The 57,671-nt window shown below is 70.2% G+C and carries 50 protein-coding genes (1 of these 50 running past the window's edge); 34 read left to right on the plus strand and 16 right to left on the minus strand.

All coding sequences use genetic code 11. From position 1 onward, the window contains the following. The 7 genes from VFW66_08815 to VFW66_08845 form a co-directional block, all read left to right on the plus strand. A partial coding sequence (locus VFW66_08815) for a DUF6798 domain-containing protein (GenBank protein ID HEX5386785.1) occupies positions 1–426 on the plus strand: 426 nt, incomplete at its 5' end. Then, positions 413–1,591 carry a CapA family protein gene (locus VFW66_08820; protein HEX5386786.1) on the plus strand — a complete coding sequence of 393 codons (1,179 nt, stop codon included), beginning with the start codon at positions 413–415 and terminating at the stop codon, positions 1,589–1,591. The genes VFW66_08815 and VFW66_08820, both read left to right, overlap by 14 nt. Before the next feature lie 161 nt (positions 1,592–1,752). Beyond that, a complete protein-coding gene (locus VFW66_08825; GenBank protein ID HEX5386787.1) occupies positions 1,753–2,529 on the plus strand; it encodes a dolichyl-phosphate beta-glucosyltransferase in 777 nt (258 codons plus the stop codon). A 27-nt stretch (positions 2,530–2,556) separates the two neighbouring features. Next, positions 2,557–3,339, plus strand: coding sequence for a glycosyltransferase family 2 protein (locus VFW66_08830; GenBank protein ID HEX5386788.1), 783 nt, complete (start codon positions 2,557–2,559; stop codon positions 3,337–3,339). Between the two features lie 5 nt (positions 3,340–3,344). Further along, positions 3,345–5,045 (plus strand): glycosyltransferase family 39 protein, encoded by a 1,701-nt coding sequence (locus VFW66_08835; protein HEX5386789.1) that lies wholly within the window; start codon positions 3,345–3,347, stop codon positions 5,043–5,045. Further along, complete coding sequence (locus VFW66_08840) at positions 5,042–6,769, plus strand: glycosyltransferase family 39 protein (GenBank protein HEX5386790.1); 1,728 nt, start codon at positions 5,042–5,044, stop codon at positions 6,767–6,769. Before VFW66_08835 ends, VFW66_08840 begins: the two co-directional genes overlap by 4 nt. Further along, complete coding sequence (locus VFW66_08845; GenBank protein ID HEX5386791.1) at positions 6,766–8,316, plus strand: hypothetical protein; 1,551 nt, start codon at positions 6,766–6,768, stop codon at positions 8,314–8,316. The genes VFW66_08840 and VFW66_08845 overlap by 4 nt, the downstream gene beginning before the upstream one ends. On the opposite strand, the gene VFW66_08850 is transcribed toward VFW66_08845, so the two are convergent. Then, complete coding sequence (locus tag VFW66_08850; protein ID HEX5386792.1) at positions 8,298–8,777, minus strand: hypothetical protein; 480 nt, start codon at positions 8,775–8,777, stop codon at positions 8,298–8,300. The two genes, VFW66_08845 and VFW66_08850, sit on opposite strands and share 19 nt — an antisense overlap. Before the next feature lie 54 nt (positions 8,778–8,831). Further along, a complete protein-coding gene (locus VFW66_08855) occupies positions 8,832–10,616 on the minus strand; it encodes a hypothetical protein (protein HEX5386793.1) in 1,785 nt (594 codons plus the stop codon). A 627-nt stretch (positions 10,617–11,243) separates the two neighbouring features. On the opposite strand from VFW66_08855, the gene VFW66_08860 reads away from it, so the two are divergent. The 16 genes from VFW66_08860 (at position 11,244) to VFW66_08935 (ending at position 26,629) form a co-directional block, all read left to right on the plus strand. Next, positions 11,244–11,426 (plus strand): Flp family type IVb pilin, encoded by a 183-nt coding sequence (locus VFW66_08860; protein ID HEX5386794.1) that lies wholly within the window; start codon positions 11,244–11,246, stop codon positions 11,424–11,426. Positions 11,427–11,470: 44 nt separating this feature from the next. Beyond that, positions 11,471–11,698: a hypothetical protein gene (locus VFW66_08865; GenBank protein HEX5386795.1), complete on the plus strand. Its 228-nt coding sequence runs from the start codon at positions 11,471–11,473 to the stop codon at positions 11,696–11,698. 7 nt (positions 11,699–11,705) lie between these two features. Then, entirely contained in the window at positions 11,706–12,251 is a 546-nt protein-coding gene (locus tag VFW66_08870; GenBank protein ID HEX5386796.1) for a prepilin peptidase, read from the plus strand. Then, positions 12,248–12,751, plus strand: a complete 504-nt coding sequence (locus tag VFW66_08875; GenBank protein HEX5386797.1) for a TadE/TadG family type IV pilus assembly protein — start codon at positions 12,248–12,250, stop codon at positions 12,749–12,751. The genes VFW66_08870 and VFW66_08875 overlap by 4 nt, the downstream gene beginning before the upstream one ends. Positions 12,752–12,763: 12 nt before the next feature. Next, positions 12,764–13,624, plus strand: a complete 861-nt coding sequence (gene cpaB / locus VFW66_08880) for a Flp pilus assembly protein CpaB (protein ID HEX5386798.1) — start codon at positions 12,764–12,766, stop codon at positions 13,622–13,624. A 56-nt stretch (positions 13,625–13,680) separates the two neighbouring features. After that, positions 13,681–15,060 (plus strand): type II and III secretion system protein family protein, encoded by a 1,380-nt coding sequence (locus tag VFW66_08885; protein HEX5386799.1) that lies wholly within the window; start codon positions 13,681–13,683, stop codon positions 15,058–15,060. A gap of 29 nt (positions 15,061–15,089) precedes the next feature. Further along, positions 15,090–16,469, plus strand: coding sequence for a pilus assembly protein TadG-related protein (locus VFW66_08890; protein HEX5386800.1), 1,380 nt, complete (start codon positions 15,090–15,092; stop codon positions 16,467–16,469). A gap of 74 nt (positions 16,470–16,543) precedes the next feature. Beyond that, positions 16,544–17,926, plus strand: a complete 1,383-nt coding sequence (locus VFW66_08895; protein ID HEX5386801.1) for a pilus assembly protein TadG-related protein — start codon at positions 16,544–16,546, stop codon at positions 17,924–17,926. Between the two features lie 37 nt (positions 17,927–17,963). Next, entirely contained in the window at positions 17,964–19,217 is a 1,254-nt protein-coding gene (locus VFW66_08900; GenBank protein HEX5386802.1) for an AAA family ATPase, read from the plus strand. Further along, positions 19,210–20,658: a CpaF family protein gene (locus VFW66_08905; protein HEX5386803.1), complete on the plus strand. Its 1,449-nt coding sequence runs from the start codon at positions 19,210–19,212 to the stop codon at positions 20,656–20,658. Before VFW66_08900 ends, VFW66_08905 begins: the two co-directional genes overlap by 8 nt. After that, positions 20,652–21,635: a type II secretion system F family protein gene (locus VFW66_08910; protein HEX5386804.1), complete on the plus strand. Its 984-nt coding sequence runs from the start codon at positions 20,652–20,654 to the stop codon at positions 21,633–21,635. The genes VFW66_08905 and VFW66_08910 overlap by 7 nt, the downstream gene beginning before the upstream one ends. Before the next feature lie 10 nt (positions 21,636–21,645). Further along, on the plus strand, positions 21,646–22,578 hold the full coding sequence (locus VFW66_08915) for a type II secretion system F family protein (GenBank protein ID HEX5386805.1): 933 nt from the start codon (positions 21,646–21,648) through the stop codon (positions 22,576–22,578). Between the two features lie 7 nt (positions 22,579–22,585). Beyond that, on the plus strand, positions 22,586–22,945 hold the full coding sequence (locus VFW66_08920) for a DUF192 domain-containing protein (protein HEX5386806.1): 360 nt from the start codon (positions 22,586–22,588) through the stop codon (positions 22,943–22,945). Further along, positions 22,942–24,282, plus strand: coding sequence for a hypothetical protein (locus tag VFW66_08925; protein ID HEX5386807.1), 1,341 nt, complete (start codon positions 22,942–22,944; stop codon positions 24,280–24,282). Before VFW66_08920 ends, VFW66_08925 begins: the two co-directional genes overlap by 4 nt. 36 nt (positions 24,283–24,318) lie before the next feature. Beyond that, positions 24,319–25,035, plus strand: a complete 717-nt coding sequence (locus tag VFW66_08930; protein HEX5386808.1) for a hypothetical protein — start codon at positions 24,319–24,321, stop codon at positions 25,033–25,035. 133 nt (positions 25,036–25,168) lie between these two features. Further along, positions 25,169–26,629, plus strand: a complete 1,461-nt coding sequence (locus VFW66_08935) for a M48 family metalloprotease (protein HEX5386809.1) — start codon at positions 25,169–25,171, stop codon at positions 26,627–26,629. A 3-nt stretch (positions 26,630–26,632) separates the two neighbouring features. Here VFW66_08935 and VFW66_08940 read toward each other — a convergent pair whose 3' ends face one another. Continuing rightward, positions 26,633–27,925, minus strand: coding sequence for a VWA domain-containing protein (locus VFW66_08940; protein HEX5386810.1), 1,293 nt, complete (start codon positions 27,923–27,925; stop codon positions 26,633–26,635). Between the two features lie 141 nt (positions 27,926–28,066). On the opposite strand from VFW66_08940, the gene VFW66_08945 reads away from it, so the two are divergent. Together VFW66_08945 and VFW66_08950 are read left to right on the plus strand one after the other, a co-directional pair. Next, entirely contained in the window at positions 28,067–29,344 is a 1,278-nt protein-coding gene (locus VFW66_08945) for an MFS transporter (GenBank protein HEX5386811.1), read from the plus strand. A gap of 1 nt (position 29,345) precedes the next feature. Further along, on the plus strand, positions 29,346–29,969 hold the full coding sequence (locus VFW66_08950; protein ID HEX5386812.1) for a cytidylate kinase-like family protein: 624 nt from the start codon (positions 29,346–29,348) through the stop codon (positions 29,967–29,969). 167 nt (positions 29,970–30,136) lie between these two features. Here VFW66_08950 and VFW66_08955 read toward each other — a convergent pair whose 3' ends face one another. Then, complete coding sequence (locus VFW66_08955; GenBank protein ID HEX5386813.1) at positions 30,137–31,597, minus strand: magnesium chelatase; 1,461 nt, start codon at positions 31,595–31,597, stop codon at positions 30,137–30,139. 276 nt (positions 31,598–31,873) lie between these two features. Between VFW66_08955 and VFW66_08960 the strand changes: the two genes are divergently transcribed. Next, a complete protein-coding gene (locus tag VFW66_08960) occupies positions 31,874–32,056 on the plus strand; it encodes a hypothetical protein (GenBank protein ID HEX5386814.1) in 183 nt (60 codons plus the stop codon). A 103-nt stretch (positions 32,057–32,159) separates the two neighbouring features. On the opposite strand, the gene VFW66_08965 is transcribed toward VFW66_08960, so the two are convergent. The 9 genes from VFW66_08965 to VFW66_09005 form a co-directional block, all read right to left on the minus strand. Next, entirely contained in the window at positions 32,160–33,161 is a 1,002-nt protein-coding gene (locus VFW66_08965; protein HEX5386815.1) for a hypothetical protein, read from the minus strand. Further along, positions 33,148–33,816, minus strand: a complete 669-nt coding sequence (locus VFW66_08970) for an HAD family phosphatase (protein HEX5386816.1) — start codon at positions 33,814–33,816, stop codon at positions 33,148–33,150. Before VFW66_08970 ends, VFW66_08965 begins: the two co-directional genes overlap by 14 nt. A 45-nt stretch (positions 33,817–33,861) precedes the next feature. Further along, positions 33,862–35,223 carry a heterodisulfide reductase-related iron-sulfur binding cluster gene (locus VFW66_08975; protein HEX5386817.1) on the minus strand — a complete coding sequence of 454 codons (1,362 nt, stop codon included), beginning with the start codon at positions 35,221–35,223 and terminating at the stop codon, positions 33,862–33,864. Continuing rightward, the gene (locus VFW66_08980) at positions 35,216–36,433 is read right to left on the minus strand and encodes an FAD-binding oxidoreductase (GenBank protein ID HEX5386818.1); all 1,218 of its coding nucleotides are present in this window, start codon (positions 36,431–36,433) and stop codon (positions 35,216–35,218) included. The genes VFW66_08975 and VFW66_08980 overlap by 8 nt, the downstream gene beginning before the upstream one ends. Beyond that, complete coding sequence (locus VFW66_08985; protein HEX5386819.1) at positions 36,430–37,878, minus strand: FAD-linked oxidase C-terminal domain-containing protein; 1,449 nt, start codon at positions 37,876–37,878, stop codon at positions 36,430–36,432. Before VFW66_08985 ends, VFW66_08980 begins: the two co-directional genes overlap by 4 nt. A 36-nt stretch (positions 37,879–37,914) precedes the next feature. Continuing rightward, positions 37,915–38,808 carry an RNA polymerase sigma factor RpoD/SigA gene (locus VFW66_08990; protein HEX5386820.1) on the minus strand — a complete coding sequence of 298 codons (894 nt, stop codon included), beginning with the start codon at positions 38,806–38,808 and terminating at the stop codon, positions 37,915–37,917. A gap of 235 nt (positions 38,809–39,043) precedes the next feature. Further along, on the minus strand, positions 39,044–39,928 hold the full coding sequence (locus tag VFW66_08995) for a hypothetical protein (protein HEX5386821.1): 885 nt from the start codon (positions 39,926–39,928) through the stop codon (positions 39,044–39,046). Between the two features lie 81 nt (positions 39,929–40,009). Further along, the gene (gene aroB / locus VFW66_09000) at positions 40,010–41,143 is read right to left on the minus strand and encodes a 3-dehydroquinate synthase (protein ID HEX5386822.1); all 1,134 of its coding nucleotides are present in this window, start codon (positions 41,141–41,143) and stop codon (positions 40,010–40,012) included. After that, a complete protein-coding gene (locus tag VFW66_09005) occupies positions 41,140–41,685 on the minus strand; it encodes a cob(I)yrinic acid a,c-diamide adenosyltransferase (GenBank protein HEX5386823.1) in 546 nt (181 codons plus the stop codon). Before VFW66_09005 ends, aroB begins: the two co-directional genes overlap by 4 nt. Positions 41,686–41,775: 90 nt before the next feature. On the opposite strand from VFW66_09005, the gene VFW66_09010 reads away from it, so the two are divergent. Continuing rightward, positions 41,776–42,807, plus strand: a complete 1,032-nt coding sequence (locus VFW66_09010; GenBank protein ID HEX5386824.1) for an NAD(P)/FAD-dependent oxidoreductase — start codon at positions 41,776–41,778, stop codon at positions 42,805–42,807. 37 nt (positions 42,808–42,844) lie between these two features. Here VFW66_09010 and dacB read toward each other — a convergent pair whose 3' ends face one another. From dacB to VFW66_09025, 3 genes are read right to left on the minus strand one after another with little or no spacing between them, the layout of a single operon-like run. Next, positions 42,845–44,464, minus strand: a complete 1,620-nt coding sequence (gene dacB / locus VFW66_09015) for a D-alanyl-D-alanine carboxypeptidase/D-alanyl-D-alanine-endopeptidase (protein HEX5386825.1) — start codon at positions 44,462–44,464, stop codon at positions 42,845–42,847. Next, positions 44,457–45,374, minus strand: a complete 918-nt coding sequence (locus VFW66_09020; GenBank protein ID HEX5386826.1) for an ABC transporter permease — start codon at positions 45,372–45,374, stop codon at positions 44,457–44,459. Before VFW66_09020 ends, dacB begins: the two co-directional genes overlap by 8 nt. Further along, positions 45,374–46,963, minus strand: a complete 1,590-nt coding sequence (locus tag VFW66_09025) for an ABC transporter substrate-binding protein (GenBank protein HEX5386827.1) — start codon at positions 46,961–46,963, stop codon at positions 45,374–45,376. The genes VFW66_09020 and VFW66_09025 overlap by 1 nt, the downstream gene beginning before the upstream one ends. 179 nt (positions 46,964–47,142) lie before the next feature. Between VFW66_09025 and VFW66_09030 the strand changes: the two genes are divergently transcribed. The 7 genes from VFW66_09030 to VFW66_09060 all read left to right on the plus strand — a co-directional run. Further along, a complete protein-coding gene (locus VFW66_09030) occupies positions 47,143–49,314 on the plus strand; it encodes a BamA/TamA family outer membrane protein (protein ID HEX5386828.1) in 2,172 nt (723 codons plus the stop codon). Then, a complete protein-coding gene (locus tag VFW66_09035) occupies positions 49,314–53,726 on the plus strand; it encodes a translocation/assembly module TamB domain-containing protein (protein ID HEX5386829.1) in 4,413 nt (1,470 codons plus the stop codon). Before VFW66_09030 ends, VFW66_09035 begins: the two co-directional genes overlap by 1 nt. A 2-nt stretch (positions 53,727–53,728) precedes the next feature. Then, on the plus strand, positions 53,729–54,634 hold the full coding sequence (locus VFW66_09040; GenBank protein ID HEX5386830.1) for a diacylglycerol kinase family protein: 906 nt from the start codon (positions 53,729–53,731) through the stop codon (positions 54,632–54,634). Between the two features lie 149 nt (positions 54,635–54,783). Beyond that, the gene (locus VFW66_09045) at positions 54,784–56,130 is read left to right on the plus strand and encodes a sigma-54 dependent transcriptional regulator (protein HEX5386831.1); all 1,347 of its coding nucleotides are present in this window, start codon (positions 54,784–54,786) and stop codon (positions 56,128–56,130) included. A 9-nt stretch (positions 56,131–56,139) separates the two neighbouring features. Further along, positions 56,140–56,319 (plus strand): hypothetical protein, encoded by a 180-nt coding sequence (locus VFW66_09050; GenBank protein ID HEX5386832.1) that lies wholly within the window; start codon positions 56,140–56,142, stop codon positions 56,317–56,319. Beyond that, on the plus strand, positions 56,289–57,119 hold the full coding sequence (locus VFW66_09055) for a C40 family peptidase (GenBank protein ID HEX5386833.1): 831 nt from the start codon (positions 56,289–56,291) through the stop codon (positions 57,117–57,119). The genes VFW66_09050 and VFW66_09055 overlap by 31 nt, the downstream gene beginning before the upstream one ends. 25 nt (positions 57,120–57,144) lie before the next feature. Beyond that, positions 57,145–57,671 carry the 5' portion of an HAD hydrolase-like protein gene (locus VFW66_09060; GenBank protein HEX5386834.1) on the plus strand. Its footprint extends 169 nt past the window's final position, so the window shows 527 of its 696 coding nt (coding positions 1–527); the start codon lies at positions 57,145–57,147; its stop codon lies off the right edge, out of view.

A 57,671-nucleotide genomic window follows, 5' to 3' on the forward strand; every position in this document is an offset into this window, starting at 1 on the left:
GCGCAACGGTCCTCTAACGATGCGCTGTTCATCGTGCCGCCGGGCATGGAAGGCTTCCGCGAGTACGCCCGCCGAAGCATCTACGTCGACTTCAAGCTCTTTCCCGCCTCGACGGTGTCGGCCGTGCCCGAGTGGCGCGAGCGGCTCGATCTCATCTCCGCTCCGGACGGCGCGGCGCGCGCGGCAGCCGGTTGGCCCGCGGTGCCGCTCTGGGACCGGAGCTACGCCAGTCGCAACACGCCTGCGCGCATCGCCGAGCTGCTGCGCACGACGGGCGCCGACTACTTCGTCTGGGACCGCCGCGGGCTCGACGTGCCACCCTATGTGAGCCTGCCGCGGGACCCGGATCCGGCCGTCCACGTGGTGTACGCCAACGACCGCTTCGAGGTGTACGCACTCGCCGGAGCAGCGCATGCGGCCCGCTGACGTCGTCGGCCGCCTCGGCGAATCGGCGCTCGCGCTCGGCATGCTCTGCGGCGCGGGCTTCCTCGGGTTCCGCGTGCTTCACCCGCCGGAGCCCTGGAGCACGCCCATCGTGCTGGTCGACAGCGTGGGCCCGCCGCCCGCGTCCCCGAGCGGGCTCTCGCCTTTGCCCGGTGCGCCGCTCGCCTCGGCGCGGCTCGGATTCACCGGCGACCTGATGCAGCACCGGCTCCAGGCCGGCGACGATTTCACGCGCTCCTACGCCGCGCTGGCGCCGCTCCTCCGCGGTTTCGACCTCACGGTGGGGAATCTGGAGTTTCCGGTGGACTCGGCCGCACCGGTGGGACCGGGGCCCAGGTCTGCCACCTTCAACGGCTCGCCGGCGCACCTCGCGGCGCTCGCGGCCGCCGGGTTCGATCTCGTAAGCACGGCGAACAATCACGCATGGGACCAGGGACTCGGCGGCATCGACGCGACGGTCGCAGCGCTCACTGCCCGGGGTCTCACGCCGGTGGGCACCGGCGGCAGCGCGCGTGACTCGACCGCGCCCGTCGTGCGCGACGCGGGCGGCATCCGGGTCGCATTCCTTGCCTACACCTTCCCGCCGAACGCACGCACCGACCCATCCGGCGCGAGCGTGCCGCCGAGCCGCGAGGCGCCGGTCGCGACGCTCGTCTTCAACGACTGGACCGCGGAGTTCCGCACCGCGGGCGTCGCGCGCATTCGCGCGGACGTGGCGCGTGCGCGTGCAGCGGGCGCCGAGTTCGTGGTGGCGTTCGTGCATTGGGGACGCGAGTGGCACCTCGAGCCCGACGCCGACCAGCGCCGCGCCGCGCACGACCTCGTCGACGCGGGCGTCGATCTCGTGGTCGGCGCGCATCCGCACGTGCTGGAACCGCCCGAGCTGTATCGCGGACGGCTCATCGCCTACTCCCTCGGCGATTTCATCGCCGACTTCCATCCGCTCGCGGCGCGCACGGGCGCTGTGCTGGCGGTCGACATTGCGAAGACCACGGATGGCGTCCGCGCCACGGGCTTCGCCTTTCACCCGACGCTCGTCGTCTCGCCCGGTCACATCGTGACCCCCGTCCACGCGTCGGACCCGGGCGATGCGCGGGCCGCGTGGCGCTGGGCCCGCGCGCGGCTCGGCACGGCCGTGGCGCCCTGAAGCTTTCGGGCGGGCCGCCCGGCTGCCGCCGCCTTGCAACAACTGGTGCGCTGGTGGCACATTTTTGGCCGCCCGCGGCCGCGCGCGGCGTGCATCTGTGCGAGGCTCATGCGGTTCGCGCCATTCGCCGCAGGGCACAGCGATTGCCCGCTCGGCGCGGCATGGCCCCCGACATCGCAGTCTCGGTGGTCGTCCCCGCCTACAACGAGGAGGGACGGCTCGAGCCGACCGTACGCGAGATCGCGGAGTATTTCCGCGCGAGCGGCCGATCGATCGAGTGCATCGTAGTGGACGACGGCAGCCGCGACGGGACGAGCGGGGTCGCAGCCGCGCTGGCCGCTGAATTTCCCGAGGTGCGGCTCATTCGGCTGGCGGAGAACCGGGGCAAGGGTTACGCGGTGCGGAGTGGAATGGTGAACGCGCGCGGCGCGCTGGTGCTCTTCACCGACGCCGACGGTGCGACGCCCATCGCCGAGCTGGAGCGGCTGGAGGCGGCCGTGGCCGCGGGTGCCGACGTGGCGATCGGATCGCGCGGTCTCGCGGGTGCCGGCGTCACGGTGCGGGCCAGGACGTATCGGCGCTGGATCGGCCGCGCGTTTCATCTGCTGGTGCGGCTGCTCGCCACCGGTAAGTACGTGGACACGCAGTGCGGGTTCAAGCTGTTTCGTGGGGAGGTGGCGCACGATCTCTTCTCCCGCATGCGCACCGCCGGATTCGGCTTTGACGTGGAGCTGCTGGTGATGGCGGAGCAGCGGGGATACGCCGTGGCGGAGGTGCCGGTCAACTGGACCCACCGCGCGGGATCCAAGGTGAACCTGGCGTCTGATTGCCTGGCGATGGCGTGGGATGTGGCGCGGGTGCGCGCCCGCTGCCTCCGCGGCAACTATCGTACGCCGCACATCGCGCCGTGGGCGGGGCTCGCAGCCGGCCGCAGCTAGGCACACGCCAAGATCGTGGAGGTGAGCGTGACGCGCCTGTCCGTAGTGATCCCGGTGTATAACGAGGCGCCGACCATCGATGCGCTGGTGCGGCGGGTGCGCGCCGTGCCGCTGCGGCTCGAGATCGTCGCGGTGGATGACGCGTCGCGCGACGGCTCCGACACCGCGCTCGCGCGGCTCCATGCCGAGGGGCTGGTCGACGTGGTGCTGCGCCACGCGAAGAACCGCGGCAAGGGTGCCGCGATCCGCAGCGGCATCGCGGCCGCGACCGGCGACGTGATCGTGGTGCAGGATGCCGACCTGGAGTACGACCCGGCCGAGCTGCCGCGCCTGCTCGAGCCGATCGAGCGCGGCCGGGCCGACGCCGTATTCGGCTCGCGCTTTCTGGGCGGCGATCACCGGGTGCTCTACTTCTGGCACTCGGTGGGCAACTCGGTTCTCACCCTCCTGTCGAACATGTTGACCGATCTCAACCTGACCGACATGGAGACCTGCTACAAGATGGTGCGCGCGCCGCTGATGAAGTCGCTCGCGCTCACGAGCGATCGGTTCGGTTTCGAGCCGGAGCTCACGGCGCGGCTGGCGCAGGCGCGGGCGCGGGTGTGGGAGGTGTCGATCTCGTACTCCGGCCGCACGTATGCGGAGGGGAAGAAGATCGGGTGGCGCGACGGGGTCGCCGCGGTGTGGCACATCGTGCGATTCAATTTCTTTCCGCCGCGCGCAGCCGCGCCCGCGCAGGCACCGCTTCCCGCCGGATCGGGGTCGCCGGCCCTCCGCGAGCAGACGCTCGAGCGCACGGCGCGCTCCTGAGCGCAATGCGGCGCCCGCTCGGGCCGGGGACGGCGGCGGGGCTGGTCATCGCGTTCGGGGTGGCGCTCAGGGTCGGGTATTTCGTGCAGCGCCCGTCGCTCTGGGGCGATGAGGCGATGCTCGCGCTCAATATTGGCGGGCGCTCGTTCGGCCGGTTGCTCTCACCACTGGATTACGCCCAGATCGCCTCGTTTCCCTTCCTCTGGCTCGAGCGTGCGGCGTTTCTCACGCTTGGCGCCAACGAGTACGCGCTGCGGCTATGGCCCCTCATCGCGGGTTGCGTGCTGCTGGTGTTGGTCTATCGCCTCGCTGTGCAGATCGTGCCGGCCGGTGCCGCGGTGCTCGCCACCGCGATCGCCGCGACGGCGTACCCGCTGATCCGCTACTCGGGCGAGGTCAAACCGTACACGCTTGATGCGTGCGTGAGCGCCGTGGTATTGCTCTGCGCGCTGGCCGTGCTCCGCGAGCCGGACGTGCGGCGCGGCTGGGTACGCTTGGGCGCCATCGGCACTATCGGGATCATCGGCTCACTGTCCGCAGTGTTCACCTGCGCCGCGGCACTTGTCACACTCGCCGCGATAGTTTGGACCCGCCGATCCCGCGACGGCATCAGCCGGGTGGCCATGCTCGCGATCACGTGGCTGGTCGCGTTCGCCGGCGCCTACCGGCTGGCGTTGACCTCGCCCGCCACCGCCGCATACATGCAGCGCTTCTGGGAGGCGGCGTTCCTCCGCCCGGGGACACCGCACTTGAGCCGACGCGTGGTCCTCGGCTTGGGCGAGTTGGCGTGCAGTGTGAACTGCTGGGGCGGCATCTTCGATCGATTGTGGCTGGTCGCGGGGCTCACCGCTGCTGGGTCGACCTGGGTCGCGCTCCGCCGAGGGAGAGCGACCGCGCTCCTGCTGCTCGCTACGCTGACGGCGCCGTTCGGCGCGTCAGTGGCGGGCGAATACCCGATCGCGGTGCGGTTGCTGCTCTTCACTACGCCCGCGCTCGCCGTGCTGTGCGCCGCCGGCGTATGGTGGGCGGGAACTGCCGTATCGCGCTCGCAGCCGGCTGCCGGTGCGGCCTTGCTCGGCGTGTTGTTCGTCGGGTCCGCCGCGATCCCGGCGTGGGCTTGGGTCACCGTGCAGTCCCCGATCGAGCCGAGCAAACGGGAGGAAATCCGGCCCCTGGTCAAAGAGCTCGCTGAACGCGGAGCGCCGGGCGAACCGGTTTACATCTTTGCCCGGACGATCCCCGGCTGGACGTTCTATACGACCGATTGGCGCTGGCCCGATCCCAACCAGCTCCGCTGGACCGCGAAGGTGGCTGGACTCGGCGGCCCATCATTTAATAACGGCGCTGCCCGGGGTCGCCGCTCTCCGGCAATGGCTACCGTTCCCGACTTTAGCTGGCGCCGACACCGCATCGTCATCGGCACATCGACGGGTGCCCAGGCTCGGGCGTGGCTCGGATTCGTTCCCACTTTCCCCGATACCGGATGGGCCGAGACCGAAGCTGAACGCCTCCATGCGGCGGCGCATGCCCGTGCTTGGGTCCTTCTCAGCGGGTACGCACACACTCAGCTCGACGAGTCCGCCCCGTTGCTCGAGGCCATCCGGCGAACCGGTGGCACGGTACATATTGTGTCGGCTAGTTCAGGCGCCGAGCTTCTCTCCATCGACTATCCGCAGCCCCCTGCAATTGTCGCCGGTCCCCCATGACCTCAGCAGCGATGCGGCCCCTCCGGGGAACGCCCGCAACGGCCGCAGCCGGCATCACCGCCGGGAGCGCCGTTGTCGCGCTGCTCGTGCTCGGCGCCGCCGTCCGCCTGGCCGCGTATCTCCGCCGGCCGGCACTTTGGGGCGACGAAGCGATGCTCGCGCTCAACGTGGCGCAGCGCTCGCTCGCCGGCCTCACGCACCCGCTCGACTACGCGCAGATCGCCACGGTGCCGTTCCTGTGGGGCGAGCGGCTCGCCGTGACGCTCGGCGGCGTGACGGAGTACAGCCTGCGAATCGTGCCGCTCCTGGCCGGTCTCGCACTGCTGCCGCTCGCGTGGGGCGCCGGACGCCGCCTGCTCGGCCCCCTGGGCGCCGTGGCGTTCGTCGGCCTGCTCGCCACCTCGATCCCGCTGCTGCGCTACTCTGGGGAGCTCAAGCCCTACAGCCTGGACGCACTCGTGGCGCTCGGCTTCCTCTGGTACCTGCTCGAGCGCCGCGGCGAATTGCGCCAGGGCCGCGGCTGGCTTCGGCTCGGGCTCGCGGGCGCCGCCGCCATCGTGCTCTCGCTCCCCGCCGCGTTCGTCACCGGCGCCGCGGGGGCCGCGCTCGCATGGGACGCTCTCGACCGCTCCCTTCCGCCGGCGCGCCGGCGCGCGCTGCTCGGGCGCCTCGCGCTTGCGGGCCTTGCCTGGGCCGCGCTCTTCGCGGTCCTCTACGCGGTGTGCTACCGCGCGGTGGCGTCGAGCGAGTACATGCGGCAGTACTGGCACGCGGCCTTCCTCGTGCCGAGCACGCCGGATCTCGCCGGTCGGATCGGTCGGGCCTGGGAGGAAACGGCGCTCGGCGTCTTCGCCCTGGCGTTTACGGGCGACGGCGCCGTCGTGCTGGCGGTGGCAGCGCTCGGCGCCGCGGCGTTCGCGCGTCGCATGGGGCGGCCTGCGGCACTCGTAATCACCGGCCCCATCGTCGCCGCCTTTGCAGCGAGCGCGCTCGGGCGTTATCCGGTGTCGACACGCACCATGCTCTTCACGGCGCCCTTGCTTGGCCTGCTTGTCGCGGCCGGTCTGGAGGAGGCCGCAGCCTGGCTCGCTGCGCGGAGGCCCTGGTTTCGGCCGAGATGGCTCATCGGCGCCGCCCTCGTGCCTGGCATCGTACTGGTCACCGGACTCTCGATCCGCCCCTCGGGCGGTGAGGATGTGCGAACGCTCGCGCGCGTGCTGGACCGCCGCGCAGCGCCTCACGACCCGGTGTACGTCTTTCACCGCGCCACGCCGGCGTGGACCTACTACACGACCGGTTGGGATAGCCCCGACTGGAACCGGCTGCGCTGGACCGCGGAGATCGCGAGCCCCGGCGGCGCCGGGTTCGTAAATGCGCCGAGCCGCGGAGCGCGGCCGGTCGGAGAGGGGCGAGAGCTCACCTACACCGTCGGTCGCAGGCTGCATCTCTATGGCGTTGCATGCGGCGTGCAGGCCGCGCAATGGGCTGGGTTCACGCCGACCGCGCCGGATGCCGGCTGGGCCGAAAACGAAGCCGACCGCATGCGTGCGGTGGCTCGTCCCGTCGTCTGGATCGTGCTCGCGGATCATGCGCATCCGACGGCGCACGAAGGCGACGTACTGCTGGCAGCGGTCGAGCGGGCCGGGGCGCGGGTGATCCTGGCCGACAGTCTCGAGTACTCGGCGCTCTATCGTGCGGAATTCGCCGCGGGTTCGACACCGTGAAGCAGCACGCCCAGCCGGCGAAGGCAGTCCGATATGGGTGGGCGATCTGGGCGGCGCCGATCGTGGCACTCGGCCTCGCCTCCGAGCTAGCGCGGCCAGCCAACTGGGACGTCGCCTGGCTGGTGTACGTCGCGCAGGAGCTCACCCGCGGCGCCCACCTCTACACCGATCTCGCCGAAATCAATCCGCCGCTCGCCGTGTGGCTCGATTTTCCGGCCGCGCTGGCCGAGCGGTGGCTCGGCGTGCCGGCGCTGCTCGCGAACCGCATCGGCGTCGCGTGCATCTGTGTGCTGGCGCTCGCGCTCTGGCAGGCGCTGCGGCCGAGCATGGCGGCCGATCGTGCTTGGCGCCGGAATGCGGCGGCGATGCTGCTTGCGGCGCTCCTCTTTCTCTGGACCCGGGCCCACTTCGGCCAACGCGAGCATCTCGCCTTCGCGCTCGTGCTGCCCGCGTCGGCGGCCGTGGCGCGGCGCCGCGACGGGCCGAGTGCACCGCGCGCACTGCGACATGCGGCCGGTCTCCTGGCCGCGGTCGGCATTGCGCTCAAGCCATACGTCGCGCTGGTGTGGGCGGCGCTCGCGCTGCTTTCGTGGCGCTGGACGGCGGGCAAGCGCGAGCGGCTCGGGCCCGAGCTGTTCTGGACGCCGGCCTTCGCCGCGATTTACATCGCGGCGTTCGCGTTCCTCGGCCTCCCCGCGTATCTCGACCTGGTGCACCGCCTCGGCGGGACCTACTGGGGATGGGAGCATCGGTCGCTCTCGCGGTTGTTCGCCGAAGGTCCCGAGCTGGTGTTCGCGTGTCTCGCATTGCTCGCCTACGCCGCCGCGCGAAACAATGTCGCTCGCACCGGCCTCACCGACGCCACCGCGGCGGTCACCGCGGGCTTCTTCGCCGCTGCACTCGTGCAGGCCAAGGGCTTCAACTACCACTATTACCCGGTAAGCGCGGGCGCCACGTTGCTGCTGGGCTTCGTCGCGCTCGATCCGCGCCGGGCCGCCCGATTGAGCGGGTGCGTCGCGGTTGCGGTGGCGCGAGTCGGCGCCGTGGTGGTACCCGCGTCCGCCGCGGTGTGGGCTATCGCAGGCATGACAACCCCGCATCCGATGGCGGAGGAGATCGCCGCACTCGCCCCGACGCTGCGGGCGTACGCGGCCGACGGACCGGTACTCCGGCTCTCAGGGCGGTTCAATTTTCCGCTCGTGAACGAGAGCGGCGCCCGATGGGCCTCGCGCTTCCCGATGCTCTGGTTCGTGCAGGCCCTCTATCCCGATGCCGTGCACTCCGGCCGGCCGCCGGTGTTTCGGCCGGCTGCCACATTGCCTGCCGCGGAGCGCTACTGCATTCAGGCGGTCGTGAGCGACTGGGCGCGCTACCGGCCGGGCATCGTGCTGGTGCCCACGCCGATGCCGGGGCGCGAAGAGAACGGCCATTCCCCGTACGACTACCTTGCATTCCTCGCTCGCGACCCCCGATTTCCGGCGCTCATCGCGCGGTATCGCCGCGGCGCGGACGTCGCGGGGTACCGCGTCTATGTCCGGGGCACCTGAGGCGCATCGGCGTGGAAACCACCGAGTATCTGCGCATGCACGAGGTCGAGCAGACCCACGCCTGGTTCGTGGCTCGGCGCCGCGCGTTGCTGCGCGCCGCCGCGCGCGCGGCGCCGAACGGTATCGCGCCGCGTCGGGTGCTCGATCTCGGTTCCGGTACCGGCGCGAATACCGCCGCGCTCGCGGCGCTCGGCAGCGTCGTGAGCCTCGAGCCCAGCGCGGTCGCGGTCGAGCTCGCCGCGCGGAGCGGCGCGGCGGAGTGCTGCCGCGCAAGCGGCACCGCCATCCCCCTCGCCGGCGGCGCATTCGATCTGGTGGTGGCCTCGGACGTACTGGAGCACATCGACGACGATCGTGCGGCGGTGCGGGAGGTGGCGCGGGTGCTCAAGCCCGGCGGTGCGCTGGTATTCACGGTCCCCGCGCACCCCTGGCTCTCCGGGCCGCACGATCGCGCGCTGCATCACTTCCGCCGCTACACCCGGTCCGCGGTGCGGTCGCTTATGGCGACCGGAGGGCTACGCCTCGTCCGCCTCTCGTACTGGAATGCCGCGCTCTTTCCGATGGTTTGCGCGCGGCGGTTGGTGCAGCGGTTGCGCCCCGGAAACGGGCGGAGTCAATCCGATCTCAGAATGTACAGCCCGCCCGTGAACGCGATCCTCACGGCCATCCTGAGCGCCGAAAGCAGCCTCGCCAACGGCATCGGCCTGCCGTGGGGCCTGTCGCTGCTCGGCGTTGCCGAGCGGCCGAAGTGAATAGCTCTCGGACCCGTCGCCAGACGGCGGTGCGCATGCATCGAGCGAGGCCTCAGCGGAGTCCGCGCTGAGCGCTACGGAGCGCGCCGCGGTATCCGGCGCAGCTCGCCGGCGGAGCAGCGCGCCGACCGAGTCGCAATCCACCAGTTGCCAATCGCCGTCGCGCATCGCCTCGTGGGCCAGCGCCGAGCGGGGCTTGAGCAGCAGCAGATCGATGCGCCAGTGGTCGAGCCGCTCGCGCCAGCCCGGGTCGAGCCGCATGATGCGCTGGTACTCCTCCAGGAGGCCGGGGCCGTAGAAATCGGTCCCGCCGTCGATGAAGACCTTCTGCTCCGGCCACGCGTAGAGGATGTAGCCGCCCCAGGAAAAGTCGGTGAAGAGGCGCCCGGTTTCGCCGTCGCGCCGCGCGCGCGCCACTACCGCCGTCGGGAAGAGCCGCGCACTGAACGAATCGCCCACGACCTGCGCGTTGCCTATCCGGCCGTGCGAGAAGCCGAGCGCCGCCATCGCAGCCGCGGTCGCGGTAATCCACGGCCAGGATACGGCCTGCCGGGCCGAGCGGGCGAAGTTGGCCCGGAACGCCCGCGGATCGGGAAGCGCGGCCCATTCCGGCGCCAGGTGCAGGGCGGCAACCGGCAGGGCAGTTAGCGCGAAAATTGGAATATTGCGCCGGGAGACGAGTGCCAGCCCCACCCCGGCGGCGATCAGAAGCAGCCTCGGCCAGGTCGGGCGGCGGCGGGTGAGCGCCAGCGCGCCGAGCAGGACGAGGAGCACCAGCAGGAAGGCCCGCGCCCAAGGCTCGTGGAAGTTGGGCGACTGGAATTCCGCCGTGTTGTTCACGATGTACGGGTCGGCAAAGAACCCCGCGACATGCCCCGCGAGCGCCAGCCCGTGGGGGTTGAGCAGCGTGGCGATGGCGCCAAGCCCAAGCAGGAGGCAGAGCGACCGCGTCTCGCGAATCCACCGCGCGCGCGCCGAGGGTGAGTTCGCCGTGAGCGTCTCGAGCGCGGCGCCGGCGGCGTACACGCCGATCACGATGAGGCCAAGCAGCCAGCCGCCGTGCAGGTTGGCCCACACCGCAAAGAGCGGCAGGCCGAGCCAAACGTTTCTCTTGAACCGGGGCTCGAGCAGCCCGAGCAACAGGACGATGCCCAGGAACGTGAAGAGATGCGGCCGGGCAAGCCAGTGGCCCGAGCCCAGCACGACGCTCGCCATTGTGACGAGAAACGTGAGGACCGGGTCGACGCCGCGCCGGAGCAGAAAGGCGGCGAGGAGCGCGTAGACTGCGCCCAACAGCAGCCCCGCGAAAATGGCGACGCCGGCGAGGCCGCCGGCGCGGTGCGCCAGCGCGAGCACGAGCTGGCTGCCGTACTCGAAGCCCAGGAACGGCGCGCCCGGCCGGGTAAACGAGAAGGGATCGGCGTGGATGAGCGCGTGCTGGTCGAGCATCGTGAGCCCGTGGCGGAGGTGGCGGGCCACGTCGCCGTCCGAGTTGAGCAATGGAAACTCGAGGCCGAGCGGAACCAGCAGGGCCACGGTCGCGAACACGACTGCGGGGAGCGCGGGGGGTCCGAATGGGCTTCGGCGCTCGGGGGGTTTCTGCATCCGGTTCCGGGCGGTCCCGGGTTTGGGGAATGGCGCGGTCGCGTGAAACTAAGCCATTGTGGCGTGGCGGGATAGATGCTGTCCCAAGCACCGGAGCCATCGGCCGCCAGGCTGGTCTTGGCCGGTGCGGTCTCCGGATTCACTTGAAGCGATGCCGCCACAACCTTGGTGTAGGGCTCCGACAAGCGAAAATCGCGCCGGGTGGCCGTCTATGAGCACGTCGCGGGTCCCGGCCCCCGGCGAAATCTCAGACGGCCGAGCGCCGAGCGCTGGACTCCGGCAAGCGGCAGGCAAGCAAGGGGTTAATGGCGAGCCGCGGGGCGGGTGCCGGCGCGAGCCGGCGTTTCCGAAGCGGGAGGGAGGCCGGCCGTAGGTTGCCGTTCTGGCCAGGGCCGCATCGTGCGGTGGGCACACCTCTTGCCCGACAGGGCGCCGGTTTCCCGCAATCTATCGAAAGAACCGCAGACCAAATGGGACGTTCTGACGCTCCGCCTTCGAGGGGCGTCTGCGTCGGGGAAGGTGCGCAAAAGGCGACCCCCCGCTTTTCCACCACCAGTAGGCGGAGGCAATATGACGAACGTGGCGCGGATGTTCTGGACGGATGAGTCGGGGCAGGGGCTGTCGGAGTACGCCCTTCTGCTCGGCCTCATCGTGGTCGGCGTGGTGCTGTTCATCGAGGGCATGGGCAACAGCATCAAGGGCATTTTCAGCAAGGCCAATACTGCGCTCGCCAGCGCGAACGCGATCAGCTGATCAAGCTTTCGAACCCCGTCCGTGTCGCGCCGCCATCGGACTCGGTGGCGGCCGGCCCGGAGGTGGAGGCGTGCAGCGCTGAAATACCCGGCGCCGCAGCGCGCCGGCGGTACAGTAGCGCGGGCCGCGGTCGGGTAAGCGACCTGATCGTGCTCGTGTTCGGCGTCGCCGTGCTCGCAGTTTTTCTCCAGATGGTGCGCCAGGGCGTCGGGGGCGTGTTCGCCCGCGTGGCGGATGTGCTCGGGCTTGCCACCACACTCGTAGGACGGTGAGGACCCATTGATCGCTGCCGACAGCCGGACCTTGCAGGCCGCCGCGAGCATGAGCCTCACCGGGCTCATGGTGGTGGCCGCGTGGTCCGATCTGCGGACCCGCCGGATCCCCAACCAGCTCACGATAGCCGGCCTCGTGGCCGCGCTCCTGGTCCGGAGCCTGTTCGGCTGGCCCGCGCTATCCGCGGGCGTGCAAGGCGCCGGGCTGGCGCTTGCCGCCGGCTTCGTGCTCTACGCCATCGGCGCCATGGGCGCCGGCGACGCCAAACTGCTCGGCGCCATGGGGGCGTTCATGGGTCCGGACAATCTGATCGGGGCCCTCGCCCTCATCATGATCGCGGGCATGATCGTCGCCGTCGTGAGCGTGGCGCGCAAGGGCTTGCTGCCCCTGTTGCTGGTCAATACACTGGACCTGTTCAGATCGTGGAAAATCTTCGGCGGGGACGGGCAGGGGCGGCGGCTTACGTCGCCCGGCGCCCTGACGGTGCCGTACGGCGTCCCCATCGCGCTCGGAACGCTCGTGTGGTGGTTCGCGGGAGGGGTACGCATATGACGCTCAAGGTCCTCCGGCGCTTCGCGGCCGACCGCTCGGGTCAGAGCCTCGCGGAGTTTGCCCTTGTCCTGCCGGTGCTGTTGCTCCTGATCGGCGGGATCATCGAGTTCGGGCGTGGGTGGAGCATTTCGCAGGTCGTGACCGACTCAGCGCGCGAAGGGGCGCGCTCCACGGTGGTCGCCGACGCCGACGTCAAGCCGGACGCGATTCAAACGCGCATCCTCAACCGCCTCCAGGCCGGGGGAGCCGGCGTCACCGATCTCGTGTACAACTGCGACCTCGACACGACGGACCCTGCCACGGCCAACTACTGCTCGAACATGTTCACCGGCGCCGGCGTCGGCGACACGGTCGTGGGCGAGTGGCGCAACACCGGCAACGACGCGATCGTCACCGTTGTCGTCCGCTACAAGCTGCCCCTCGTCAGTACGCTCATGAAGTGGACCAATGGTTCCGACGGTATCCTGATCGGCTCGTCGGCCCACATGCGCAACGAGTAAGCGAGAGCCCTCATGCGAAAGACTCGGCCGTGGGTCATGCTGCTGCTGGCGCTCATCTCGGGCACGCTCGCCGCGACGCTCGCGCTCCGCTACCTGCGGCAGCAGCCGACGCCGCTGCTCGCGGCCGAGCCGGCCAAGGTGAATCTCGTGGTGGCCGCGCACGCGCTGCCGGTGGGCGGGATCGTGCGCAATGAGGACGTGAAGACCATTCCCTATCCGGGCAACACGCTGCCGCCGGGGTTCGTGAGCAATCCGTCGGACGTCGTCGGCCGCGGCGTCCTCACGGCGGTGGCGGAAAACGAACCGCTGCTCACCACCAAACTCGCGGGCATGGACGCGGGCGGCGGGCTCCCCATCCTCATCAAGGACGGGATGCGCGCCGTGAGCGTCCGGGTGGACGAAGTCGTGGGCGTCGCCGGGTTCGTGCTGCCGGGCACCCGCTCGGACGTGATCCTGACGCTGCCGCAGAACAAGGAGTACGGCCGGCCGGAGAGTACCACAAAGACCATCCTGCAGAACATCGTCACCCTGGCCGCCGGCCAGATCCTGCAGCACGACAAGGAGGGCAAGCCGCTCAGCGTGACGGTGGTGACGCTGCTCGTGACGCCGGAGCAGGCCGAGCTGCTGGCGCTGGCATCGAAGGAGGGACAGATCCAGCTCGCCCTCCGCAACACGCTGGACACGACGTCGGTGGTGACCCAGGGCGCCAAGGCGGAGCAGCTCTCGCTGGTGGCGCCGCCCAAGGGCTCGGTCGAGCCGAAGGCTCCCCGGCCCCGCTTCATACCCAGGCCGAGCGAGAATCCGCCGCCGACCGTCATCGAGGGATATCGCGGTGGTGAACGCACGCTCACGACGTTTCGGAACAATCCCTGACTTCCAACCCCGGGAGCCCCGTGCACACGCTACGTCGCGACTCCGCCGCTTCGTGGATGCCACCCCGCGCCCTGACGGCGCTCGCCGCGGCGCTGCTGCTCTTGGCCGCGAGCCGGCCGGCCGAGGCCCAGCGGCTCGTGAAGCAGCCCGAGCAGGTGATGTCGGTGTCCAAGGGCGCGTCGGTGCTGCTGGTGAACCCGGTCAAGATCCAGCGCTTCTCGCTGGGCGATCCGGACGTGGCGGACGTGGTGGCGGTCTCGCCCACCGAGGTGGTGGTGAGCGGGCGCGCGCTCGGCACGACGAGCCTGTTTCTCTGGGACGACTCCGGCGTGGTGCGGCTCTACAGTATCGAGGTCACGGCCGACGCGACCGGATTGCAGCGTTATCTCTCGGCCGTGCTTCCGGGGGAGCACATCGACGTGAACGCCACGGGTAACACCGTGACGCTGTCGGGGCAGGTGCGCGACGCGAGCGTGGCGGCGCGCGCCGTAGAAATCGCCAAGGGCTCGGGTGCCACGATCGTGGACAACCTCACCACGCCGGACGCGGTGCAGGTGGTCTTGCAGGTGCGGTTTGCCGAGGTGAACAAGAGCGCGCTGCAGGACCTGCGCAGCCAGTTCCTGGTCAGGAATCCGCAGAACCTGAGCGACAACGGCGACTGGCGCGGCTCGAGCAACGTGGCGCCGGGCACCTTTGCCTCGCCGGCCGGCACCTTCCAGGACGGCATCCTCGACCTCGGGCTCTTCAACGCGGGGGCGAGCTTCGAGGCGGTGCTCCGCGCGCTCGAAACCCGCGGCAACTTCAAGAGCCTCTCGGAGCCGAACCTGGTGGCGCTGCCGGGCAAGGAGGCCTCGTTCCTGGCCGGCGGCGAGTTCCCCTATCCGTCCATCCAGGGCGGCGGCGGCGCCGGCGCGGTGGCGATCCAGTTCCGCGAGTTCGGCATCAAGCTCAAGTTCACGCCCACGATCACGCGGAACGGGAGCATCCGGCTCAAGGTGGCGCCGGAGGTTTCCTCCCTCGACTTCGGCAACGCGCTCGTGTTCGGCGGCTTCACGATTCCGAGCCTCCTCACCCGGAGGGCGGAGACCGAGGTGGAGATGCGCGACGGTCAGCACCTCGCGATCGCGGGGCTGCTGGACAACTCGCTCATCAACAACGTGAGCAAGATCCCCATCCTGGGCGACCTGCCGATCCTGGGCCAGTTCTTCCGCTCGAAGGACGCGCGGCAGCGGCGCACCGAGCTGCTGGTGCTGGTGACGCCGCGGCTCATCGTGCCGGGCAACGAGGTCGTGCCGATCCCGACGGGCGAGCCTTCGACGTGGCAGTGGGACAAGTACATGCGGCTGCCGGCGAGCGCCGACAGCGGCAAGGGCGTCGGCGTGGGCAATCAGTTCGAGCCGAAGGACGCCCAACCGAATCCGGTGGACCAGCAGTAGTGGAGCGGCGGTAGCGGAGGGAGGCTCGTATGCGGGTATTCGGCGGGACGACCACCGCGCGGCGCGGCGCCACGCTGCCGCTCTTCGCGGTGGCGTTGTTCATGATGCTGGCGCTTGCGGCGATCGCGATCGATCTCGGGCGGCTGTACGTGGCGCAGACCGAGGCGCAGCGCGCCGCCGATTCGGCGGCGCTCGCGGGGGCGGAGAAATTCAAGGAGCAGTTTGACGCCGACGCGGCTGCGCCGCTGGCGGACAGCGTGGCGCGAGATTATGCCAAGCGCAACGCCATTCAGCACGTGTCGATCACGGACGCCGATATCGTGAGCGTGAACGCGGATCCGGCGACGTTGCAGGTGAGGGTGGTCCTCCAGCGCACCGGCATCCAGAACTGGTTCGCCTCGACGCTCGGCTTCGCCACCTCGACCGTCGCCGCGGCTGCGACAGCGGAGGCCGCGCCGGCGGGAGAGGTGCAGTGCATCAAGCCGATCGCGGCGCAGGATCTCTGGAACGAGCCGGGAACGCCGACGGGGCTGGACACGCTCACGTCCACGCGCGATCTGCCCCTGATCAATCCCTCGGCCAACAAGGTCTGGGATCTTCCGCCGCCGCCCTCATCCGGCGGCGCCGGAAACTCCGTGCCGGTGGACAATCCCCCGCACCCGCGGGAGGAGTGGCGCTGGGACGCGACCGGCTCGATCGATCCCGGTCAGGTCTACGTGCCGCAGACCCAGCAGGGCGCGACCGGATGGGGTTCGACCTACCGCGACGGGCTGGCGGGCGCCTATCTGGCCGCGACCAATCACGACGTAGGCCGGCGGCTCGTGCTGATGATCATGGACGGCAACGGTAACGACGTCGATATCACGCCGCACTCGTTTTTCCAGGCTTGGTTGCCCCAGGGACAAGCCGGCAAAATGGACCTGGCGAACGACATCCGGAATGGTTGCGATATCGCATCCGCAGTGGTGGGGGACGTAGAGGGCGAATACACGGTAGAGCAAAACGGCTTGGGCACCGGCCAGGTGGGCAAAGCATGGGACGATCTGTATCAGCTCGATCCCAATGCCACGTGGAACGAGAACGTGACCTCGGGCGGCGCCGATCAGATCACGGGATCGAACAAGTGCCCCGCGAGCGGCGCGTGCGAGTTTTCCGACTGGAAGAACAGCCCGCGGGTGATCACGATCGGCATCTACAATCCGACGCTCTACGGCACGTCGCCGAGCAACAACGATCTCGCGTTCCTCAACTTCGCGCGGGTGTTCATGGAGCGGCCGTACAAGGTGGGCAACGGCCAGAACGCCAAGCGCTGGGTCATGGGCCGCTTCATCGGCTACGCTGACGGCGTCGGTGCCGGGGCGGGCGGCGCCACCGGCTCGCTCATCAAGATTCTGCGGTTGGTCAAGTAGTGGCGAAGGACCCGCGCGGGGGCCCCCGCGCGGGCGGTGCGGACGACGTGCGGGACGGGGTCCCGGAGGCGAAAATGCGGAGGCGCTTTCGTCGTACCCGGAACGAGCGAGGCCAGTCCCTGCCGCTCGTGGCGGTGGCAATCTTCACGATGCTCGGGCTGTCTGCGATCGCGATCGATCTCGGCATGCTGTACAGCGCGCAAACGGAGGCGCAACGCGCGGCGGACGCGAGCGCGCTGGCCGGCGCCGGTCAGTACATGTTCATCCCCGACCCGAACGCCGCGGTGCCGTTTGTCGATTCGGCGGCACGGGACTTCGCCAAACTGAACTCGATTCAGCACGTGCAGGTGAGCGATCCAGACATCGTGAGCGTGGTTCCGGTGCCCGACAGCCTGCTGGTGCACGTGGTCATCCAGCGCGCCGGGATCCGCAACTGGTTCGCCTCGACGATCGGCTTCAGCAGCTCGACCGTGAACGCGGCGGCCACGGCCCAGGCCTCGCCCTCGGGCAAGGTGCAGTGCCTCAAGCCGATCGCGATTCCCGACATGTGGAGTGAGCCCGGGCCGGGCCAGGGAGCTGATACGCTGGTCCCGAACGGTGTGAGCAACAAGGTGTGGGACATCCCGGGGCCGCCGGCCTCGGGCAACGGCTACCCCTCGCCGCCGAACGACTTCATCGAGGCTTGGCACTACACCGGTGCGGCCGGCCAGTCGTACGGCCAGACGGTCAACGGGTACGGCACGGGGTATCGCAATGGCCAGGTCGGCACCTACCAGACGGCGAAAATCAACGACTTCGGCCGCCGTCTCGTGCTCATGATCGAGTCGCCTGGCAACGGCAACCCCGGCCCGAGCATTCAGCCGTCGTCGTTCTACCAGGCTTGGGCCACCGACGGGAGCCCCGGCGGCGGTAACGGACCGGGCGGCACATCCGCCGCCTCGGTGGCGGCTGGAATAGGCGCGAGTTGCGGTCTCAGCGAAGCGAGCGTGAATCAGAGCTACCCGGCGGCCAACGGGATCGGTGCCGGCCCGATCGGCAACGCATGGGACGACCTGTACAGCGAGGATCCGAACGCGACCTGGGACGACCAGAACAACCAGGTGGTCGGCTCGAACAAGTGCCCGGCGACCGGCACCTGCACCGAAGACGACTGGATGCAGAGCCCGCGGGTCATCACGGTGGCCGTGTACGACCCAGCGGTGTACGCCACTGCTCCGAACGCCAATGACCTCACCTTCAACAACTTCGCCACGGTATTCGTGGAGAAGCCGTTCACCGTGGCTAATGGAGGCGGCGGGAACGGCGGCGGCCGGGGGAACGGCGGTGGCGGCAACGGCGGCGGCGGCAACCCCAAGCGGTGGGTGACCGGCATCTTCCTGCACTTCACCAAGGGCGTGGGCGCGGGCAATGGCGGCACGAACGGCTCGCTGGTGAAGACGATCCGGCTGATCAGATAACCCGTCCCGCCGAGGCGACGGAAGCGAAACGGAGCGCATGACGAAACCTGCCATTCGGAGCGTCCTGGTCGGCCACGACGCGGCCCTGCGTGAAGCGCTCCGGCGCCTGCTCGGGGGCGCGGATCTGGGCGTCGTGATCGACCTCGAGATTCCCGAGCGCTTCGCCACCATCGGCGAGGCGCACCTCACCGCGCTCCGCCAGGCCAAGCCCGATCTCGTGTTCCTCGACCTGCACGAGGACCCGGAGACCGGGATCCGGTTCGCCCACTTCCTCGCCGACATGAGCCCCGATCTCAAGATCGTGGCGATCGGGCCTGAGCTGGCGCCCGACCTGCTCATGGCCGCAATGCGCGCCGGCGTGTCGGACTACCTCCTCCGGCCCATCAATCCCGAGGCGCTCAAGAGCTCGATCGAGCGGTTCTCCCAGAAGATCGGCCGCGCCCAGAACGAGGCCCAGCGGGTCGGCCAGATCCTGTCGCTCTTCAGCCCCAAGGGGGGTGGCGGCTCGACCACGCTCGCCACCAACCTCGCCATCGTGCTCCACCGGCTCACCGGCAAGAAGACCCTGCTGGTGGACCTCGACCTGGAGCTCGGCGAGAGCGCCCTCGCGCTGGGCGTGCAGCCGCGGTTCAGCTTCATCGATTTCGTCGAAAACTTCCGCCGGATGGATGCGAGCCTCCTCGCCTCCTACATCGAGCGGCACGATTCCGGCATCCACCTCCTCTCGGCTCCGTTCCAGCCCGAGAAGGCCGAGACCATCACCGCCGACCAGGTCCGCCGCATTCTGGGGTTCCTGCGGCAACACTACGAGTACGTGGTAGTGGATACGCCGCGCTCGTTCGCGCCGTCCACCCTGGCCGCATTCGAGCAGTCGGACCTGGTGTTCATCGTGACGACGGTCGATCTCCCGTCGCTGCGCAACATCCAGCGCGGGTTTCCGCTGCTCAAGCGGGTGCTGCCGAGGGGCGTCGAGCAGGTTCGGCTGGTGGTCAATCGGTACAACGCGAATGATCCGGTCACGGTGCGCGACGTCGAGGAGAGCCTCGGGATGAAGGTGTTCTCGAAGATCAGCAACGACTACGAGGCGGTGATGAGCTCGCTCAACGAGGGCAAGCCGGTGGTGTTGAACGGCAAGTCGGTGTACGCCAAGGATGTGAAGGCGCTGGCGGCGCAGATCGCCGGGCTCGGGCCGGGCAAACGCAAGCCCGGGATCACCGGGGCTGTCACGGCACAGTTCCGCACCGTATTGGGCCGCGTAGGAAAGCGGCCGGGAGGCTCAGGCAATGACTGACGTGGCGGGCCGGAGCCCGAACGGCGGGCAGGCGGACGGCGGGCGGCCCACGCTGCCCTGGGAAACGGCGAAGCCGGAGCGAATGGCCGCGCCGGGCGCGGCAGCGCCGGCCGGCGGTGCGGCTTCGGACGAGCTGGTCAACATTCACGCGCTCCAGGTCGTGAAAGGCCGGGTGCACCGGAAGCTGCTCGAGCGGCTCAACCTCTCCAACCTCGACCGGCTCGACCGCCAGCAGGTGGCCGAGGCGATCCGCCGCGTCGTGGGCGACCTCGTCACCCAGGAGTCGGTGCCGCTCAACTTCGAGGAGCGGGACGTCGTGGTGGGCCAGGTGCTCGACGAGATCTTCGGCTTGGGCCCGCTCGAGCCGCTCATCAAGGACCCCGAGGTCTCCGACATCCTGGTGAATACCTACAACACCGTGTTCATCGAGCGGCACGGCCGCCTCGAGCGGACCGACGTGCAGTTCCAGGACGACCGCCACCTGCTCCAGATCATCGACCGGATCGTCTCGGCCGTGGGCCGCCGCATCGACGACTCCTCGCCCATGGTGGACGCCCGGCTGCCCGACGGCTCGCGCGTCAACGCCATCATCAAGCCGCTCGCGCTCGACGGCCCCCATGTCTCGATCCGCAAGTTCAAGCGCGACGCGCTCTCGGGCCAAGACCTGATCCGCTACGAGAGCGCCACCGAGCCGATGCTCGAGCTGCTCCGGGGCGTGGTGCGGGCAAGGCTCAACGTGCTCATCTCCGGCGGCACCGGCGCCGGCAAGACGACGCTGCTCAACATCCTGTCGTCATTCATCCCCGGCACCGAGCGGATCGTGACGATCGAGGACTCGGCCGAATTGCAGTTGCGCCAGCCCCACGTGGTGCGGCTCGAAACCCGGCCCGCCAATATCGAGGGCCACGGCGAGGTGCCGCAGCGGCTGCTGGTCATCAACTCCCTCCGCATGCGGCCCGACCGGATCATCATGGGTGAGTGCCGCGGCGCCGAAGCCGTCGACATGCTCCAGGCCATGAACACCGGCCACGACGGCTCGCTCACCACCATCCACGCCAACTCGCCGCGCGACGCGCTGAGCCGTCTGGAGACGATGGTGGCCATGGCGAGCCTCGATCTTCCGGAAAAGGCCATGCGGCAGCAGATCGCGAGCGCCATCAATGTCGTCATCCAGGTCATCCGGCTCTCCGACGGCACCCGCAAGGTGGCGCAGGTGTCGGAGATCGTGGGCATGGAGGGGGACGTCATCACGATGCAGGACATCTTCCTCTACGAGCGGCACGGCATCGACGAGCACGACAAGGTGCTCGGCGAGTTCCGCGCCACGGGCATCCGGCCCAAGTTCGCCGACCGCCTCAAGTCGTACGGCATCGACCTCTCCTCCGTGCTCTTCTCGAACTTCAACGGGAAGGAGCCCGGCCACGGAGGCGGCCGATGGTAAAGCTCTCGAGCACGGCGTGGCTCTTCGCGCTCGCGGCCTTTCTCGTCGTGGCGCTGGCCACGGTGTCTGTGGTGCTCCTCTGGGAGTGGTTCCGCGAGCGGCAGCGCAAGCGGATGATGGTGCAGCAGCTCCGCGAGCTGGCGGACGGCGTGGGCCAGGAGCAGCAGCGCACGCTCCTCCGGAGCGCGGTGTCGCAGGCGGCGTGGCTCGGGCCGGTCGCCGCGCGGCTGCCCCAGCTCAAGGATATCGAGCACATGCTGCAGCAGGCCGGGCTCACCTGGACGCTGCAGACGTTCTTCCTGTTGAGCGCGGGGCTCGCCGTTGCGGTGGGCGTCGCGGTGTTCGCCGTCACCGAGTTCATTCCGGCCGCGCTGCTCGGCACCATCATCGGCGGCGCGCTGCCCTACATCTACGTGAGCCGGAAGCGCGCCCGCCGGCTGGCGCAGTTCGAGGAAGTCCTGCCCGACTCCATCGACCTGATGGGCCGCGCGCTCCGCGCGGGGCATCCGCTCTCCGCCGGGTTCAAGATGGCAGCCGAGGACGGCGCGGAGCCGGTGTCGGGCGAGCTGCGCCGCGTGTTCGAGGAGCAGCGCTTCGGGCTGCCGCTCGACGAGTCGCTGCTCGGGCTCGCCGACCGGATCAACCTGGTGGACGTGCGCATCCTGGTGACGGCGATCATGATCCAGCGCGAGGTGGGCGGCAATCTCGCGGAAATCCTCGATAACCTGGCCTCCGTGATCCGGGCCCGCTTCACCATCCGGCGGCAGCTCCGGGTGTACACGGCGCAGGGCCGCCTCACCGGCTACCTGCTGGCGGCGCTGCCGATCGTGCTGTTCTCACTGCTCTACACGCTCAACCCGGAATACATGTCGATCCTGTTCAAGGATCCCACCGGCAAGATCGTAACGATGATTGCGGTCTGCCTGCAGCTGGTCGGATTCCTGTGGATCCGGAAGATCATCAACATCGAGATCTGAGCGGACGCCCATGCTGATCCTCATTGCGGTCCTGACGGCGGCGGCGGTCGCGCTCCTGGTGCTGAGCTTCGTGCAGTTCACGCCCAACCGCGCGGCGGTGGTGGTGGAGCGGCTCGACCAGTTCCGCCGCACGGACGGCGGGCTCGACACCCTCGCGCGCCGCCGGCGCCAGGCCCGGAGCGAACGGCTCCGCAGCCTGCTCCAGGTCCTGGGCGAACGAGTGGAGTCGCGGCGTGGCGACACGGGCGAAGTGCGCCAGTTCCTGATCCAGGCCGGTTACTCCGACCCGGCGGCGCTGCCGATCTACTGGGCCCTGCGCGTCATCCTCGGAGCTGGCCTCGGGCTCGGCGCGCTCCTCGTGCTCCCGGTTCTGGGCGCCCACCCCACGCAGGTGGGGCTCGCCGCGCTCTGGCTCGGCGGACTCGGTTGGATCCTGCCGACCTTCGTCGTGCGGAGCCAGCTCAAGCGCCGGCAGAAGGAGGTGCAGCTCGCGCTCCCGGACATGCTCGACCTGCTGGTGGTTTGCGTCGAAGCGGGCCTCGGCATCAACCAGGCGCTCACCCGCGTGGCCGACGAAATCGACCACGTGAGCTCGATCATGTCGGAGGAGCTGACCCTCGCCAACCTCGAGATCCGCGCCGGCACCCCGCGCGAGGAAGCGCTCAAGCACTTCGCCGATCGCACCGGCCTGGCCGACATCCGCTCGCTCGTCGGCATGATGATCCAGACCGAGCGGTTCGGCACCTCGATCGCCACGGCGCTCCGGGTCCAGGCGGACACGCTTCGCACCAAGCGGCGCCAGCGAGCCGAGGAGGCCGCGGCCAAGACGACGATCAAGCTGGTCTTCCCGCTCGTGCTGTTCGTGTTTCCGGCGATGTTCGCCGTCGTGCTCGGGCCCTCGGTGATCGTGATCTTCCGGATGTTCAACAACCTGCACATATGAGCCGGCCATGCGATCGGTGCGGGTCGTGAACGCGCGGATGGGCGCCGAGCTGGGCGATCGGGTGCGCGTGGCCGACACCTGGTGGGCCCGGCTCCGCGGTCAGCTCGGACGGCCCGCGCCCGCCCGCGGCGAGGGCCTGGTCCTTTCGCCCTGCCGGTCGGTTCACATGTACGGCATGCCGTATCCGCTCGACGTGGCATTCCTCGACCGCGAGGGCCGGGTGGTGGCGAGCTACCGCCCGCTGGCGCCGGGCCGCCGCTCCCGGTGGCACCGCGCCGCCGCGTGCGCCGTCGAGCTGCCGGCAGGGACGCTCGATGCCACCGGCACCGCCAACGGAGACCCGATCGTCCTGGAGGGCTCGGTATGACGACCGCCACGTTCGCCTCGCCCACGGCGCCGCTCGAGCGGCCCGCCGTGCCCCCCATGCCCGACACGCTCGCCGACACCGGCCTCTCGGTCGAGCTCGTGCGCGATCTGCTGCTCAAGACCCTGTACGTGCAAGGCGTGCGTACCGGACACGAGCTGGCCGAAGCCGTGGCGCTGCCGTTCGCGCTGGTGGACGACGAGCTGCTCACGCTGCAACAGCGGCGGTTCATCGAGGTGCGCGGCACCACCGGCACCAACCGGGCGAGCTATCGGTACGAGGTGGCGGGCGAGGGACGCGACCGGGCCCGCGGTGCGCTGGAGTCGAGCCAGTACGTGGGGCCGGCGCCGGTGCCGCTCGCGCAGTACACGGCGTCGATCGTGGCGCAGTCGGTCGTGCACACGCGCTACAATCCGGCGGCCATGCGCACGGGCTTCGCCCATATGGTGCTGGACGACGAGGTGCTCGACGCGCTCGGGCCGGCGATCAACTCGGCCAAGTCGCTCTTCCTCTACGGGCACCCCGGCAATGGCAAGAGCGCCATCGCCGACGCGATCGCGTCCATGCTGGGCGGCGTACTCTACGTGCCGTACGCGGTCGAGGTGGACGGGCAGATCATGGTGGTGCACGATCCGGTGTACCATCGTCCCATCGAGGGCGCCGGTGACTCGGCGCTGGGCATGGAGGACCTCTGGCTGCACCAGGGAGACGGGCACGACCGCCGCTACGCGAAGGTGCGGCGACCCATCGTGCTCACCGGCGGCGAGCTCACCCTCGACCAACTCGATCTGCGGTACGACCCGCACGCCAAGCTCTACCAGGCGCCGTTCCAGGCCAAGGCCAACGGCGGCGTGCTCATCATCGACGACTTCGGCCGCCAGCGGGTGCCGCCGAGGGACCTGCTCAACCGCTGGATCGTGCCGCTGGAGAAGCGGGTCGACTTCCTCACTCTGCACACGGGCGGGAAGTTTCCGCTGCCGTTCGACTGCCTGCTCATCTTCGCGACCAACCTGGAGCCGAAGGAGCTGGTGGAGGAGGCGTTTCTCCGCCGCATCCATTACAAGCTCCATATCGGCGACCCGCGCCGGGACCAGTACGACGAGATCTTCCGCCGCTGCTGCGCCGCGGCAGGGCTCACCTACGTACCGGCCGCGGTGGATCACGTGTACGAGGAGTACTACGGGCGTCGCGGCATCCCGGCGCGCAACTGCCATCCGCGCGACCTCGTGGCGCACCTCATGGACATCGCAAAGTACCTCGAGGAGCCCCCGGCGCTCCGGCGCGACCTGCTCGACCGGGCGTGCGTCTCCTACTTCCTCGATCCGACCCGCACTCACTGAGCGCGGCCGCGGCCGCCAGCCGGCCGGGAGCTCCCGATGACCGAGCCTACCACCACCGACATGACGCGCGAGCTCAAGGCGCTGATGCACGAGCTCGAGCGAGGCATGATCGAGCGGATCAACGAAGTCGAGCGCGACAACGAGACCCTGCGCCGCTACGGGACGTACCTGCTGGTGGGGACCGGCGTGCTGCTCGGCATCGCGGCGGCGCTCGTCATCGTGAGCGCCCGGCACGGCATTCCGGGCAGCATCGCCGACGTGATCGAGTCGCGCCAGTTCCTGCTGCGCGATGCGCAGGGCCAGATACGCGGCGCCTGGGGCGTGGACAAGCAGGGCGCGCTGCGCTTCATCCTGCAGGACTCCGCCGGCAAGGCCAGCGTGGCGCTCGCGCTGCTCGGCAACGGCTCGCCCGGGCTCACGCTCACCGACCGTGATGGGCATCCGCGCGCCGTGGTCGGCATCCTGCCGGACCAGACGACCACGCTCACCCTGGCCGACCGGAACGGAACCACGCGGACGGTGCTCGGACTCTCGGACGACGGGTCGTCCACCCTCGTCTTTGCCGACCAGAGCGGCGCCGCGCGCGCGGGGTTCGGCGTGGATTCACACGGGTTCGGCACGCTGAGCGTGGCCGAGCGGCCCAATCAGGCGATGCAGCCGGCGCCCGACACCACGTCCGCGCCCGATACGGCGGCGGCCCGGGGCGGCAAGGCGGCCGCAAAGCCGCCGGGGCCGGTGCGGCGCAAACCGTAGCGCCGGCGGGCGCCGGGCGCCCGGCGGCACGCAGTTGGGTCGGAGCAGCGGGCCGGGACGCGGGTCACAGCGTCCCGGCCCGGTGCTTTGTACATTCCGGGCCAGGTACCGGACACCCGACGCCGAGGCCGCCATGCACGTCCGCACCGCGTTCGCCGCCGCCGCGCTCGCCACGGTCGCGTGCGCCACCAATCCCGTCACCGGCAAATCCGAGCTGTCGCTCATCTCCGAGTCCCAGGAAATCGAAATGGGCAAGGAGGCGGCGCAGCAGGTGCAGCAGAGCATCGGCTTTTACGACGATCCGGCGCTGCAGTCATACGTATCGCAGATCGGACTCAAGATGGCGCACGCGTCCGAGCGCCCGCAGCTCCCCTGGGAGTTTCACGTCGTGAACGACGCCTCGGTGAACGCCTTCGCGTTGCCCGGCGGATTCATCTACGTGACCCGCGGGCTCATGGGGGCAATCAGCAACGAGGCGGAGCTTGCTACCGTCGTGGGCCACGAGATCGGACACGTCACCAACCGCCACACCGTGCAGCAGATCAGCAAGCAGCAGCTCTTCTCGCTCGGGCTCGGCATCGGGATGATCCTCAAGCCCGGCCTGCAGCAGTTTGCCGGGCTGCTCAATAGCGGGCTCCAGCTGCTCTTTCTCAAGTACAGCCGGGACGACGAGAGCCAGGCCGACAAGGCGGGCTTCCGCTACGCGCTGCACGGCGGCTGGGACGTGCGCCAGATGCTCAACATGTTCCAGGTGCTCGAGGGCGAAAGCCAGCTCGACTCCACGGCCGGCAAATTGCCCGAGTGGGCGTCAACCCACCCCGCACCGGAAGACCGGATCCAGGCGACCGAGCAGCGCCTCGACACGCTGCACGCCGACCTCAGCAATCTCACGGTGAATCGCGAGGGCTACCTCGAGCACATCAAGGGCATCGTCTACGGCGAGGACCCGCGCCAGGGCTACTTCCAGGGCAATGCATTCCTGCACCCCGACCTGCGCTTCCAGCTCACGTTCCCCAACGGGTGGCAGAGGCAGAACACGCCGGCCGCCGTGGTCGCGGTGAGCCCGAACCAGGATGCCATGATCCAGCTCCAGCTCGCGGGCAAGGTGTCGCCCGAGCAGGCGGCGCAGCAGTTCCTCTCGCAGCAGGGCATCCAGCCGGGGCGCAATGCAAGCGAAACCGTCAACGGCCTGCCGGTCACCTCGAGCTACTTCACGGCACAGACCCAGGAGGGGCAGATCGAGGGGCTGGTGTCTTTCCTCTCGTACAACAACACGACCTACGGGATTCTGGGATACACGGGCGCGGGCAATCTGAGCCAGTACGACCAGACCTTCCGCCAGACGATCGGCAGCTTCCGGCCGCTCACCGATCCGGCGGCGATCAACGTGCAGCCGGCGCGGGTCGAGCTGGTGCGGGTGAACGACGCGATGACGCTCAAGGAATTCGACCAGCGGTATCCGTCGAGCATTCCGCTGGCCGAGCTTGCGGTGATCAACGGGTTGGATGGGCCGAACGGCGAAATCCGGCCGGGGCGGTACTACAAGCGGGTGGTGGGAGGAATTCCGCACACGGCCGGGCCAGGGCCGCGGTAGGCTTCAGCTCACCCGCCGCGTCTTCCGCTTCATGAAGTCCATCAGGATGAACTGGCCCAACGTCATCGTGTTGGTGAAGTACGCCTTGCCCCGGCAGATGGCGGCCACCTGCTTGACGAATTCCACCAGGCTCCGGTCGCGCGCCAGCATGAAGGTGTTGATCATGATGCCGCTGCGGCGGCAGTTGGCCACCTCGCGGTAGGTGGCCGCCAGGATCTGCGGGTCGAGGCCCATCGAGTTCACGTAGATCCGGCCGTCCGGCATGGTGAGCGCGCTGGGCTTGCCGTCGGTGATCATGATGATCTGCCGCATGTCCTTCTTCTGCCCGAGCAGGATGCGGCGCGCGTGCTTCAATCCCTCCGCGGTGTTCGTGTGATACGGCCCCACCTGCGCGGTCGCCAGCGCGCTCAGCGGAATCTCCTCCGCCGAATCGTGGAACAGCACCACCCGGAGGCTGTCGCCTGGAAACTGGGTGCGGATGAGGTGCGTGAGCGCCAGCGCGACCTTCTTGGCCGGCGTGAACCGGTCCTCACCGTAGAGGATCATCGAGTGGGAGCAGTCGAGCATCAGCACCGTCGCTGATGACGAGCGGTACTCCGACTGGCTCACCATGAGGTCCGCGTATTCCAGGTTGAGCGGCACGCCCAGCCCTTCGCGCGCGATGGCGCTCGTGAGCGTCGCGGGCACGTCGAGGTTGAGCACGTCGCCGAACTCATACGGCTTGCTCACGCCCTCCGCTTCGACGCCGGTGGCGAGGTATGGGGTTTCGTGCGCGCCGAAGCTCGACTTGCCGATGCTGCCGAGCAGGTTTTTGAGCGTCTTGTAGCCGAGGAAGTCGATGCCTTTCTCGGTGAGGTTGAACTGCACCTGCTGCGCCGCCGCCTGCGCCTGCCCGCCGGGGCCGAACATCGATTGATAGCCGCCGGGCACCTGCGGCGCCTCGCTCACGTTGAGGTAGCCTTCGTCGATGAGCCGCTGCACGATCTTGTCGAGCAGCTCGCCCAGGTCGCGCTCGATCTGGCGGTCGCGCTCGGGGTCGCCCGTGCTCTCGCCGCGCAGCACCTTGAGCATGTCGGGCGTGAGCTGGCCCGAGTCCATGAGCGCCTGCAGCACGGCCTGCTTCAACGCGTCGAGCGAGCGCTCGCCGTCGCCCATCTCGTCCTGCCAGAACGAATGGCCCTGCCCGCCGGCAAAGCCGGACTGGAGCAGGAAATCACTTAGCTGGTCGAGCAGCCCCTGCAGGTTGACCGCGTCGGCCAGCTCGGGGATGTACTTGGAGTAGGTGGTAAAGCGCATCGGGCCTCCTGCTCGCAAGGTAGTGACGCGGGGGGCGGGGGGACAATGCGGACAGGCGGTCGGGCGGACAGGCGGTCGGGCGGTTGGAGGCTGCGCCGGTGCCGCTCCCGCTGGGCGTTGCCTTCCGGTTAGTGTTGTCGCGTGTCCACCTTTGCACCCGCGCTTTCCCGGGCAGCCGCGCTGCGGTTTCGGTCGACGTTCGCCGCGCTGCGGCACCGCAATTTCCGGCTCTTCCTGATCGGCCAGTTCATTTCGCTCTGCGGCACCTGGATGGAGCAGGTGGCGCAGGGATGGCTCGTGCTCGAGCTCACCAACTCGCCCTTTGCCGTGGGTCTGGTGACGGCGCTTGGCGCGCTGCCGATCCTTTTCTTCACGCTCTTCGGCGGCGTGGTGGCGGACCGGGTGGACAAGCGCAAATTCGTGCTCGGGCTCCAGTCGCTCATGCTGTGCGAGGCGCTCGCGTTCGGCACCCTCACCGCGTTCCACTGGATCACCGTGCCGTGGGTGATGGGCCTCGCCATCTTCTTCGGGCTGCTCTCGGCGTTCGAGGTGCCCACCCGGCAGGCGTTTCTCGTCGAGCTGGTGGGGCGGGACGACCTGATGAACGCGATCGCGCTCAATTCGTCGGCGTTCAACGTGGCGCGGGTGATCGGGCCCGCGGTGGCGGCCGCGCTCATCGCCGCGCTGGGCCTCGCGGCGTGCTTCTTCGCCAATGCGCTGAGCTACCTCGCCGTGATCGCGGGCCTCATCATGATGCGGACTAAACGGCGCCCGGTGCAGCAGGAGATCGGCGCGGTGACGGCCATGCTCGAGGGGCTGCGCTACATCTGGGCGCACCGCTGGCCGCGGGCGCTCGTGATCCTGATCGGAAGCTTCAGCCTCTTCGGCTACCCGTTCATCGTCATGATGCCCGTCTTCGCGCGCGACGCGCTGCACCTCGGCGCGTCGGGCTACGCGGCGCTCCTGGCCTCGGTCGGTGTCGGGGCCGCCATCGCCGCGCTCTTCCTCGCGGGCTTCGGCAGCCGGTTGCGCCCGGGGCGGATGCTCTTCGGCGGTTCGCTCACCTTCGGTGTGTCGCTCAGTGGCGCGGCAATGGTGCCGCGCCTCGGGCCGGCTCTCGTGCTCTTCACGGTGGCCGGGTGGTCCATGGGCGTGGCCGGCATTCTCGCCAACACCATGCTGCAGACCGAAGCGCCTGACCACCTCCGCGGCCGCGTCATGGGCATCTACTCCTTCCTCGTGCTGGGTCTCGCTCCGTTCGGCGCATTCCAGGCGGGCTGGGTATCGGAGCACGCGGGCGTGCGCTGGTCGATCGGGCTCGGCGGGCTCGCGTGCTTCATGACCGCGGCATGCGTCGTCCGGTACATGCTGGTGGGCCGGCGGCTCTTACGCCCCGTTCGGCGGCCGGTACCTTTGTGACATGCTGATCACCGTCTCCCGCCAGTACGGCGCCGGTGGCTCCGCCGTGGCGGAGCGAGTGGCCGGCGCGCTCGACTGGCGGGTGGTGGACAACGAGCTGCTCGAGCGGATCGCACGCCGCGCGGGCCTCCCGCCCGAAGACGTGGCCGAGCTGGAAGAGCGCGTGCCGAGCTTCATCGAGCGGCTCGCGCGGGTGCTCGCTTCCGGCACGCCCGAGCTTTTCCCCCCACCCAACGGCACCGTGCCGGAGCTGGCCGAGCAGGACCTGGTGCGCATCACCGAGACGGTGGTGGCCGAGGTCGCCGCCGAGGGGCGCGTGGTGCTCGTGGGCCGCGCGGCGCCGGCGGTGCTCGCGCGCGAGCGCGACGCGCTGCACGTCAAGGTGGTAGCTTCGCGCCCCTTCCGCGTCCGCACGACAATGGAGCGCCTGAGCGTGGACGCAAAGGAGGCCGAGCGCATCGTGACCCAGATGGACGCCCACCGCGCGAGGTATCATCGGGACAACTACGGCCGAGACTGGACCGACGCCAGCAACTACGACGTCGTGGTGAACGCGGAGCGGTTGGGGCTCGATGGGGCGGTGGACGTAGTGGTGGGTGAGGCGCGCCGCCGCGGATGGCGGTGAGGGGTGGCGGACAGGCGGACAGGCGGACGGGCGGGCCAGCAGAAGCCTGCATCGGAGCGGGACAAAAAGGGGAGCGGGGCTCCGCCGACAAGCACACAGTCGGTTCCGCCCCCGCTCCCCTTTTTGCCCCGCTCCGCCAGCGCGATTTCCGCCGGCGACCTGCCCGCCTACCCGAAGCTCAGTCCGCCCTTCCCATATCCCGGCTCCCGCCGCTCCGGCTTCGCGCGCGTATAGCCCAGCTCCTCGCTCCGGCTGATCCGCTTCTGCGCCGCCAGCCCTTCGAGCACCAGCTCGCACCCGGCCACCGTCGTCGCCTTGTCGCTCGCGGGTGCGAGTCCGCCGTCCGCCACGATGGTGAGAAGCCCGGGCACGACGCCGAATCCCTTGAGGCAGACGTCGGTCCGCTCGTCCCCCGCCACCTTGAGCGCCCCGCCGCCGTCGAACCACGCGACGATGCGCCCCAGGTCGGCGCCGCCCAGGCGCTCCTCCAGCACCCGACCGGCCGCGCGGCGGATGAGCTCGCGCGCGATCGTGTCGCCCCCTTGCAGCTCGCCCTCGTACTCCAGCTCGAGCTTGCCGGTGATCGAGGGAACTGCCGCGTACACGTCGCTCACCCGCGGCACGACGCACGGCTCGCCGTACGCCCGTGCGCGGCGCTCGGCGTTGGAGACCAGGTTCTCGATCACGCTGATCGGCAGCCGCTGGCTCACGCCGGAGCGCCGGTCCACCCGCTTGTCCTCCCGCGCCTCGAAGGCGATCCGCTCGACCAGCTCGCAGATGAAATCGGGAATCTTGACCGGCACGCCGCGTCCGGTCCACGCCTCCTGTGCCGTGATCTCCATGCCGAGCTGCACGGTGCGGGGATAGTGGGTGACGATCTCGGAGCCGATCCGGTCCTTGAGCGGCGTGATGATCGTGCCGCGCGCGGTGTAGTCCTCGGGATTCGCGGTGAAGGCGAGCAACACGTCGAGCGGAAGGCGCACCGGATAGCCTTTGATCTGGACGTCGCCCTCCTGCATGATGTTGAAGAGACCCACCTGGACCTTGCCGCTCAGATCGGGCAGCTCGTTGATGGCGAAGATGCCGCGGTTAGCGCGCGGCAGGAGCCCGAAGTGCATGGTGAGCTCGTCCGAGAGCAGGTGGCCACCGCGCGCTGCCTTGATCGGGTCGAGGTCGCCGATGATGTCGGCGATCGTCACGTCGGGCGTAGCGAGCTTCTCCACGTAGCGGTCGCCGCGGCCGAGCCAGGCGATCGGCGTGGCGTCGCCGCACTCGGCCAGCCGCCCGCGGGCGAACTTGGAGATCGGCGCGAAGGGATCGTCGTTCACCTCGCTCCCGGCCACGATCGGGATCCGCTCGTCGAGCAGCTCGGTCAGCTGCCGGAGGATGCGGCTCTTGGCCTGTCCCCGGAGACCCAGCAGGATGAAGTGGTGCCGGGCGAGCAGCGCATTGACGAGCTGGGGGACGATGGTGTCGTCGTAGCCCACGATGCCGGGAAAGAGGGCGTCGCCCTGCTCCAGCCGCTCGAGCAGGTTGGCGCGCAGCTCGTCACGAATCTGGCGGCCGCGCAGCGGGGGCGCCGCCCATGGGCTGTTCTTGAGCTCGCCGAAGGTGCGGGGTTCGATCATGTTCGACTTCGCTTTCACTGGCTTGATCCTGACTGGTATCACTCACACTGCGGAACGTGGCGGAACGGCGCCGCGAGGGCAAGCCGGTCCGGGACAAGAGCATGGAGCCCACAATCCGCTTGACAAACGGCGTGGGCGGATTAGCTTCGCTCGCCGTATACCTTGGCGATCAATCGGTCCGTTTCCGGCGGCCTTCCGGCCGCGGCGACGACGACGAATGCATCTCAACGGTCACGCTGCTCGCTGGATCACCCACGAAAGCTGAAGGAGCGACGCATGAAGAAGAGTCTGTTCCTGGCGGCGGTGCTTGTGCTGGCCGCCTGCGGCAGTAAGGAAAAGGCCGCGACGCCGTCGTCGTCCGAGATGGCTCCGGCGGCGGGTGACTCGTCGGGCATGATGATGAACGACAGCACCATGATGCACGACAGCACGATGGCGCGCGACACGACCAAGATGTAACTGTCTCGCGAGCATCCAGCCGGGCGGCGCGTCCACCCGGCTTTGGCGGGCCCCGGAATCCGTTCCGGGGCCCGCTCGCATTCCGTGATGCGCCAGCGGGGCGTTACGCCACCCGTCCCCGATCCAGATCGTCCGGCGCGAACGGGAGCGCCACCACGGTAGCGTTCCGGCCGCCGGCCATTACGTCCGCGCCGACCTCCACTTCCCGCCTGATCGGCGCGAGGCCGATGATCCGGTCATCGAGCGCCAGGGTGGAGCGCACCGTGCCGACCTCGCGTCCGTCGGCCACGATCGCGCTGTCGGCCAGCGGGTCGGCGCCGGTCCACACCAGTCCACGCAGCTCCCGGTTGGTGTGGCCCCGGAAATGGAGCCGCGCCACCGTCTCCTGTCCCACGTAACAGCCCTTGGTGTAAGAGACGCCGCCGATCTCGTCGAAGCGCACCTCCTGCGGCAGCGTGCGCTCGTCGATCTCGGCGCCGAGCGTGGGCCAGCCGGCGAGCACGCGGGCGGCATCGAGATCGTCGAGCGTTCCGGTCGCGGCGCCGGCAGCCGTGAGCGACGCGACGAGCGTGCGCATGGCCGCGGCGGGACCCACAGCGAGCGCGCTGAACGGCGCCGATTCGTGCGCGAGTGCCAGGAGGACGGGCCCCGCAGTGGTGTCCACCGCCGTGACCCGCCCCGCGGCCTCGGGGATCGGACGCACCGCCGAGCGGGCGAGCAGCGGAAACGCCTGGCCACCGAGGAGCCACGCGGCCGCGACCTCACCGGTGAGATCGTCCACCCGCGCGAGCCGCGGCGGGATCTGCCGGCGGAAGAGATCGAGCGATGCCTCCCGGCCCGCGGGCGGCGCCACGAGGGTAAACCGGTCGGGCTCGCGGATCACCCAGTAGTCCACCACGATCATGCCCTTGGGCGTGAGGAGCGCGCCGTACACCAGGCTGTGGTCGCCCGGCTTGATGAGGTCGTTGGTGAGGAGCCCCTGGAGGCAGGTAAGCGCCCCCGTTCCTTCGATCCGGAAGACCGCGGGCTCGCTCTCCACCACCACGGCGCCGTGCCGCAGCCGGTCGACCCGCGCGCGCCCGGCGCTCAGCTCAAGCGACCGCATGGGCCCACGGAAGGTCGGCGGGCGTGCGGCCGGTGAAGTCATCCCAGACCGCGTCCGCGCCGGCCAGCAGCTCGCGCGCATGCGAGGTGGCGAGCATGGCACAGCGGAGACCGGCCGCCTTCGCGGCCGCGAGACCGGGGAGCGAATCCTCGATCGCCACGCAGCGCGCGGCCGGGAGATCGAGCGCCAGACAGGCCGAGCGAAATCCTCGCGGATCGGGCTTGCACGCCGGCACGTCTTCGGCAGCTACGACGTGCGCAAAGTGATCGCGGATGCCGGCCTTACCGAGCACCAGCTCGATCTCCCGCCGGAGGGCGCCGGAGACGATGGCGAGCGCGATTTCCTCCCGCGCCGCCGCGCGCACGAAGTCCACGGCGCCCGGCACCAGCGTCATCGAGCGGCGGATGGCGCGCTCGTAGTGGCCGGCCTTACGCTCGATGGCGCGGGCGAGCGCGCGCTCGTCGGCCGGACGTCCGTGGCGCGCAAAGCTGAACCGGAAGCACTCCCGGTCGTCGAATCCGAGATAATCGCGGTAGTACTCCTCGCGGTCCAGCGCCACGCCGTATTCCGCGAGCGTGGCGATAAGCGCATCACAGTGCTGGGGCTCGTCGTCGATGATGACGCCGTTGAAGTCGAAGAGAATGGCGCGGAACATAGGTCAACGGTAAACGCGAGGCCCTCGGCGGTAAACCGTGACCCGCTACGCCACGGCCGCCTTCGCGTACGAGGCGTCGAGCAGCTCGACCGGGTGGGCGACGCGAACCGGGAGCCCCGCCGCGCGAAGGCCGGCGCCGATCTGCATGAGGCAGCCCGGATTGCCGCTGGCCACGACCTCGACCGGCGGCTCCGCCTCGCGGATGCTGGCGATCTTGGCCGCGAGCACGTCGCGCGCGAGCGCCGGGTGCAGCAGCGAGTAGATGCCCGCGCTGCCGCAGCAGCGGTCGGAGCCGGGCAGGACACGGAGCCGGAGCTCCGGAATCGCGCCGAGCACGGCGAGCGGTGCCGCGTGCACGCGCTGCGCGTGCTGCAAGTGGCAGGGCGCGTCGTACGCGACGTCGATCGGGAGCGGGGCGCCGCGCCTTGGCCCCGCCTCCGCCAGCAGCTCCGAGACATCTCGCACCCGCGCCGCCATCCGCTCGGCCTTGTCGGTGCCGAGGAGATGGCCGCAGTCCTTGAGCAGGGCGCCGCAGCCGGCGCTGTTGACGGCGACGAAGTCGGTCTCGGCCGACCCGGCCGTGAACGCGGCCAGGTTGGCGCGCGCGAGCGCCTCTGCTCCGGCGCGGTCGCCGGCGTGCTCGTGCAGGGCGCCGCAGCAGGCCTGGCCCTGCACCTCGATGACGCGGTACCCGTTCGCCTCCAGGACGCGGCGGGTGGCCGCGTGGACGTGGGCGAAGAGCGTGTCCATCACGCAGCCGCGGAACAGGGCGACGGATGGGCGGGCGGACGGCCGGACGAGATCGCTGTGGGGGCGCGGCGCAGAAAGGGACCGGGGCGGAGCCGACTGTCGGTTTGTCGCCGGAGCCCCCGTCCCTTTCTGCGCCGCGCCCGAGCGAGCTTCGGAGGGTGCGTGCGCGCCTATCCGTGAGCCTCTTGTTGCCGCGAGCATGCCCATCGCGAAGCCGACGCGGCCCGCGCCCGCGGCGCGGGCAGGAACCCCCGTCGACCGCGCGAGGCGGGCCGCCATGAAGATCGGACGCCAGAGCGCACGGCGGCGGAAGATGGCGAGGACCAGGCGCGCGAGCGGAGGGAGGCCGCGGGCGTTGAAGAGCTGTTCGCGCGCGGCCTCAAGGCCGCGGCCGTAGCCCACGCCGGAAGGGCAGGCGGGTTCGCAGCCGCGGCATCCGAGGCAGGCGTCGAGGTGCTGGGCGAGAGCCGGGTCGCCGGCGCCGAGCTCGCCGCGCTCCAAGGCGCGCATCAGCACGATGCGGCCGCGCGGGCTGTCCGCCTCGTCGCCGGTGGCGAGATAGGTCGGGCAGGCCGGGAGACAGAAACCGCAATGAACGCAGGGGTCGAGCGCGGAGTAGCCCGTGGCGGCCCCGTCCGGCGCTGCGACCTCAGCCACGCTCCACGCCCTCGAGCGTCACCCGGAAGCTGTGCAGCGGATCGAACGTCTCGCGCAGGCCACCGACCAGGACACCAACCCCTTCGCGGTACGCGCCGAAGTGGCCGAGCGCCTGCCGCACCTCCCATGGAGCGCGCTCGACTGTGAGCGGCACCTCGCGCGCCGCTGCAGCGCCGCGCACCGCGCGCAGCCGCTCCACCGGGGCATCGCCGGTCCAGCGCAGGAGTCCCACACCTGCGCCCGCCGAGATGAGGCCCTCATCCAGCTCGCGGCCGACGAGATCGATGGTCTCGTCGAGCCCGTCGGCCAGCGCGCCGAGGCGGATGGTGGTGGGGCCGCCGAGCGCTGCCCGGCGCGCCAGTCCCCAGAACCCGGCAGTGCGGTCGCTCGCGAGCGCCTCCCAGCCGCCGCCGGTCGCGGTGGTAAGCCCCGTCACCCGCCCGATCTCGGGGCTCAGCGCATCGCCCAGGCCCACGAGACGCACGGCGAGCACCCAATCGGAATCGGCGGCGAGCGCCGGCGAAAGCAGCTCGAGCGCCGCGACCGTAACGCCGGCCGCGGAGAGATCGCGCGCGAGCGAGGTGAGCGCGTCGCGGCTCCCGCGGTGGAGCAGCGTCACGTCGCGTTCCGGCACCGCGCGCAACCGGAGGTGCAGCTCGGCCAGGATCCCGAAGCCACCGAAGCCGCCGACGTTGAGCTTGGTGAGATCGTACCCCGCGACGTTCTTCACCACGCGTCCACCTGCGCGCACCACTCGGCCGTCGCCGGTCACCACCGTGCAGCCCAGCACGTGGTCCCGGATCGGGCCGAAGCCGTGGCGGAGCGCGCCGGCGGTGCCGGTGGCCACGACCGAGCCGATGCTGCGTTCCGGGCGGCCCGGCGGATCCATCGCGAGCCAGGCGCCCTGCTCCGCGAGCCCGCGGCGAATCTCGTCCATGGTGGCGCCGGCCTGCACCGACGCCACGAGGTCGGCGGGACTCACCGAGAGGACGGAGTCGAGCGCGCGGGTGCTCACCGCGAGATCGGCCGGCGCGTCTGGCTCCTGCCAGGTGGCGTGGCCCTCGATCCGAATCTTCCAACCTTCGTCGTGCGCCAGTCGGCAGACGAGCGCGAGCGCATCGACCGACGCGGGCGAGGCGCGCGGCACGTTGTCGAGGTCGCGGTCCACGCTCTCGGGACCCAGGAGCGCGCGCAGTCGGGCAAAGCTCACGGCACCGCCAGCCTTTCTTCGCGCAACGCACGCCACTCGCGGCAGGCGTGTGTGGGGACGACTTTGCCGGGGTTGGCCCGCTCGGTGGGATCGAACACCCGGCGCACCGCCTGCATCGCGCCGAGCGTCTCGGCGTCGAATATGAGCGGCATGTAGCCCAGCTTGTCGTTGCCGACGCCGTGCTCGCCGGTGATGCTGCCGCCGGCGGCGACGCATGCGGCCATGATCTCGCGGCTCGCCTCCCGCGCGCGGCGCGCGAGCTCCGGGTCGCGGCGGTCGAAATTGATGTTCGGGTGCAGGTTGCCGTCACCCGCGTGAAAGACGTTGGCGATGCTGAGCCCGTGCCGGTCGCGAATCTCGCCGATCCGGTCGAGGATGTCGGGGAGACTCGAGCGGGGCACCACGGCGTCCTGCACCGCGAGGTCGGGGGCGATGCGGCCCATGGCGCCGAACGCCTTCTTCCGTCCCTGCCAGAGCCGCGCGCGCTCGGCCGCAGCCGTGGCGCCGCGCACCGTGCGGGCGCCGTGCTCCGTGAGCAGCGCCTCGACCCGCCCGGACTCCGCCTCGACCTGCGCCGGCGGCCCGTCCACCTCCACCAGCAGCACGGCCGCCGCGTCGGTCGGATAGCCCGCCGCATAGATCGAAGACTCCACGGCGGCCACGCATGCCTGATCCATCATCTCGAGCGCCGCGGGCACGATGCCCGCCGCGATGATGGCGCTCACCGCCTCGCTCGCCGCACGCACGCTCCCGAAGTCGGCCAGCATCGTGCGCACCGCGGCCGGGATCGGCTCGAGGCGCACCGTGATCTCGGTCGCGATGCCGAACATTCCCTCGCTCCCGATGAAGAGGCCGACGAGATCGGGCCCCCACGGCTCGCCATGGCGCGAGCCGAGTCGCACCACCGTGGCATCGGGCAGCACGACCTCGAGCGCCACGACATGGTTGGTGGTCACGCCGTACTTGAGGCAGTGCGGTCCGCCCGCGTTCTCGGCCACGTTGCCGCCGATGGTGCACGCGGCCTGGCTGGACGGGTCGGGGACGTACTGGAGGCCGAGGGGCGCGATGGCCTCGGAGAGGCGGGCGTTGACGACGCCGGGCTGAACCACCGCGCGGCGCCGCTTCCGATCGACGTGGAGGATGCGGTTCATCCGGGTGAGCGCAATGAGCACCGTGCCCGGATCGGCCACCGCGCCGCCCGAGAGGCCGGTGCCGGCGCCCCTCGCCACGAACGGCGCGCCGAGGAGGTGCAGCAGGCGGACCACCTCGATCACCTCGTCGCGATCGGCGGGCATCACGACCGCTCCGGGGGGCGACTCGTGCGTCGGCAGGCCGTCCATCGCAAACGTGGCCAGCTCGGCGCGGCGATGCCGCACCCAGCGGTCACCGACGATGCGCCCGAGCGCGTCGATGAGCGAGGGATCGAGAGTTGAGCCGGGGAGCATGCGGAAAATCTAATCCGCCGTACTCCCCCGGGCGGGCTATGCCGCTACCCAGACTCCCTTGAGCGACTTCACGTCCGGCGAGTCGCGCAGCTTCTCGAAGGCGCGCTCGCGGATCTGCCGGATGCGCTCGCGGGTGACGCCGAGCAGCTCGCCGATGCGCTCCAGCGTGAGCGCCTCGGAGCCTTCCTCGAGGCCGTAGTAGAGCGAGAGAATCTTGCGCTCGCGCGGGGTGAGGTGGCGCTCGAAGAGACGATCGATGAACTCGCGGCGAAGCCGGGTGTCGGTCTGCTCCTCGATGTCGCCGCCGCCGGTGCCGGCCACGCGCTCGCCGAAGGTGCTGGAGCCGCGGTCCTGCCGCTCCACCGGCGCGTCGAGCGATACCTCGATGCCGGTCATCCGGCGCGCGGCGCGGATGTTCTCGACCGTGTCGTTGAGCGCCAGCGCCACCTCGTGATCGGTCGGCTCCCGTCCCAGCTCCTGGGCCAGGAAGCCTTCGGCGCGCGACATCTTGATGAGGGCGGAGTTCTGATTGAGCGGTACGCGGACACTGCGGGTCTGCTCGGCGAGCGCCTTGAGGACGGCCTGGCGGACCCACCACACGGCGTAGGAAATGAATTTGACGCCGTGGTCCGGGTCGAACTTCTTCACGGCCTTGAGCAGCCCTTCGTTGCCGATGGCGACGAGCTCGGAGAGGTCGAGCCCGTGGCCCTGATACTTCTTCACGTAGGAGATGACGAACCGCAGGTTGGCGGTCACCAGCCGCTCGGCGGCCGCCTGATCGCCCGCCTGGGCGCGCCGGGCGAGGCGCTTTTCCTCGGCGGCGTCGGTGATCATCGGGAGTCGCTGGATGTCGAAGAGATATTGGTCGAAGGCACCGGTCGGGGCAGGGCGGAAGGACGTGCGTTGGCTCCCGTGATGGACAGGCGTCATGGTAAACCCCAAGGTGAGTTGACCGACCGGCGACGAGGAGTCTGCGAAAACTGATGTCCTAAGCCATTGCGGCGCACGAATATAGGAAACGGTCCCAAATCGGTCAAGAAACAAATGTTGTCCACATCACAAATAATTCCAAGGCAGGGGCTTCGGATTCTTGTCCACGGGGTCCGCGGAATGGGGAAAACTCCCGGGGCGGGAAATCGGGGCCCGGATGGGGCCCGGGGGAGGGCTAGCGGGGCGGTTTCTGGTCGGCCGGGAGCCCGGCCCAGGGCGCCGGCTCCGCCCGGTTCGGTCGCAAGAGGATGAGCGCCAGGGCCGGGAGCCAGACGCAGGCGAGCAGGATCGGCCACTCACGCGCGGTGAGCGCCGCGGCAGAGATCGGACCGGGGATGCCGATAACGAAGTACAGCGCCACCCAACTCGCGGCACCGAGCAGCGCCAGCTCGCGCGGGCTGCGCGGAACGGCGAAGAGCATGAGTGTTTCATAGAGTGCCGTCGTCTGCGGCACCGCGGCCAGCGCCAGGAGGAGCCGAGCTTCTGGGCGGCGCCAGCGCACCAATGCTGCGAGCAGCAGAAAGCCACCGGGCCGCGCGAGCGGAATCACCGAGATCGTGCCCGAGAGTGAATGGAGCCAGGCGCGCGGCCACGCGGGCATGATGGCCAGGCTGGCCGCGAGCAGCAGCAACCCGCCGATCACCGCGCCGCGATTGGGCCGCGCAATGAACGCCGCAAGCCCGATCGTGGGCTTGGCGATCCAGAGCCCCGAGATCGCGGGCAGGAAGAGCGCGGCCAGGCAGAGCGGCGTCCACTGGCCAGCCGCGAGCGCGAACACCGCGCTGCCGCTCGCGAGCGTCAGCAGGCGCCAGCGCTCGCGCGAAAGCGCGAAGCAGAGGACGGCCGCCGACAGGCCGATCCAGGCGGCGCGTGCGATTGGGAGCGCAAACGATGCGAGCGGGAGCGCGAGCAGGACGGCGGGCAGCGGGTAAAACAGATGGAACGGCCACCACGCGTTCGGAAACAGGCGATATGGGTCGGTGCCGGCGGCGAGCGCGCGCGCCGCGGCGTGGAACTGGTCGAAGTCGGCGGCGCGATCGATGCCCGACCATCCGACCATGCGATGCGGCCCGCGACGCCGCCGACCAGAACGGCGATGGCCACGCGGACCGCGAGCTGCCGCGACACGCGGAAGGCCGCGCTAGCGCGAGCGACCGAGGCCGATGTAGCCAATTGCCTCAGCGACCAGCTCGGGCGGCGGCGCCGCGGTCCATGCATCGCCCGGATGCATGGCGCCAAGTCGAGTGGGGAGCGCAAAGCGCACGACGGAGGCGCGGTTCTTCTTGTCGGCGCTCATCGCGGCAAGCACGCGCTCGGGCGCGAGCGGCGGATCGAGCCACACCGGAAGCTCGAGCCGGGCGAGGAGCGCCGCCACGCCCTGGGCGAGGCCATCGTCGGCAATCCCCAGAGCCTCCGCGAGCCGGCACTCGGCCACGAGGCCGAGCGCCACGGCCTCGCCGTGCGGGAGTGCGTAATCGGAGGCGTGCTCCAGACCGTGCGCCACGGTGTGGCCCGCGTTGAGGATCGCACGCCGCCCCGCCTCCCGCTCATCCTCGCCCACGACCGCCGCCTTGATCTCGACACTCCGCCGGACCAACTCGGTGAGTGTGCCGAGCTCGCGCGCCATGATCCGCTCGGCCGATCGATCGATCCACTCGAAATACTCGCGGTCGGCGATGAGCCCGTGCTTCACCGCCTCGGCGAGCCCCGCGCGGAATTCGCGCGCGCCGAGCGTGAGCAGCGTGCGCGGATCGGCGACAACGGCGGCCGGTGGGTGGAACGCGCCGATGAGATTCTTGCCGTGCGGCGTGTCGACGCCCGTCTTGCCGCCGACCGACGCATCCACCATGGCGAGGAGTGTCGTTGGGGCCTGCATGCACGGCACGCCGCGCAGGTACGTCGCGGCGACGAAGCCAGCGAGGTCGCCGATCACACCACCGCCGAGCGCCACGACGGCGCTGTCGCGCCCGAGGCCGCGCTGGAGCATCGCGTCGGACAACTCTGCCCACGCCGCTCGGCTCTTGGATGCCTCGCCGGCCGGCACGCACAGCTCGGCCGCAAAGACCGGGAGCGCGGGTGCGGTGTCCGGCGCACGCCAGGCGCTCGGCGCGCCCGAGCGCCACGCGTCGAACAGCGCGCGCACTGTGTGCTCGGTGATGAGCGCGAGCCGGCGGGGCAGGTGCAATTCGGCCAGCGCGCCGAGCCGGCCGAGCACGCCCGGCTCGACGTACACCGGATAGCTGCCGAGCGCGTGGCGGACGACGACCGCGCTCACCAGGTCACGTCGCCGGCGCCCGCGCGGTGGTTGGCGAGCCGTGCCAGGGTGAAGAGGAGATCGGAGAGGCGGTTGAGATAGACGATGTGCTGTTCCTGACCGGCGGCCGCGTGGGCGAGCCGCACGACGCCGCGCTCGGCGCGGCGACAGACGGTGCGCGCGAGATGCAATACTGCGGCCTTGGGCGTGCCGCCCGGCAGCACGAAGGCGCGGAGCGGCGGCAGCTCCGCGTCGGCCGCGTCGATGGCCTGCTCCAGCTCGGCGATGCGCGCGTCGGGGAGCACCGCTTTCGCGATGGCGCCGGCCACGCGCGCGGGGTCCGGGGTCGCGAGCTGGCCGCCGATGGCGAACAGGTCGCGCTGAATAGACTCGAGCAGCGCGTCGAACGACTCGGCCGGCGCGGTGGCGCGCGCCATGCCGAGCACCGAGTTGAGCTCGTCCACGTCGCCGTAGGCGGCGACGCGCGGATCGTCCTTGGGCACCCGGCCGCCGCCGAAGAGTCCGGTGTCGCCGGCGTCGCCGGTTCGGGTGTAGATCTTCATGCGTGAGGGTCGTGCATGGGCTTATATTTACCCGCCTCGCTACATATCGACCAGGACGCGCGGGGCGCACGCGCCAGCGAAGGAGCGGCAGTGACCGAGCGGGACGTACGGGACATCAGCATCATCGGCGGCGGGCCCACGGGGCTCTTCGCCGCGTTCTACGCGGGGATGCGCGGCGCGTCCGCCCGCATCGTCGATGCGCTCCCCGCGCTCGGCGGCCAGCTCATGGCGCTCTACCCGGAGAAGTACATCTTCGACGTCGCCGGATTTCCCAAGGTGCTCGCCAAGGATCTGGTGGCCGGCATGGCGGAGCAGGCGCTCCAGTTCGGCACGCCGGTGCACCTGAACGAAATCGTCACGGGGCTGAACCGCGTGGAGGAAAACGGCGGCCCCCCGCACTTCGCGCTCGAGACCAGCGACAACGTGTACTACTCGCGCACCATCGTGATCTGCGCCGGCATCGGCGCCTTCGAGCCGCGCAAGCTCGGCGTCGAGGGCGAGGAGCGGTTCGAGGAGAACGGCCTCTACTACAAGGTGCTCGACCCGCAGACCTTCGCCGGCCGGCGCGTGCTCATCGTGGGTGGCGGCGACTCGGCGTTCGACTGGGCCGTGAACCTGCAGGGCGTCGCCCGCTCGATCATGGTCATCCATCGCCGGGACGCCTTCCGCGCCCATCAGGCCACCGTGGACCAGGTCCACGAGCTCACCCGCGCGGGCCGCTGCGAGCTGCGCACCTTCTGGGAAGTGAAGGCGCTCCACGGTGAAGACCGGCTCGAGCGCGCCACCCTGGTCCAGAACAAGACCAGGGAAGAGGCCACGCTCGACGTCGACGCCATCATTCCGCTGCTCGGCTTTCACTCCGACCTCGGCGCCATCAAGGAATGGGGCCTCGACACCGAGAAGGCCGACATCAAGGTGGACCAGGTCATGTCGACGAACGTGCCGGGCATCTACGCCGCCGGCGACGTCACCAGCTATCCGGGCAAGCTCAAGCTCATCGCCACCGGCGCGGGCGAGGCGTGCATCGCGGTCAACAACGCGGTGCACTACATCAATCCCAAGGCCAAGGTGAACCCGGGCCATTCCTCCAACATGGCCATCTTCGGCCAGAAGGACGACTGAGCGGCAGCACGCGGGGACGCCGTGCGGCGCCGTGCCGTCAGCGGCGGCCTGCTTGAGCGCGGCCGCCCAGCGTGCGCGCAACGTCCACCACCGCCGCATCGATCTGCGCCAGCACCAGTGCATCCGGCAGCGCGTAGTGGTTCGCCATCACCGAGAAGGTGATCGTATGTCCGTCCGGCAGCTCCAGGTAACCCGAGAGCGTGCTCACCCGCGCGATGCTGCCGGTCTTCGCCACCACGTGGCCGGCCGCGGGCGTGCCGGCAAAGCGGGCCCGGAGCGAGCCGCGGCTTCCGGCGCGCGGCAGCGCCGCGGCGATGGTGCCGTAGCGCGGATGGTGCCGCATGTAGCGGAGAAGGCGTGTGAACGCGAGCGGCGAGATGAGGTTCGATTCCGCGAGCCCCGAACCGTCCACCAGGTCGAACTGCGTCGAATCGACGCCCACCGAATCGATCAGGAACCGCCGCTCGACCGCGATCCCCGCGTCCCATGACCCGCTGTGGCCGAACTGCCGGCCCAGTTGCTTCACCAGCATCTCCGCGAACCAGTTCTGGCTGCTGTTGAGGATCGGAAAGATCCAGTCGGCGAGCGGCCGCGACACGACCTCCGCGAGCGGCGGCGTGCCGCGCGCGGCGGCGTAGGTGGTGGAGTCCGTGGTCGAGCGCGTGCAGCCAAGCACCGCAATGCCCGCGTCGGCGAGTGCCGAACGGAGCGCGCGCGCCGTATAGAGGTTGGGGTCGGGCAGGGCAAAGTGCTCGACGCGGCCCGCCGCCGCCTCGGCCACCTGGCCCTGTGCGTAAACGTGGAGTGTGCCGGGCTCCCGGAAGAAATCGATCGTGGTGCCGGTGGCGCCCGCCACGGTGACGCTGCGGTTGCCGAGTGTGATGCCGGACCAGGGCGGCCCGTACGCGATCCGCGACGGCCCGCCCACCACCGCCCCCGGCGCCCACTCGATGTCGACGCTGTTGTCGTTGACACCGAGCCCCGAGACCGGGGCGGCATACCACCAGTTGAGATCGTAGCTGTCCCACGCCGGGTGGACGAGCAGCGGCTCGAACCAGCTCCCGTCGCCCACGAGGTTGCCGGCGATGGTGCGGACGCCATGCGCGCGCAACGTATCGGCGAGATGGCGGAGCGGCGCCTCCGGGTCGACGTCGCATGCCCCCGCGCGCAGCGTGTCGAGCCCGTAACAGCGGTGACTGAAGGTCGGATCGCCCCGGCCGTAGAGAATGAGGTCGCCCTGCAGCACGCCGCCCGCGAGCGGCCCTGTGGCGTAGAGGCTCGTGCGCACCGTCCAGGTGGGCGGCAAGAGCGCCGCCGCGACGCTGCTTACCACAAGCTTGAGCCCGCTTGCGGGCACGAAGAGGCGATCGGCGTTTCGGTTGTAAAGGAGGTGCCCGGTCTCGTCGACCACGGCCACACCCCACAGGACTCGGTTGAAAGGTGAGGAGTCCAGGCGCCTGTCGAGCGCGCGAGTGAGGTCGCTGCGCGCAGGGGCAGACGTGGCCTGCGCGTTGGCGGGCGTGGCAGCAAGGTAGGCGGTAGCGGCGGAAAGGGCGGTAAAGGCGGTAAGGACTCGGCGAGCGCTGCTCCTGACCGCCTGACCGCCCGTCCGCCAAACGCTACCGCCCCTACCGCCCACCTGACCCCCTTCAGTCATACTCCACTCTCGGATCAGCCGTGGCGTACAGCACGTCTGCCGCCAGATTCACCAGGACAAACACCAGACTCAAGAACAGGATGCTTCCTTGCACCGCCGGCAAATCCCTCTTCTCGATCGCCGTGAGCACGTAGCGGCCGACGCCCGGCCACGAGAAGATCGTCTCCGTCAGGATCGAGCCGGTGAGATAGCTGCCGAAGTCCAGGCCCAGCACGGTGAGGACCGGGAGCAACGCGTTGCGGAAGCCGTGGCCCAGCACGATTGCGATCTCGCCCAGTCCTTTCGCGCGGGCGGTTCGCACGAAGTCGCTCTGGAGCACCTCCTGCATGGCCGCGCGCGTCATGCGCGAGAGAAATGCAACCGAGCGCATCCCGAGGGTGAGCGCGGGCAGGACGAGATAGATGATGCCGCCGTACCCCGACGGGGGGAACCAGCGGAGGTTCACCGCGAACACCAGGATGAGCAGGAGTCCCACCCAGTACACCGGAAACGAAATGCCGAGATAGGCGCCGAGGGCGGTGAGCCGGTCGGCCCACCCGCCGGGGTGCCACGCGCTCCAGATGCCGATCGAGACGCCGGCGAGTACGGCGAAGAGCATCGCAGCGCCCGCGAGCCGGAGGGTCGCGGGGAACCGCTCGATGAGATCGCCCAGAATCGGGCGCCGGGTGATGTACGAGGTGCCGAGGTCGCCGCGGACCACGCCGCCCACGTAGTGCACGAACTGGAGCGGCACCGGATCGTCGAGGTGCAGCTCGGCGCGGAGGCGGGCGATAGTTTCGGCATCAGCGCGCTCGCCCACCATGGCCTGCACCGGATCGCCGGGTGCCACGTACAGCAGCACGAAGGTGACCACCAGCACGCCGAAGAGCGTCGGCACGAGCTGCACGAGCCTGAATGCGAGGTAGCGCATTACGGCGGGCGCCGCGTGGGGCGAGTAGCGACGGCCGGCGCCGTCACGCGCCGCACCTCGGTCCACCGCTGCCCCGTGTAGATGGCCGGGATGCGCCAGCCCTCGATATCGGGGCGCACGGCCCAGAGATCGACCGGAAACCAGAGGAAGATCCAGGGCGCCGCCGCGAATACGCGGGCGTCGATCTCGCGGGCGAGCGCCGCTTTCTTCGCCGAATCACCCGTGGCGCGCGACTCCAGGATCAGGCTGTCGAGCGCCGAGTCGGAGTAGAAGGCGTAGTTACCGCCGATCCCGCGGTTGCGAGAGTGAAAAAGGGGATAGGTGAAGTTCTCGGGGTCGGGATAGTCGGCGTACCAGTCGGTGAGGAAGAGGTCGGCGTCGCCATGGCGGGCGGCAGCGCGGGCGCTCGCGGCGTCGCGCTCGACGATCTCGACATTGACCCCGATCCGGCCGAGCCCCTGCTGCACCGCCTGCGCCACGCGGGCGTACTCGGCCCGCGGCGTTCGCCAGAGCTTCACGCTGAAGCCGTTGGGATATCCCGCCTCCGCGAGAAGCTTCCGGGCGGCGGCGGGATCGTACGTGTACGGCGCGCGGGTCGAATCGTAGCCCACGATGCCGGGCGGGATCGCGCCGGCCGCGCGCACGCCGCGCCCCGCCATGACGGTGGCGAGCACCGCCTGCACGTCGACCGCCTGGTTGAGCGCGCGCCGCACCCTCGCATCGCGCAGCGGCCCGCGGGTCGTGTTGAGCGCGATATACATGTCGCGGAGCGCCGGCCGCCGTTGCAGCTCGGCCGCGTGCTGCTCCTCCCAGCGCCGGGTCTCGCCCACCGGAATTTCGGCCACGCTGAGCCGGTCCGACTCGTATTCGGCGGCCCAGGTGAGCGGCTCGGGAACGATGCGGATCTGCAGCGTGTCCATCAGCGGCGCACCGCCCCACCAGTGCGGATTTTTCGCGAGGATGATCCGGTCGTCGTGCGACCAGGAGACGAAGCGCCACGGTCCGCTGCCGGTCGGGTGCTGGTCGAAATCCTGGGGCACCGGCGTCGGGACGATGGCCGCGACCGGCATCGCCAGCAGCTCGGGAAAAAAGTTGAGCGGCTCCTCGAGTGTGAGCACCAGCGTGGAGTCGTCGAGCGCGCGGATGCCCGGCACCGAGTCGATCTTGTGCGCCGCAAAGGCGCTCGCGCCCTCGATCGGGAGCAGCGGCAGGGGCCGGCCGCCGGCGGCATTCGGGGTGAGCGCGCGCTCGAACGACGCGCGGACTTCACGGGCGCCGATCCGCCGCCCGTCCTGGAATGCCGCGTCCCGCCGCAGGTGAAAGGTGTAAGTCCGGCCGGTCGAGTCCGCCTCCCAGGTGCGCGCGAGGCCGGGCACGAGCCGGCCATCGGGATCGAACTGAGTCAGATTGTCGAACAGGAGCGCGGCCAGCTCACCGGTGGGCACGTCGGTCGAGAGGGCGGGATCGAGCGAGCGGGGGTCCTGAGAGAAGTAGTAGTTGAGCGTCCCGGGACCGCCGGCCGACTCGCCGGTGCAGGCGGAGAGGGCAAGGAGCAGAACCGACAGTCGTCGAGCGAGAGATCGTCGCATGCAGCGCGGAATGGGCCGAGAGCGGGCCCGAGAGGGCGGGGCCGCGGCGTTGACACGGGGGTGTAAGGCGGTCAAACTACCGAGCTTAGGTCACAAGGTCAATTGCCGGCGCGGGCGCGACGCGCCGGTCTCCCTCCGACGGAGTGCCGCATTCCGAGTCACCCTCCTCGTCCCGACCGGTGATCCATCCGCCTTCGATGCTGGCGGCGGGTGCGTTCGTCGCAGGCACGCTTCTCTTGATGCCGAGCGCCGCCCCGGCGCAGCAGCCCGCCGAGCTGCCTTCGGCCGCCCAGGCGCCGCGCGTAGTCCGCCAGCTCGATTTCGAGGGCAACCATGCGATCGGCAGCGCCACACTCGCTGCGGCAATCGGCACGACCAACTCGAGCTGGTTCGCGCGTTTTCCGCTCTTCCGCTGGATCGGGCTCGGCGCCAAGCGATACTTCGACGAGCAGGAGTTCCGGCGCGACGTGCTGCGGCTCGAGGTGCTCTACAAGCGCAGCGGCTATCCCGACGTTCAGGTGGATACCCTGGTGCGGCGCGATCCCGAGAACGTCTACATCACCTTCAAGATCACCGAGGGCCGCCCCATCCTGGTCACCTCGATCGCGGTGACCGGCCTCGACACCGTCTCCGAGCGCCTCCGGCACGCAGCGGTGGGGGACCTGCCGCTTCGCGAGGGCGACCCCTTCAACCGCTACCTCATGCAGTTGAGCGCGGACACGATCGGCCAGCGGCTCCGGAACCGGGGCCGCCCCACTGCCCGTGTCTTTCCGGGATTCGAGAGCAACCGCGAGACGTACACCGCCACGGTGAGCTTCGACGTGCGGCCCGGCGACCGCGCCGTCTTCGGCGCGGCACGCATCGAAGGCACCCAGCGGCTCGATCCGGACGTGGTGCGCGATCTCCTGACGGCGCGCGAGGGTCGCCCGTACTCTGAGGATGCGCTGCTCGCGAGCCAGCGCAACCTGTACAAGAGCGATCTGGTCCGCGCCGCCACCGTGACCGTGGACTCGTCCCGCTGGACGCCGGGGGACGATTCCGTTCCCGTCCTGGTGCAGGTGGGCGAGAGCCCACCCTACCGGATTGGCGCGGGCGTGGGGTACGCCACGCAGGAGTGCTTCCGCACCACCGCGTCGTGGACCGCGCGCGACTTTCTCGGCGCCGGGCGCGTCTTCGAGTTGTCGGGGCAGGCATCGCGCATCGGGGTAGGGCGGCCGGTGGATTTCGGGCTGCGCGACAACCTGTGCACCGCCGCGCGCGACGACACCGTCGGCTCGTCCAAGGTCAACTACAATCTGACCGCCACCGTGCGCCATCCCGCCTTCCTCTCGCCCTACAACACGCTCTCGCTCTCGCTCTTTGCGGAGCGGCGGTCGGAGTTCAAGGTGTATCTGCGGGAGGACGTGGGCGCGAGCCTCGACCTCACCCGCGTGAGCACGCGGCGGCGGCTGCCGGTATCGCTGGTGTACACCCTCTCCTACGGCCGCACCGAGGCGACGCCGGCGAGCTTCTGCGCGTTCTTCAACGCCTGTACCCCGGACATCATCAGCCAGCTCCGGCAGCGGCGGCTGCTCGCGGCGCTCACCGGCCGCATCGCGTGGCCGCGGGCCAATAGCCCGCTCAATCCGACCCGCGGCTACAACGCCACGATCGAGACCACCTGGGCGTCTCGGCTCATCGGTTCCTCGCCGCTGCAGCAGTTCACCCGCGTCCTGGGCGACATCGCCTGGTACCGGCCGGTGTCGCGTGACGTGACGTTTACCTGGCGGCTCCGCGGCGGGCTGATCTTTTCGCCTTCGGTCGCGGTGGGCTCGCAGACCAACTCGTTCGTGCCGCCGGAGCAGCGATTCTACGCCGGCGGTCCCAACGACGTGCGCGGGTTCAATCGCAACGAGCTGGGGCCCGTGGTGTATGTGGTGCGCGACAGCACGCTCATGAACGCGGGCTCGGTCGCCGCGCTGAGCCAGGACTCGGTGCAGGTGGCGCCCACCGGCGGCAACACGCTCGTGGTGGGCAACGCCGAGCTCAGGGTGCCCTCGCCGATCTTCCCCACCCGCATGCGGCTGGCGGCGTTCGTCGATGCCGGCGGCCTCTGGGAGCGAGGGCGCACCGACGTGAGCCCGGTCCAGATCCGCATTACGCCGGGCATCGGGCTCCGCGTCGCGACGCCGCTGGGTCCGGCGCGGCTCGACGTGGCGTACAACGGCTACGCGCTCTCGCAGGGTGCGCTCTACCAGTCGAACACCGACGGCAGCCTCACGCTGATCCAGGACAAGTACTCGATCGACCGCCGCAACCGCTTTCTCGGGCTGCCGCTCACCTTTCAATTTTCCGTGGGCCAGCCGTTCTGATGCGCCGGGTGCTCGGGCACTTTCTGTTCGTTTCCCTGCTCGGCACCATCGCCGCGGTGCTCGGCGTGGCGACCGCCCTCGTGCTGACACCGCCCGGGCGCGATCTCCTCGCGCGCACCGTATCGAGCGAGCTGAGCCGGGCGCTGAACGGGAGCATCGAGGTGGGCTCGATCTCCGGCTCGTTCCTCTACGATCTCACCATCGAGCACCTCGTGGTGCGCGATACCAACGGCGTGCTCCTCGCCGCGCTGCCGAAGGTGCGGGTGGGCTATCGACTGCCCAACCTGCTGGCGGGGCGGTTCGTCCTGAGCCGGCTGCAGGTCGACCAGCCGGTGCTTCAGATCATCAAGCACCGCAACGGCCGCATGAACTACGAGGACGTGCTCGGGCTGGGCCGCACGAAGGGGAACACGTCACCGCTCATCGTGTTCAACGACGTGCGGGTGCGGCATGGCACGCTGCGGCTCGCAACGCCCTGGTCGCCGCCCCCCTCGGTCGACACCCAGCGCGAGCGCGATTCCACGCTCGCGGCGGAGCGCGCCAAGCCGGGACGGCGGATCGAGTCGAGCCCCGAAGGGCTCCGGCGCGTCATCGAGCTGGCACAGCTCACCGCCGCCCTGCCGCGCATCCAGATCAGCACGCCGGACCGCCAGGCGTTCGCGCTCGATCTCGACACGCTGGCCGCCTACGTGAGCGATCCGCAGATCGAGGTGCGCGACGCGGCGGGCCGGGTGCGCTTTCCGCACGACAGCGTCGTCTTCAGCCTGAGCCGGGGCGCGCTGCCACACACGCGGTTTTCCGGCGGCGGGGCCGTCACCTGGCCGCGCGACACCGCGCTCTACGATTTCGAGGTGGTCGCCCCGCAGGCGAGCCTGGCCGATCTGCGCTGGATCTCGCCCAAGTTTCCGGACATGACCGGCAGCGCCGTTGTCGCCGCGCACTCGGAGAGCGGCACGCGCACCGCGTACGTGATCACCGATCTTCATCTCCGGCACGGCGACGAGCGGATCGACGGCGGGCTCACCTTCGTTGACGACCACCGCCGCGGGATCGGCGCCCGCGACCTGCACGTCACCCTGCGCAACCTCGACGTCGACAAGGTGCGCCCGTTCGCGCCGGGACTGCCGTTCTACGGCACGGTCACGGGCTCGCTCGAAGCTTCCGGGTTCCTCGACGCTTTGAACGTGCGGCTCGACTGGGATTTCACCGATGCCAAGGTGGCCGGCAACCCGGTGAGTCATCTCGAGGGCGAGGGCCGCGTGGCGCTCGGCGGCAAGGCGGGACTCGCGTTCGACAATTTTGCCGTGCGCCAATCGGACGTGGATCTGGGCACCGTGCGCCGGCTGGCGCCGGCGGTGATCCTGCCCGGCCGGCTTGCGGCCTCGGGCACGCTCGACGGCCCGCTGCACGACGTCACCTTCGCCGGCACCGCGCGCCAGCAGGACGACGGGCGGCCGCCGAGCGAGCTCCAGGGCACCGTCACGCTGGACACCCGCGGCGACACGCTGGGCCTCACCACCGACGTGGCGCTCGAGCCGCTCTCGTTCGCCGGGATCCGGCGCGCCTTTCCGTCGCTCACCGCGCGGGGCTCGGTGACCGGCCGCGTCCGGCTCGACGGCACCCTTGCCGATCTCGCCGTCAACGCGTCGCTGAGCGGCGAGATCGGCACCATCGAAGCGGTGGGCCACGCGACGGTGCTGCCGCCGCTCTGGGGCGCGGACGGGCTCCGGCTCAACTTCCGTTCGCTCAACCTCGCGGCCGTGCGCGACACCGGCCCGCCCACGCTGCTCAACGGCACGGCGGTGCTCACCGGCACCGCCGATTCGGCGCGTGCGCCCGAGGGCCAGTTCATGCTGGCGCTCACCCGCAGCCGAGTGAGCGACTATCTGCTCGACACGCTCACCGCACGCGGCGCGGTGCACGACAGCGTCATCGCGCTCGACACGCTTGCCTTTCGCGCCGCGGCCGTGACGGTGCAGGGCGGCGGCACACTCGGCTGGGCCCCGCCGCACGATGGCCGCATGCATTTCGCCTTCACCGCCGACAGCCTCGGCATCTTCGATTCGCTCCTCGCGAGCGCCACGGGGCTCGCCCCCGACACCGCGGCCGACTCGCGACCGCTGGGCGGCGCCGCCAGCGGCACCGTGCTCCTTTCGGGCAATCTCGATTCGCTCGCGATGAACGGCACGGCGGCTGGGCGGGACCTCGTGTGGCGCCGGTTCCGGACGCCCGCGGCCACCATGGCGGCGGCGTGGGATGGCGGCGTGCGGCCGCGCGTGACCGGAAGCGCGCGGGTGGATTCGCTTCTGTGGGGCCAGCGTGTCTTTCACGACGCTACCGCCGCCGTCTCGGGCTGGGCCGATTCGCTCGGGTGGACCGGCGGCGTCACCATCGGGACCGGCGTGCGGTCCTCGCTCGCGGCCCAGGGTCGCTGGTGGAAGCGCGACTCGACCCGCGGCGGCATTCAGGTGGTGGCGGTGGACACCCTCACCGCGCGCCTGGCCGCGCACGCGTGGCGGCTCGCCGCGCCGGCCACGGTGACGCTCAGCGATTCGGCGCCGGCCGTAACACCCGTGACGCTCAACGCGACCGACGGCTCGGGCCGGATCAGGCTGAGCGGCCGCGTGCCCGGCGAGCGCGCCGGTGCGGTCGAGATCGAGGCGTTCGGCGTCGGCGTGCGCGATCTCTATGGCCTCCTGCAGAAGGACACCACGGGTGTCTCCGGCGTGCTCGGCACCTCGCTCCGGCTGGCCGGCACGGCGCGAATGCCGGTGGTAAAGGGCACGGCGTGGCTGGAGGATCTGATCCTGGGTGATTTCCACGCGCCCTTCGCGCACGCCATCGTGGACTACGCCGATCGGCGCCTGCACGCGCACGCGGGCATCTTCCGGACCGGCAACGAGGTCGTGGAGGTGAACGGCGAGCTGCCGCTCGACCTCGCACTCACCGGCGCGACCCGGCGCCAGTTGCCGGGGCCGCTGCTCGTGCGGGCCCGCGCCGACAGCGCCGACTTGAGCATCCTCGAAGCGGTCTCGAGCGGAATCCGCGACGTCCAGGGCCAGCTCGTGGCCGAAGCGACCATTCAAGGGACCTGGGACGATCCGCAGGTGAGCGGCTCGGCCAGCGTGAGCCGCGGTGCGATGACGATTCCGGGCATCGGCGTCCGCTACGCGGCCATTCTGGGGCGCGCCGAGTTCCGCCGCGACTCACTGCTCATCCCGTACGCACTGGTGACGAGCGGCGGTGGCACGCTCGAGATCACGGGCGGCATCCGGCTGGAGAACCTCTCGCGCCCGCTGCTGCACCTCGACCTCGAGGCCAACCAGTTCCGCATGCTGGACATCCGGAACTTCCTCGCGGCCACGGTGAGCGGCCACGTCGAGCTGCGGGGACCGGTGCTCAATGCCACGGCCACCGGGCACGCCACCGTGGATCAGGGAGTGCTCTACTTTGCCGACCTCGTCAACAAGAGCGTGATCGACCTCTCCGATCCCTCGATCGCCGACCTGGTCGACACCACGCTCATCCGCCAGCAGAATCTCGGGACCGGGTTCGAGAACCGTTTCCTCGATTCCCTCCGGGTGGACAGCCTCCGGCTCGACATGGGGAACGGCGTGTTCCTCCGCTCCAACGAGGCCAACATCCAGCTCACCGGCCAGCTCACGCTCAACAAGGTCCGCCGCGAGTACCGCCCGGCGGGCACGCTCGAGGCCGTGCGCGGCATCTATACGCTCAAGATTCCGCCGATCACCCGCGACTTCACGGTCGACCACGGAACGGTGCGCTACTTCGGCACCCCCGATCTCAACGCCGAGCTCGATATCGCGGCGGAGCACACGGTGCGAAGCCGGCAGGGCGACGAGATTCCGATCACGGCGCACATCACCGGCACGCTCCGAGCACCCCAGCTCTCGCTCGAGAGCACCGCGGCGGGGCAGCTCTCGGAGACCGACCTCCTGTCGTATCTCGTCACCGGCGTGCCGGCGTCTGAGGCGGCCACCTTCGGGCAGCAGCAGGCGCTGAGTCTCGCGCAGTCGTACCTCGCGAGCGCCGCGTCGAGCGAGCTGGAGCGCGCGTTGATCTCGGACCTGGGCGTGCCGATCGACTACGTCGAGATTCAGCCGGGGCTGGCGCAGGTGGGCGGCGGCGCCGCATCGCTCACCCGTCTTGCGTTCGGGTGGCGCATCGGCCCCAAGACGTTCGTCACCCTGAACGCCGGGTACTGCTCCGGCCAGCAGACGACCACGAGCACGGTCAACTTCGGCGCGAGCCTCGAGTATCACTTCAGCCGCGCGTGGCGGGCGCAGACGAGCTTCGAGCCCACGTTCAGCTCCTGCATACCCGGGAATGCGACGAAGCTCAACAACAGCTACCAGATCGGCGCCGACCTCTTCTGGCAGCGGGAGTTCTGAGGGTGGCGCGCGCGCTCATCATCACCAACCCGGCCGCCGCGCGCACCGCGCCGCTCGCGATGGACGCGGTGCGCCGGGCGCTGCGCGCGGCGGGCTGGCACGCCGAGGTGTGCGCCACGGGGGGCCCGGGCGACGCGCGCCGCTTGGCCGAAGAGGGCGTGCGCGACGGCGTGGACGTGGTCGCGGTGTTCGGTGGAGACGGCACCACCATGCAGGCTGCCGCCGCGCTCGTGGGGACCGAGGTGGCGCTCGGCGTGATCCCCGGCGGCACCGGCAACTTGCTGGCCGGCAATCTTCGCATCCCCACGTCGCCGGCGCGCGCCGCCCGCGTGCTCGCGCGGGGGCGCGCGCGCCCATTCGATCTCGGGCGGATGCAGCGCCCCGGCAGCACCGAATATTTCGCCGTCTGCTGCGGCGCCGGCATGGACGCGCGGGTCATGGCCGGCACCGCGTCCCATCACAAGCGGCGCTGGGGCATGGCCGCGTACGTGGCGACGACATTGCGGCTGATCGGGGACGTGCGCAGCACGCCGCACAGCGTGACGGTGGACGGCGTCGAGTACGAAGCCACCGCCGCAATGCTCCTCATCGCCAATTGCGGCGAGATCATCCCGCCGCTGGTGCGGCTCCGCTCCGGCATCGTGCCGGACGACGGATTGCTCGACGTGGTCGTCATGCGTGCCGACACCGTGGGCCAGAGTGTCCGGGCCATCTGGGACCTCCTCCGCGAAACGCCGTCGACCGGTGGCCCCGAGGCGTACGTGGGGCACGCCCGCGGGCGCGAGATCCGGGTCGAGACGCTCGCACCGGAACCGGTGCAGCTCGACGGCGAGCTGGCGGGCGAGACCCCGTTCACGGCCACCGTGGTGCCTGGGGCCATCAAGGTCGTCGCACCGGACGCGGCGTGATCAGCACGGTCGGGCCGGGCGCCGAGGCCCGGCCCGGGGTGTTCCCGTTTTTGACAGCCGGTACTAGTTTCACAACTGCTCGCGGATCATAGGGATCATCCCCGCAATCGTTTTCCTCCCAGCCGGGAGAGCGGCTGGACGTGGTGTCGATGGCTGATTCAGTTCTCCTGATTGACGACGATGTCGATGTGCTCCGCGCCATCGGCAGCTACTTCGAGCGGGTGGGATACGAAGTCACCCGCGAGCTGAGCGGCGAGGCCGGGCTCGCCACCTTCGAGCGCCTGCGCCCGGAGGTGGTGATCCTCGACCTCCGCCTGCCCGGCATGGACGGCATGGAGGTGCTCGAGCACCTTCGGCTTCGCGACGCCGCCGTCATCCTGCTCACCGGCAACACCGACGTCTCCACCGCCGTCCGTGCCATGCAGCTCGGTGCCGAGAATTTTCTCACCAAGCCGGTGGACATGGCCCACCTGGCCGCCGCCACCGCGCGCGTCGCCGACAAGGTTCGGCTCCGCCGGGTGAACGAGGCATTGCTGGAGCAGAGCGCCCCCGGCCACGGCCTCGACTCCCTCGGCAGCTCCTCGGCCATGCAGGAGTTCGGGCACCAGGTTTCGCTGCTCGCGCAGAGCGAGCGGACCACGGTGCTCCTCAACGGCGAGAGCGGCACCGGCAAGGGCTGGGTGGCGCGAATGATCCATGACCTGAGTCCGCGGGCCCGCGCGCCGTTCGTGGAGGTGAACTGCGCGGGCCTCAACGCCACCTTCCTCGACTCCGAGCTGTTCGGGCACGAGAAGGGTGCGTTCACCGACGCCAAGGACCGCAAGCAGGGTCTCTTCGAGATCGCCGACCGCGGGACGATTTTCCTGGACGAGATCGGCGACCTGGCGCCCGAGCTGCAGCCCAAGCTGCTCAAGGTGCTCGAGACCAAGACTTTCCGGCGCCTCGGCGGCACCCGCGAGCTCACCGTGGACGTGCGCCTCATCGCCGCGACCAACAAGACGCTCCAGACCGAAGTCGAGGCGGCCCGCTTCCGCGAGGACCTGTACTACCGGCTGAGCGTCATGCCGCTCACGCTGCCGCCGCTCCGCGAGCGCTCGCGCGAAGACCGCCTCGCGCTCATCACCCGGATCCTGAACGACCTGAGCAAGGAGCTGCCCGAGAGCCCGTCGGTGCTCTCGAGCGAAGCGCTCGAGCGGCTCCTGGGTTATGCCTGGGCCGGCAACGTGCGCGAAATGCGCAATGTGCTGGAGCGCGCGATGATCCTGGGGCGGGGGCAGCAGACCTTGAGCGTGGAGCACCTGCCCGGCGAGTTCCGCGCCCGCCCCGGCATCGGCGATCGGCGCCACACGCCGCTCAGCCTGGACGATCTCGAGCGGCAGCACATCGAGCGCACGCTCAAGCACCACAGCGGCAACCGCACCCGCGCGGCGCTCGAGCTCGGTATCTCCCGTGCGACGCTCATCAACAAGATCAAGCGGTACAGCATCTCGGCCTGAGGAGGTCGCATGGGCGAGCATGAGGTCAAGGAGCACGATGCGATGCGCTGCCGCGCCTGCGACCGCGAGGAGCGCGCCTCCGAGGGCTACCCCTGCACGGATTGCGGGACGTTCATCTGCCTCATCTGCACCTTTCGCGGCGTGACCCGCTGCGCCGCGTGCTCCGCCAAGGCCCAGTCGACCACCTGACCACCACCGCCGTCGCCGTCGCAGCTTTCGCACCGCTCCTCGCGGAGCCCGCGGTGCGTGCCGAGCAGGTGAGCCAGCTCGTCCTGGGCGAGACGGCCGCCGTGCTCGAGAGCCGCGGCGACTGGCGGCTCCTCCGCGGACACACCGACGGCTACGGGGGCTGGGCTCACCGCGGCTACCTGCGCGAGCTGGCCGATGCCGACGCGGCGCGCTGGGCGGCCGATGCCGCAGGGTACAGCGAGGGCGCCGAGATCGACGCCGATGGTGCCACGGCGCGACTGCCGCTGCGGGCGCGTGTGCGATTGGGAGCGGCTGGAGGCGCGGGCGACACGAAGGTCGGTCTGCCCGACGGGCGCGAAGGCCGCGTGCTTCGTGGATCGGTCCGCCCGCTCGCGGAGATCGTGGCAGGTGCGCGGCGGCTCCCGCCCGAGGAGTGGGCCGCGCTGCATTTCATGGGGGCGCCGTACCAGTGGGGCGGAGTCACGCCGTGGGGTGTGGACTGCTCCGGCCTGGTGCAGACCACGTTCGCCGCGCGCGGCGTGGCGCTGCCGCGCAACTCGTCCCAGCAGATCGGGGCCGGCGCTCCGGTGGACGCGGCCGCCATCCGCCCGGGCGATCTCATCTTTTTCCGGAGCGAATCCGGCACCCACATCAACCACGTCGCCTTTGCCGCGGCGGATCACATGCTGGTCCACGCGACGCTCGCGCGCGGCGGCGTGGTGCGCGAGCCCTGGGGCCCCGGCACCCGCGCGGCGGTGCTGCGCGAGCGGCTGGCCGGCGTGCGCCGTATCGCGCCGTGAGCGGCGGGCCGGTACCATTCGCGCCATGAGCCACAAGCTCGTGCTGTTCGACATCGACGGCACCATCCTGCTCACCGCCGGCGCCGGCCGCCGCGCGATCACGGCCGCCCTCGGTGAGGCGATCGGCGATCACGCCGCCTTCGAGCGGATCAGATTCGACGGCAAGACCGATCCCCAGATCATCGCCGAGCTGCTGACGGCCGCGGGGCACCACCCGCCGCACAACGCCGGCCGCGTGCGGACCCTCTGCGAGCGCTACGTCGCGCTGCTCGAGCGCGAGCTCCAAGTGACGATCGGCACCCGGCTCATGCCCGGCTTTCCCGCCATCCTCGACCGGCTCGAGGCCCACGACGGCGTCGTGCTCGGACTCCTCACCGGCAATCTCGCGCGCGGCGCCGCGCTCAAGCTGCGGGCGGCCGGCATCGACCCCGCGCGTTTCCGGATCGGCGCCTTCGGCTCGGACGCGGCCGACCGGCCCGAGCTGCCGGCCATCGCCGCCCAGCGCGCCGCGCCGCTCTTCGGCCGAACACCCGAGGGCAGCGATGTCGTCAT

This window comes from Gemmatimonadales bacterium (genome assembly GCA_036279355.1).
In the GTDB taxonomy this organism is placed as follows: Bacteria; Gemmatimonadota; Gemmatimonadetes; order Gemmatimonadales; family GWC2-71-9; genus DASQPE01.

Bases quoted from the DNA above. Each gene is read 5' to 3' on its own strand.
- VFW66_08820 (HEX5386786.1), top strand. From the start codon at position 413: ATGCGGCCCGCTGACGTCGTCGGCCGCCTCGGCGAATCGGCGCTCGCG.
- VFW66_08825 (HEX5386787.1), top strand. From the start codon at position 1,753: ATGGCCCCCGACATCGCAGTCTCGGTGGTCGTCCCCGCCTACAACGAG.
- VFW66_08835 (HEX5386789.1), top strand. From the start codon at position 3,345: ATGCGGCGCCCGCTCGGGCCGGGGACGGCGGCGGGGCTGGTCATCGCG.
- VFW66_08840 (HEX5386790.1), top strand. From the start codon at position 5,042: ATGACCTCAGCAGCGATGCGGCCCCTCCGGGGAACGCCCGCAACGGCC.
- VFW66_08850 (HEX5386792.1), bottom strand. From the start codon at position 8,777: ATGCAGCGCGCGATCGTGCGGCCCGGAGAGCCAGGGGTGCGCGGGGAC.
- VFW66_08860 (HEX5386794.1), top strand. From the start codon at position 11,244: ATGACGAACGTGGCGCGGATGTTCTGGACGGATGAGTCGGGGCAGGGG.
- VFW66_08875 (HEX5386797.1), top strand. From the start codon at position 12,248: ATGACGCTCAAGGTCCTCCGGCGCTTCGCGGCCGACCGCTCGGGTCAG.
- cpaB (HEX5386798.1), top strand. From the start codon at position 12,764: ATGCGAAAGACTCGGCCGTGGGTCATGCTGCTGCTGGCGCTCATCTCG.
- VFW66_08885 (HEX5386799.1), top strand. From the start codon at position 13,681: ATGCCACCCCGCGCCCTGACGGCGCTCGCCGCGGCGCTGCTGCTCTTG.
- VFW66_08890 (HEX5386800.1), top strand. From the start codon at position 15,090: ATGCGGGTATTCGGCGGGACGACCACCGCGCGGCGCGGCGCCACGCTG.
- VFW66_08895 (HEX5386801.1), top strand. From the start codon at position 16,544: ATGCGGAGGCGCTTTCGTCGTACCCGGAACGAGCGAGGCCAGTCCCTG.
- VFW66_08900 (HEX5386802.1), top strand. From the start codon at position 17,964: ATGACGAAACCTGCCATTCGGAGCGTCCTGGTCGGCCACGACGCGGCC.
- VFW66_08905 (HEX5386803.1), top strand. From the start codon at position 19,210: ATGACTGACGTGGCGGGCCGGAGCCCGAACGGCGGGCAGGCGGACGGC.
- VFW66_08910 (HEX5386804.1), top strand. From the start codon at position 20,652: ATGGTAAAGCTCTCGAGCACGGCGTGGCTCTTCGCGCTCGCGGCCTTT.
- VFW66_08915 (HEX5386805.1), top strand. From the start codon at position 21,646: ATGCTGATCCTCATTGCGGTCCTGACGGCGGCGGCGGTCGCGCTCCTG.
- VFW66_08920 (HEX5386806.1), top strand. From the start codon at position 22,586: ATGCGATCGGTGCGGGTCGTGAACGCGCGGATGGGCGCCGAGCTGGGC.
- VFW66_08925 (HEX5386807.1), top strand. From the start codon at position 22,942: ATGACGACCGCCACGTTCGCCTCGCCCACGGCGCCGCTCGAGCGGCCC.
- VFW66_08930 (HEX5386808.1), top strand. From the start codon at position 24,319: ATGACCGAGCCTACCACCACCGACATGACGCGCGAGCTCAAGGCGCTG.
- VFW66_08935 (HEX5386809.1), top strand. From the start codon at position 25,169: ATGCACGTCCGCACCGCGTTCGCCGCCGCCGCGCTCGCCACGGTCGCG.
- VFW66_08940 (HEX5386810.1), bottom strand. From the start codon at position 27,925: ATGCGCTTTACCACCTACTCCAAGTACATCCCCGAGCTGGCCGACGCG.
- VFW66_08950 (HEX5386812.1), top strand. From the start codon at position 29,346: ATGCTGATCACCGTCTCCCGCCAGTACGGCGCCGGTGGCTCCGCCGTG.
- VFW66_08955 (HEX5386813.1), bottom strand. From the start codon at position 31,597: ATGATCGAACCCCGCACCTTCGGCGAGCTCAAGAACAGCCCATGGGCG.
- VFW66_08960 (HEX5386814.1), top strand. From the start codon at position 31,874: ATGAAGAAGAGTCTGTTCCTGGCGGCGGTGCTTGTGCTGGCCGCCTGC.
- VFW66_08965 (HEX5386815.1), bottom strand. From the start codon at position 33,161: ATGCGGTCGCTTGAGCTGAGCGCCGGGCGCGCGCGGGTCGACCGGCTG.
- VFW66_08970 (HEX5386816.1), bottom strand. From the start codon at position 33,816: ATGTTCCGCGCCATTCTCTTCGACTTCAACGGCGTCATCATCGACGAC.
- VFW66_08985 (HEX5386819.1), bottom strand. From the start codon at position 37,878: ATGCTCCCCGGCTCAACTCTCGATCCCTCGCTCATCGACGCGCTCGGG.
- VFW66_08990 (HEX5386820.1), bottom strand. From the start codon at position 38,808: ATGACGCCTGTCCATCACGGGAGCCAACGCACGTCCTTCCGCCCTGCC.
- VFW66_08995 (HEX5386821.1), bottom strand. From the start codon at position 39,928: ATGGTCGGATGGTCGGGCATCGATCGCGCCGCCGACTTCGACCAGTTC.
- VFW66_09005 (HEX5386823.1), bottom strand. From the start codon at position 41,685: ATGAAGATCTACACCCGAACCGGCGACGCCGGCGACACCGGACTCTTC.
- dacB (HEX5386825.1), bottom strand. From the start codon at position 44,464: ATGACTGAAGGGGGTCAGGTGGGCGGTAGGGGCGGTAGCGTTTGGCGG.
- VFW66_09020 (HEX5386826.1), bottom strand. From the start codon at position 45,374: ATGCGCTACCTCGCATTCAGGCTCGTGCAGCTCGTGCCGACGCTCTTC.
- VFW66_09025 (HEX5386827.1), bottom strand. From the start codon at position 46,963: ATGCGACGATCTCTCGCTCGACGACTGTCGGTTCTGCTCCTTGCCCTC.
- VFW66_09035 (HEX5386829.1), top strand. From the start codon at position 49,314: ATGCGCCGGGTGCTCGGGCACTTTCTGTTCGTTTCCCTGCTCGGCACC.
- VFW66_09045 (HEX5386831.1), top strand. From the start codon at position 54,784: ATGGCTGATTCAGTTCTCCTGATTGACGACGATGTCGATGTGCTCCGC.
- VFW66_09050 (HEX5386832.1), top strand. From the start codon at position 56,140: ATGGGCGAGCATGAGGTCAAGGAGCACGATGCGATGCGCTGCCGCGCC.